General features: G+C 73.6%; 40 protein-coding genes and 1 pseudogene (2 of these 41 only partly in view). 18 read left to right on the top strand and 23 right to left on the bottom strand.

Annotation, left to right across the window (positions count from 1 at the left end):
- On the top strand, positions 1 to 1862 hold the 3' portion of the coding sequence (locus WME96_RS22805; RefSeq protein WP_437292193.1) for an alpha/beta fold hydrolase. The gene continues 466 nt to the left of window position 1, outside the view; the window shows 1862 of its 2328 coding nt (coding positions 467-2328); the start codon falls outside the window, past its left edge; it ends in the stop codon at positions 1860 to 1862.
- Between the two features lie 75 nt (positions 1863 to 1937).
- Positions 1938 to 2486, top strand: a complete 549-nt coding sequence (locus WME96_RS22800) for a ferritin-like domain-containing protein (RefSeq protein WP_437292192.1) — start codon at positions 1938 to 1940, stop codon at positions 2484 to 2486.
- Positions 2487 to 2744: 258 nt separating this feature from the next.
- On the opposite strand, the pseudogene WME96_RS22795 reads toward WME96_RS22800, so the two are convergent.
- The 6 genes and pseudogenes from WME96_RS22795 to WME96_RS22770 all read right to left on the bottom strand — a co-directional run.
- A pseudogene (locus WME96_RS22795) lies at positions 2745 to 3395 on the bottom strand (DNA alkylation repair protein); the annotation flags it as partial.
- A 270-nt stretch (positions 3396 to 3665) separates the two neighbouring features.
- Positions 3666 to 4658 carry a chemotaxis protein CheB gene (locus WME96_RS22790; protein WP_437292191.1) on the bottom strand — a complete coding sequence of 331 codons (993 nt, stop codon included), beginning with the start codon at positions 4656 to 4658 and terminating at the stop codon, positions 3666 to 3668.
- Positions 4659 to 4715: 57 nt separating this feature from the next.
- Positions 4716 to 5090, bottom strand: coding sequence for a response regulator (locus tag WME96_RS22785; protein WP_437292190.1), 375 nt, complete (start codon positions 5088 to 5090; stop codon positions 4716 to 4718).
- A gap of 49 nt (positions 5091 to 5139) precedes the next feature.
- The gene (locus tag WME96_RS22780; protein ID WP_437292189.1) at positions 5140 to 8553 is read right to left on the bottom strand and encodes a CheR family methyltransferase; all 3414 of its coding nucleotides are present in this window, start codon (positions 8551 to 8553) and stop codon (positions 5140 to 5142) included.
- 636 nt (positions 8554 to 9189) lie between these two features.
- Positions 9190 to 10101, bottom strand: a complete 912-nt coding sequence (locus WME96_RS22775) for a transposase (protein WP_437292188.1) — start codon at positions 10099 to 10101, stop codon at positions 9190 to 9192.
- Between the two features lie 625 nt (positions 10102 to 10726).
- Complete coding sequence (locus WME96_RS22770; protein ID WP_437292187.1) at positions 10727 to 11572, bottom strand: lysophospholipid acyltransferase family protein; 846 nt, start codon at positions 11570 to 11572, stop codon at positions 10727 to 10729.
- A gap of 93 nt (positions 11573 to 11665) precedes the next feature.
- On the opposite strand from WME96_RS22770, the gene WME96_RS22765 reads away from it, so the two are divergent.
- Positions 11666 to 12343 carry a 2-hydroxychromene-2-carboxylate isomerase gene (locus tag WME96_RS22765; protein WP_437292186.1) on the top strand — a complete coding sequence of 226 codons (678 nt, stop codon included), beginning with the start codon at positions 11666 to 11668 and terminating at the stop codon, positions 12341 to 12343.
- A gap of 77 nt (positions 12344 to 12420) precedes the next feature.
- Here WME96_RS22765 and WME96_RS22760 read toward each other — a convergent pair whose 3' ends face one another.
- The 3 genes from WME96_RS22760 to WME96_RS22750 all read right to left on the bottom strand — a co-directional run bounded on the left by WME96_RS22760 (position 12421) and on the right by WME96_RS22750 (position 18556).
- Positions 12421 to 16254 (bottom strand): protein kinase domain-containing protein, encoded by a 3834-nt coding sequence (locus WME96_RS22760; protein WP_437292185.1) that lies wholly within the window; start codon positions 16252 to 16254, stop codon positions 12421 to 12423.
- A gap of 404 nt (positions 16255 to 16658) precedes the next feature.
- Positions 16659 to 17957, bottom strand: coding sequence for a hypothetical protein (locus WME96_RS22755; protein ID WP_437292184.1), 1299 nt, complete (start codon positions 17955 to 17957; stop codon positions 16659 to 16661).
- Positions 17958 to 18211: 254 nt separating this feature from the next.
- Positions 18212 to 18556, bottom strand: a complete 345-nt coding sequence (locus WME96_RS22750) for a DUF433 domain-containing protein (RefSeq protein ID WP_061614556.1) — start codon at positions 18554 to 18556, stop codon at positions 18212 to 18214.
- Positions 18557 to 18773: 217 nt separating this feature from the next.
- Here WME96_RS22750 and zwf point away from each other — a divergent pair, with 217 nt between their 5' ends.
- The 5 genes from zwf (at position 18774) to WME96_RS22725 (ending at position 24203) form a co-directional block, all read left to right on the top strand.
- Positions 18774 to 20342 (top strand): glucose-6-phosphate dehydrogenase, encoded by a 1569-nt coding sequence (zwf, locus tag WME96_RS22745; RefSeq protein ID WP_437292183.1) that lies wholly within the window; start codon positions 18774 to 18776, stop codon positions 20340 to 20342.
- Complete coding sequence (locus tag WME96_RS22740) at positions 20339 to 21415, top strand: glucose-6-phosphate dehydrogenase assembly protein OpcA (RefSeq protein ID WP_437292182.1); 1077 nt, start codon at positions 20339 to 20341, stop codon at positions 21413 to 21415. The genes zwf and WME96_RS22740 overlap by 4 nt, the downstream gene beginning before the upstream one ends.
- Positions 21416 to 21438: 23 nt before the next feature.
- Complete coding sequence (pgl, locus tag WME96_RS22735; protein WP_437292181.1) at positions 21439 to 22164, top strand: 6-phosphogluconolactonase; 726 nt, start codon at positions 21439 to 21441, stop codon at positions 22162 to 22164.
- Between the two features lie 207 nt (positions 22165 to 22371).
- Positions 22372 to 23031 (top strand): cobalamin B12-binding domain-containing protein, encoded by a 660-nt coding sequence (locus WME96_RS22730; protein ID WP_437292180.1) that lies wholly within the window; start codon positions 22372 to 22374, stop codon positions 23029 to 23031.
- Positions 23022 to 24203, top strand: coding sequence for a sensor histidine kinase (locus WME96_RS22725; protein WP_437292179.1), 1182 nt, complete (start codon positions 23022 to 23024; stop codon positions 24201 to 24203). The genes WME96_RS22730 and WME96_RS22725 overlap by 10 nt, the downstream gene beginning before the upstream one ends.
- 41 nt (positions 24204 to 24244) lie before the next feature.
- Here the strand turns inward: WME96_RS22725 and WME96_RS22720 are convergent, their stop codons facing one another.
- Positions 24245 to 25291, bottom strand: coding sequence for a glucokinase (locus tag WME96_RS22720; RefSeq protein ID WP_437292178.1), 1047 nt, complete (start codon positions 25289 to 25291; stop codon positions 24245 to 24247).
- Positions 25292 to 25498: 207 nt separating this feature from the next.
- On the opposite strand from WME96_RS22720, the gene WME96_RS22715 reads away from it, so the two are divergent.
- The 3 genes from WME96_RS22715 (at position 25499) to WME96_RS22705 (ending at position 30487) form a co-directional block, all read left to right on the top strand.
- Positions 25499 to 27565, top strand: a complete 2067-nt coding sequence (locus WME96_RS22715; RefSeq protein ID WP_437292177.1) for a mechanosensitive ion channel domain-containing protein — start codon at positions 25499 to 25501, stop codon at positions 27563 to 27565.
- Entirely contained in the window at positions 27562 to 28884 is a 1323-nt protein-coding gene (locus WME96_RS22710; protein ID WP_437292176.1) for a cation:proton antiporter, read from the top strand. The genes WME96_RS22715 and WME96_RS22710 overlap by 4 nt, the downstream gene beginning before the upstream one ends.
- A 157-nt stretch (positions 28885 to 29041) precedes the next feature.
- Positions 29042 to 30487: a cation:proton antiporter gene (locus WME96_RS22705; RefSeq protein ID WP_437292175.1), complete on the top strand. Its 1446-nt coding sequence runs from the start codon at positions 29042 to 29044 to the stop codon at positions 30485 to 30487.
- Between the two features lie 12 nt (positions 30488 to 30499).
- Here WME96_RS22705 and WME96_RS22700 read toward each other — a convergent pair whose 3' ends face one another.
- The 6 genes from WME96_RS22700 to WME96_RS22675 all read right to left on the bottom strand — a co-directional run bounded on the left by WME96_RS22700 (position 30500) and on the right by WME96_RS22675 (position 40691).
- Positions 30500 to 31162, bottom strand: coding sequence for a hypothetical protein (locus tag WME96_RS22700; RefSeq protein WP_437292174.1), 663 nt, complete (start codon positions 31160 to 31162; stop codon positions 30500 to 30502).
- 118 nt (positions 31163 to 31280) lie between these two features.
- Positions 31281 to 32552 carry an endolytic transglycosylase MltG gene (gene mltG, locus WME96_RS22695; protein WP_437292173.1) on the bottom strand — a complete coding sequence of 424 codons (1272 nt, stop codon included), beginning with the start codon at positions 32550 to 32552 and terminating at the stop codon, positions 31281 to 31283.
- A 54-nt stretch (positions 32553 to 32606) separates the two neighbouring features.
- A complete protein-coding gene (locus WME96_RS22690) occupies positions 32607 to 34166 on the bottom strand; it encodes a vWA domain-containing protein (RefSeq protein WP_437292172.1) in 1560 nt (519 codons plus the stop codon).
- A 93-nt stretch (positions 34167 to 34259) separates the two neighbouring features.
- Complete coding sequence (locus WME96_RS22685) at positions 34260 to 36536, bottom strand: NAD(P)-binding domain-containing protein (RefSeq protein ID WP_437292171.1); 2277 nt, start codon at positions 36534 to 36536, stop codon at positions 34260 to 34262.
- Positions 36537 to 36726: 190 nt separating this feature from the next.
- Entirely contained in the window at positions 36727 to 38445 is a 1719-nt protein-coding gene (locus WME96_RS22680) for a DUF4215 domain-containing protein (protein ID WP_437292170.1), read from the bottom strand.
- Entirely contained in the window at positions 38427 to 40691 is a 2265-nt protein-coding gene (locus WME96_RS22675; RefSeq protein ID WP_437292169.1) for a vWA domain-containing protein, read from the bottom strand. Before WME96_RS22675 ends, WME96_RS22680 begins: the two co-directional genes overlap by 19 nt.
- Before the next feature lie 67 nt (positions 40692 to 40758).
- Here WME96_RS22675 and WME96_RS22670 point away from each other — a divergent pair, with 67 nt between their 5' ends.
- On the top strand, positions 40759 to 40884 hold the full coding sequence (locus WME96_RS22670; protein WP_437292168.1) for a hypothetical protein: 126 nt from the start codon (positions 40759 to 40761) through the stop codon (positions 40882 to 40884).
- Between the two features lie 897 nt (positions 40885 to 41781).
- On the opposite strand, the gene WME96_RS22665 is transcribed toward WME96_RS22670, so the two are convergent.
- Positions 41782 to 44163: a cyclic nucleotide-binding domain-containing protein gene (locus WME96_RS22665; protein ID WP_437292167.1), complete on the bottom strand. Its 2382-nt coding sequence runs from the start codon at positions 44161 to 44163 to the stop codon at positions 41782 to 41784.
- A gap of 443 nt (positions 44164 to 44606) precedes the next feature.
- On the opposite strand from WME96_RS22665, the gene WME96_RS22660 reads away from it, so the two are divergent.
- Positions 44607 to 45470: a hypothetical protein gene (locus WME96_RS22660; protein WP_437292166.1), complete on the top strand. Its 864-nt coding sequence runs from the start codon at positions 44607 to 44609 to the stop codon at positions 45468 to 45470.
- A 162-nt stretch (positions 45471 to 45632) separates the two neighbouring features.
- Here WME96_RS22660 and WME96_RS22655 read toward each other — a convergent pair whose 3' ends face one another.
- Positions 45633 to 48950: a hypothetical protein gene (locus WME96_RS22655; protein ID WP_437292165.1), complete on the bottom strand. Its 3318-nt coding sequence runs from the start codon at positions 48948 to 48950 to the stop codon at positions 45633 to 45635.
- Positions 48947 to 50152: a serine/threonine protein kinase gene (locus WME96_RS22650; RefSeq protein ID WP_437292164.1), complete on the bottom strand. Its 1206-nt coding sequence runs from the start codon at positions 50150 to 50152 to the stop codon at positions 48947 to 48949. The genes WME96_RS22655 and WME96_RS22650 overlap by 4 nt, the downstream gene beginning before the upstream one ends.
- 305 nt (positions 50153 to 50457) lie before the next feature.
- Between WME96_RS22650 and WME96_RS22645 the strand changes: the two genes are divergently transcribed.
- The 5 genes from WME96_RS22645 (at position 50458) to WME96_RS22625 (ending at position 53618) form a co-directional block, all read left to right on the top strand.
- On the top strand, positions 50458 to 51057 hold the full coding sequence (locus WME96_RS22645; RefSeq protein ID WP_437292163.1) for a hypothetical protein: 600 nt from the start codon (positions 50458 to 50460) through the stop codon (positions 51055 to 51057).
- 147 nt (positions 51058 to 51204) lie between these two features.
- Positions 51205 to 51438: a hypothetical protein gene (locus WME96_RS22640; RefSeq protein ID WP_437292162.1), complete on the top strand. Its 234-nt coding sequence runs from the start codon at positions 51205 to 51207 to the stop codon at positions 51436 to 51438.
- Positions 51439 to 51676: 238 nt separating this feature from the next.
- Positions 51677 to 51871 (top strand): hypothetical protein, encoded by a 195-nt coding sequence (locus tag WME96_RS22635; RefSeq protein ID WP_437292161.1) that lies wholly within the window; start codon positions 51677 to 51679, stop codon positions 51869 to 51871.
- A 247-nt stretch (positions 51872 to 52118) separates the two neighbouring features.
- Entirely contained in the window at positions 52119 to 52814 is a 696-nt protein-coding gene (locus WME96_RS22630) for a DUF2914 domain-containing protein (protein WP_437292160.1), read from the top strand.
- A 9-nt stretch (positions 52815 to 52823) separates the two neighbouring features.
- Positions 52824 to 53618 carry a hypothetical protein gene (locus WME96_RS22625; RefSeq protein ID WP_437292159.1) on the top strand — a complete coding sequence of 265 codons (795 nt, stop codon included), beginning with the start codon at positions 52824 to 52826 and terminating at the stop codon, positions 53616 to 53618.
- 33 nt (positions 53619 to 53651) lie between these two features.
- On the opposite strand, the gene WME96_RS22620 is transcribed toward WME96_RS22625, so the two are convergent.
- The 4 genes from WME96_RS22620 to WME96_RS22605 form a co-directional block, all read right to left on the bottom strand.
- Positions 53652 to 54692, bottom strand: coding sequence for a hypothetical protein (locus tag WME96_RS22620; protein ID WP_437292158.1), 1041 nt, complete (start codon positions 54690 to 54692; stop codon positions 53652 to 53654).
- Between the two features lie 23 nt (positions 54693 to 54715).
- Positions 54716 to 55756 carry a hypothetical protein gene (locus WME96_RS22615; RefSeq protein WP_437292157.1) on the bottom strand — a complete coding sequence of 347 codons (1041 nt, stop codon included), beginning with the start codon at positions 55754 to 55756 and terminating at the stop codon, positions 54716 to 54718.
- Complete coding sequence (locus tag WME96_RS22610) at positions 55753 to 57234, bottom strand: serine/threonine-protein kinase (protein WP_437292156.1); 1482 nt, start codon at positions 57232 to 57234, stop codon at positions 55753 to 55755. The genes WME96_RS22615 and WME96_RS22610 overlap by 4 nt, the downstream gene beginning before the upstream one ends.
- 137 nt (positions 57235 to 57371) lie before the next feature.
- Positions 57372 to 57671: the 3' portion of a 1-acyl-sn-glycerol-3-phosphate acyltransferase gene (locus WME96_RS22605; protein ID WP_433937580.1), read on the bottom strand. 600 nt of this gene lie beyond the right edge of the window; only the last 300 of its 900 coding nucleotides appear in the window; its start codon lies beyond the right edge, outside the window — the gene reads right to left on this strand; it ends in the stop codon at positions 57372 to 57374.

The raw sequence follows: 57671 nt of genomic DNA, 5'->3' as shown, positions 1-57671 counted from the left end.
GGATCACGGCCTATGCCTGGGCCAGGCGGGCGCCGGTGATGCTCATCCCCTTCGGCGGCGACCTCTTCCTGCGCGACCAGGCGGGCGCCGTCGTGCGGCTCACCGACACGGCCGAGCCGGAGATCGACCCGAAGGTGTGCGACGGCGGCGAGCGCGTCGTGTTCGTCCGCGGGCGAGAGCTCTTCATGATCGACGTCGCCTCGCGCCGCGAGACTGCGCTGACCCGGGGGGCGCCAGAGGGGGTGTCGCGCGGGCAGAGCGACTTCAACGGTCAGGAGGAGTTCGACGAGCCGAGCGGATTCTGGATCTCCCCCGGCTGTGACAAGGTGGCTTACCTCGAGGTCGACGAGCGGGAGGTCGGGAAAGTGCCCATCTTCGGGGTCCGCGACGGCCAGGAGGATCTCATGATGCAGCGCTATCCGCGCGTGGGCGGCAAGAACCCCCGCGTCAAGGCGGGGATCCTCGATCTCGCGACGAAGCGGACGGCGTGGCTCCAGTGGAAAGGCGGCGAGCAGGAGCGCTACCTCGGCCGGTTCGCGTGGGCGCCCGACGGCAAGGCGCTCTGGTTCCAGACGCTGACGCGCGACCAGCAGCGCCTCGCGCTCCTCCGCGCGGACGCGCGCTCGGGCGCGGCCGCCGAGATCGTCGCCGAGACCTCGCCGACCTGGGTGGACTTCGGGCACATGCGCCTGCTCGAGCGCGCGCCGAGGTTCCTCTGGGCGACCGCCGCGAGCGGCCATACCCACATCACCGTGCGCGACGCGGGCTCGGGCGCGGAGCTCGCGAAGCTCACCGCGGGCGACTGGGACGTCACCTCGCTCGAGCCGCCGGACGAGGAGCGCGGCGAGGCGCGCTTCGTGGCCACCAAGGACGGCCCCACCGAGCGGCACCTCTACACCGTGCCGCTCGCGGGCGGCGAGATGAAGCGGCTCACGTCGGATCCGGGGGTGCACCACGTCACCGTGGAGCCGGGGGGGCCGGGGTACGTGGACGTCCACTCGGCCGTGGGTCGGCCGTGGAAGGGCGCGGTGCGGGGGCCCGGCAACGCCGAGCTGGGCGAGCTGCCGGCGCCTGTCGATCCGGAGCTCGCCGAGCTCGGGCTGCGCGCCCCCGAGATCGTGAAGGTGCGCGCCGAGAGCGGCGACACGCTGTACGGCGCGCTGCTCGCGCCGCGGACGATCGAGCCCGGCCGCCGCTACCCGGTCGTGGTGATGGTGTACGGCGGGCCCGGCGTGCAGACGGTCTTCAACTCGTGGTCGCCGCGCCTGCTCTGGAATCACCTCGCGGACCGCGGGGTGGTCGTCTTCCAGCTCGACAACCGCGGTTCGGCCAACCGCGGGCGCGCGTTCGAGGCGCCCATCCACGGCCGGCTCGGCGAGGTCGAGCTGGCGGACCAGATCGCGGGCCTCGAGTTCCTGAAGACGCTTCCCTACGTCGACCCGGGCCGCGTCGGCATCCACGGCCACAGCTACGGCGGCACGATGGTGCTGCACGCGCTGCTCAGGGCGCCGGATCGGTTCCACGTGGGCGTGGCGGGGTCGCCGGGGAGCGACTTCCGGCTCTACGACACGGGCTACACGGAGCGTTACATGGGGCTGCTGGACAGGGCGGCCGCGCGGTACGAGGCGGCGGATCTCACGAAGCACGCGGCCAACCTGCGCGGCAAGCTGCTCCTCCTGCACGGGCTCATGGATGAGAACGTGCATATCGCGCACACGGCCAGGATGATCGAGGCGCTCATGGCCGCCGACAGGCGGTTCGACATGGTCATGTTCCCGGGCGAGCGGCACGGCTACCGGTCGCCGGTGGCGAGCCGGTTCGCGAACCGCACCGTCGTGGAGTACCTGGTCGAGCACCTCTGACCGCCGCGCCCGCCGATCTGCGATCTCCGCCGCGCGACGGCCTGCGAATCGCATCTGCCCCGGTCGGAGGCATCCATGCAGAAGCTTGCACAGGGGAACAAGGACAAGGCCATCGACCTGCTCAACGAGCGGCTGACGTACGAGCGCGCGAGCGTCAGGCTCTACGACTCCATGTTGGAGAAGGTCGGCCGCTCGGCCGATCCGAGCCTGCTGAACCTGCTCGGCCAGCTCCGGGAGTACCGGGACCAGGAGAAGGAGCACGAGGAGTGGCTCGAGGCGCGGATCCGCGAGCTCGGCGGGGACGCGCACGGGGAGACCGAGATGTCGCGGCTGATCACGATCGAGTCGCAGGGCATCCAGCAGGTGGTGCTCGACGGCGACCAGAACCCGGCCCACCTCTTCCACGCGCTGCTGACCGCGGAGCTCGTCGACAACTCCGGCTGGCAGCTCCTGCTCGAGCTCGCCGACGAGGCGGACGACGACGAGGCGAGGGCGTCGTTCAGGAAGCGCTTGCACGAGGAGGAGGACCACCTGCTCTTGACGCGGCAGGTCGTCGAGCGGCTCACGCGCACGGAGCTGCTCGGGTCGCCCGCCGAGGCCATGGCGGCGGCGAACCCGACGTGAGCCGCGGCTGGCAGGCGGCGCGCATTCGGATCAGCCCCGGCGGGCCGCCTTGCCGGCCTTCGCGGCGGGCGCCTTGCTGGGGGTCGCGGCGGGCGCCTTGCCCGGGCTCGCGGCGGCCTTGCCGGGGCTCGCGGCGGCCTTGCCGGGACTCGCGGCGGCCTTGCTGGGCTTCGCCGCGGGCGTCTTGTCGGGGCTCGCGGCGGCCGACCTGGCCGGCTTCGCGGCGGGCGCGACGGCCGGCCTCCGGGCGGCCCACAGCTTCTGGATCTGCGCGATCGCGTCGGGCGTCTTGCAGGCCGTCTCGCCGTGGTCGACCTCGACCCTGCCGATGCGCCGCGCGGCCGTGAGCGCCCTGCCGCGCAGCGGCTCGCTCCGCGCGCCGATGCAGATGAGCGCGCTGTTCATCGCCTCGCGGGCGCGGTTCTTCGCCCTGTGGATCGACGCCTCGATCGCCGAGAGCCGCGCCTCGAACACGCTGTCGGGCAAGGACGGGTCCTCGGCCGCGAGCGCGCCGGCGAGGGTCCAGCCCGCGCGGCCGATCCATTCGTCGTCCGACGCGGTCCAGCGCTCCATCGCGTCGCGGGCGAACGGGGTCTTCAGGGCGATGTGCTTCACGAAGCTGTCGATGAGGAGCGGGGAGCGCAGGCCGTCGAGCCACGCGTCGAGCGTGTCCCGGGTGAAGCGCTCCGGATCGGCGATCGCCGCCGCCAGCGACATCGCGTCGGAGTTGCCCGTCGCCCAGAGCGCCTCGGCGAGCTCGTGGTCGCGCTTGATCCGCTTCGTGAGCGCGTTCATGTGAGCGAAGCTCACGCCGAAGAGCGGGTCGGTCGCCCCGTGGCGCCGGTACACCCTCCGGTTCTGCTCGGTGCCGAGCCGCTCGAGCTCGCTCATCACCTCGGTGAAATCCATGGCCTCTAGCTAAGCATCTTGGCCATTACGCGCTCGCCCGAGATTTTTTCGCAGAGATCTCCCGGATCGGGCCGTTGATGCGGCGCCGCGGGTGTCGCGCGCCCGGAGCAGGGTGGCCGCCCGTGTCGAAGCGGCGCGCCGTCGCGACCGGCGTTGCTGCATGCTAGCGGTGTGCTCCGCGAGCCCGGCGGCGCGTCGAGCCAGCGCGCGTCGAGCTCGCCACGCTGACCCGGCGGGCCCCGGTCCCGGCCGCCGCTCACCCTCGGGCCGCTACGTGGCGCGCCGGTGGCGCGGGCGCAGGGAGACGCCGTTCCCTCCGTCCTTGCCCATCAGCGCCCGGCGCACCAGGGCGCCCCGCTCCTCGGCCTGCCGGACCTTCTCCTCGAAGTGCGCCACCACGGTGAGCTGATTCCGCTCCGCCGCCCGCGCCGCCATGCGACGGGCCAGCGCGGCGGTGTCCTCGATCGTGCGCAGCGCGACCCACAGCGCCGCCTCGAGCGCCTCGGCTTGCTCCTCCTCCAACCCCTCCGGGGAGTAGCGATGGCCGACCTTGCACCGGTAGCTGAGCACCGCGCCGTCGCCGTTGCGGGTCAGGTTGCCTCCGCAGTCCGGACACGTGAATTCAATCTCGGGTGCCTCCACCTTTTCCCCCACCAGCCCGTGAGGCGTCTGCGCCTTCGCGGGCGCCTCTCCTGTCCTCTGATGCACCAGGTCGACGAGCAGCGGTGGCAGGCGCGCGAGCGGGACACAGTGGTCCACGGGCACGTTGTCGAGCGCGCTCTGCGGCATGTCCGGGAACAGGGCGTCCTTCGGATCCTGGACCACGGCGATGCCGCCGCGGCGCTTGATCGCCAGCAGGCCAACGGTGCCGCAGTCGCGCGTGCCGGAGAGCACCACGCCGACCACGCGCGGGCCGTACGCCTCCGACGCGGTCCGGAACAGCGGATCCACGGCCGGCCTGTGGCCGTTCTCCTTCGCGCTGTACACCACCCGCACGACGCCCTCGCCGAGCATGAGGTGGTTGTCCACGGGCGCGATGTAGATGCGCCCGCGCTCGACCGGCTCACCGTCGACCGCCACCCCCACGGGCATCCGCGTCGTCCGCTCCAGGATCTGCGGGAGCAGGCTCCGGGCCGTCGCCGGCAAGTGCAGGACCACGAACAGCGACGCCGGTAGATCCGAGGGTAAGCCACCGATCAGCGCGATCAGCACCTCCACGCCGCCCGCCGACGCTCCGACCGCGATGATGTCGTGTCCTGGCACAGCTCGCCTCGTGGGAAAATGGAGTTGAGAGAGGGAAAACGACGCGTCGCGCGCCGCTCACACAGCCATGCTGACGACGCGCTCGAGCGTGGTGAGCAGCGTGGCCATGCTCGCCGGCTTCGGGAGGACCGCCGCCGCCGAGAGCTTCTCCGCCGCATTGCGGAGGTCGTCCGGCATGCGCGCCGAGAAGATCACGATGGGCGGCCTCTCCGCCACCTGCTGGACCCGCTCGACCAGCTCCGCCGTCGTTGCCCCCTGCACGGTCAGGTCGAGCAGCGCCGCCTGGTAACGCCGCGACGTCAGCGCGTCGAGCGCCTGGTCCGCCGTGCGGGCCGACTCCACCTCGTAGTTGGCCATCCTGAGCATTTCCAGGAGCATATCGCTCGAATCTCGATCATCCTCGATCACGAGGATCTTCGCCCTTGTCGGCATGATGTCCTCTCCGGAGCCGCTCGCAGCACAGCAGCGCGGCGCCAACGCATCAATCGTGCGCGCCTCCATTCGAGATCAGGGGTAGCCTGATCGTGAAAGTGGCGCCCTTACCCTCCGCGCTGCGCACGAAGATCTGTCCGCCGTGCGCTTTGACGATCTCCCTGCAAATGAAGAGCCCGAGTCCCATGCCGCCGGACGAGGCGTTCGGGGGGCGCTCCACCTGGTAGAAGCTCGAGAACACATGCGGCACGTCGGCCGCGGGGATCCCCGGCCCCTGGTCCTCGACGTCGATCTCGGCGACGCCGCCGGCTTGCCGCAGGCGCACATCGATCCGGGGCGAGCCGTCGGCGTGCCGGAAGGCATTGCTCAGCAGGTTCATGAGGACCTGCTCGAGGCGCGCGGCGTCGCCCTTCACCACCATCCGCTCCGGCGCGCTGGAGGGCACGTCGAGGTGGATCTTCGGGGTCGGCGCGAGGGTCTGGGCGCTCTCCGCGGCGTGCGCGACCAGCGGGACGAGCGCCACGTTCGAGAGCTTGAGCTCGAACTTCCCGGTCTGGATGCGGGTCGCGCTCACGAGATCGTCGACCAGCCGCTCGAGCCGCTCGGTCTGGGAGCGGGCGAGCGACGCGAAGCGTTGCAGGCGCGGGTCGCCGTCCGCGGGGAGGAGGCTGACCAGCATGTCGAGGTAGCCGCGCAGGGGCACGAGCGGCGTCCGGAGCTCGTGGCTCGCCATCGCCATGAAGCGGTCCTGCAGCTTGCGGATGCTCCGCTCCGTGATGTCGCGGATGACGATCACGCCGCGCTCCACGGCGTCCTTGCCGGCCGCGCCGCTGCCGCCGATGGGGTGGCCCGTGGCCTCGAAGTGCCGCGTCGTGCCGTCGGGGCCGGGGACGGTGAACTCCATCTGGAAGCGCTCGCCGCGCGCGGCCCGCTGCTCCGGCGTGTCCTGGTAGAGCACCGGCCGGCCCTTCTCGTCGTACGCCGTGAGCCGGCCCGTGCCGAACATCGCGATGTAGGCGTCGTTCGTGACCACCGGCCGCCCCGCGCCGTCCACGACAAGCAGCGCGTCCGCCATGCTGCGCAGGATGGCGGAGAGCCGCTCCCGCTCCGCCTCGATCGGCGCGGCGAGCTCCTGGATCTCGCGGCTCCGCGACTCCAGATCGGCGTTCGTCGTGTTGAGCTCCTCGATCGTGGCCTGGAGCTCCTCGTTGACGGTCTCCAGCTCCTCGTTGGTCGCCTGGAACTCCTCGTTCAGCGTCTCGACCTCCTCCATGGCGGCCTGCGCCTCCTCGGTGGAGACCATCAGCTCCTCGTTCATGCCGCGGAGCTGCTCGTGCGCCGTCGTGAGCTCCTCGTTGGCCCGGAGCAGCCGCCGGTTCTGCTCGGCCAGCCGCTCGATCGCCGTGTGGTCCTGCTCGCGCGTCGCCTCGAACCGGGAGAGCGCGGCGGCCAGCGCCTCGTTGTCGCGGCGGAGCTGCTCGCGCTCGGCGGCGAAGCGCTCCTCGGCGCGCTCGCGCTCGGCCCTGACCTGCGCGAGCTCGGCCTGGAGCTGCGCCTCCCGGGTGATGATCTGCTCGACGTGCTTCCGGCGCCGTACGGCCTCGGTGACGTCCTCGACCACGATCAGCGCGGCGTCGACCTTGCCGGGCTCGACGTCGGTGCGGGGACCGTGGCAGGTGATCTGGATGTACGTCCGATCGCCGTCGGGCGTCGTCTCGACGGCGACCTCGATCGGCTGCGACGATTCGCCCCGGAAGGCGGCGTCGATCGCCTCGAGCAGCGGCCGGTGGGGGACGGACTGCGCGAGGTGCACGAGGTCCTGCCCGAGCGCCATGCCGTGGATTCCGAGCAGGCGCCGGGCCGCGAAGTTGATCTCGAGGATGTCGTAGCGGCTGTCGACGAGCACGATGCCCACACGGAAGCTGGAGAGCAGCACGTCGATGGACATGCGGGCGCGCGGGAGCTCCTTGGCGACGCCGCGCAGGGGCAGGACGGGGCTCTTGCCGCGGGACGCGCGCCGGGGCGGCGCCGGGGCGGCGGCGATCGAGGGGGGGACGAGGATGCGCTCGCCGCGGCGCACATAGACCTTCTGGTGGATGTCCTGGGAGACGAAGTACTCGCTCAGCGGGCTCGTGGTCTCGGCCTTGCCGAGCACGAGGTAGCCGCCTTCTCGTAGCGAGAAGGCGAAGAGGTGCAGGGTGCGGCGCTGGAGATCGCTCGTGAAGTAGATGAGGACGTTGCGGCACAACACGAGGTCGAGGTGCGGGAACGGGGCGCGCTGGCCGAGGTCGTGCTCGCCGAAGACGGTGAGGTTGCGGATGCGCTTCTTCACCTGGTAGTGGCCGTCGATCGAGACGAAGTAGCGGTCGACGAGCTCGTGCGGCAGCTCCTCGACGGCGGCCGCCCCGTAGATGCCGCGGCGGGCGAAGGCGACCGCCTCGCTGTCGAGATCGGTCGAGAAGATGCGGACGTGGAAGCTGTCGAGCTCGTTGCCGAGCAGCTCGCTGATCAGGATGGCCAGCGAGTACGCCTCCTCGCCGGTGGCGCACCCGGCCGACCAGATGCGCAGTGATCGGTTGTCGGCCCGGGCGTGGGCGATGAGCGAGGGGAGGATCACGTCGCGGAGGTGCGCGAAGAGCTCCGGATCGCGCATGAACTCGGTGACCTTGATGAGGAAGCTGTTGATCAGCCGCTGGTGCTCCTCGGGGTGCTCGGTGAGGTAGCTCACGTACTTGTCGATGGTGTCGGTGTTCGTGGCCGCCATCCGGCGCCGGAGCCTGCGCAGGATGGTCGCCTGCTTGTATTTCTTGAAGTCGATCCCGCTCTGCTCGCGCACGAGGTCGAGGAGCGTGAGGAGGTGCTTGTCCTCGTCCGGGGCGGGATCGACGTACGATCCGGACAGAAGATCGGTCAGGATGCTCCCGATGCGGTCGAGATCGGCCACGATGTCGACCGTGGTTGGGGCCAGGGAGTCGGGCATGCCCCTGAATCTCGCGGTGTCGGGGTTCTCGATGATCACCGTGCCGCCGCATTTCTTCACGTGGCGGGCGCCGACGCTGCCGTCGGAGCCGTTTCCGGTCAGGACGATGGCGATGAGGTTCTCGCCGTACATCTCGGCCGCGGTGCGGAAGAGCGTGTCGACGGACGGCTTGGGTCGCGCGCTGGTCTCGGGCGTGAGCCGGATCTCGTGGTCGGTGATCTCCACGTCGCGGCCCGCGGGCACGACGTAGATGACGCCGTCCTCGAGCGGTGAGACGGAGGCGACGGTACGGATCGGGAGCTCGCAGCGGCGGCGCAGGACCTCGCCGAGGTGGCTCTCCCGCCGCGGGTCGAGGTGCTGGGCGATCACGAGCGGGGCCGGGAACGGGCTCCGCAGGGTGGAGACGAGCGTGCTGAGGGCCTCGATGCCGCCGGCGGAGCAGCCGACCACGACAAGCTGAGGTTTGGGGCGGGCTTCGGTCATGAAAGTTCTCGTGGCTTATACATGCCGGACGGGGCGCGCTGATGGGTATGTGCGGCGGAGGACAGCCGTTCAAGTGAAGGCGAGCCGGTTTCGCGAGCCGGGGGCGGGAGACCCGACCCCGGGAGAGCCGGGAGACCCGACCCAGGTTGCGGAGACCCGACCCAGGTTGGGGCGGGAGACCCGGAGACCCGACCCAGGTTCGGAGACCGGGAGACCCGACCTAGGTTGGCGGGAGACCCGACCCAGGTTGGGGCGAAAAAGGGGGAACCCGACCCAGGTTAAGTAGGCGGAGCAGGCGGGGAGACCCGACACGGTAAACCGACCCGGATTGGGAAACCCGGGGACCCCCCCGCGACCTAGGTTGAGCTCGGTTCGGCTTGAGCTCGGCATGAGCCGACCCAGGCGAGCGGCAGTCCAACGCAGATTGCGTCAACCTCAGGTTGAGTCCGCTGGCGAACCGACCCGGGTCAGGGCTATTGTCAAGCCACCCGACCACGGTTGAGCCAATGATTGGTCAGCCCGGACTCAATCCGTGTCGGTGCCGACCCGAACCGGGGTGAGCCCGCAGCCTTCCCCTTGTCCACCTCGCTGTAGCGAACCCGGGCAATGACTACACCGTTGTGAGCACGATATCGGCTACGCTGGTATGGTCACGTTGACGCCGTGGAATATGCGCATCCACCATGTCCCGGCCGGGAATACGGCGCTGTGTATACCGGCACGCCATCGTTCGAGCGCCGCGCGGTACGAGGCGCGAAACGTCCGCACAGCGGTGGCTGCGGTTCTCCATGCGCCGCCCTGCTCACGGCCGACCGCGAAGGTCGGATTGCGCTCACGTAGGGCCTCGAAGCTCGTGGCACGCTCGTACGGGGAGACCTTGCTGGCCCTCTCGACGCCCAAGAAGCGTAGCCCTTGCCGATGCATCTCGACATGTGCCCGCGTTTCTTGTCGCTCCAGTTCGGCCGCGACCGCGCGACGGAAACCGTCCGCGCTGTCCTGCTTGATACCAGGCGGCAGCGCGAGCGGGAGCCCTACTTGCTGCGGCCACTGCGGATTCTCCGGATCGAAGTACGCGGAGGGGCGGGCCGCGCGCAGCTCGCCGCGGCCGATCTCGCTTACATCCACCTTGGCGCCCGGCCATTCACGCGCGTGCCGGACCAACCCCGCGGCCACAGGGTTCGCAAGGACGTAGGCGATCTTTTCGACCACCGCTGCGTGCGTCAGCAGCCGCACCACGCTGGTGGCTTCGTGGTCCCATACCGGCCCTTCCCACTTGCGGAGCACCTTCGTGCCGAGCGCGACGACGCGATGGAAGAACTGCAGGAAGCGCGGCAGTACGCCATCCGGGTCGGTCACGACGAGGTGCAGGTGCGATGACATCGCGCAGAGCGCATGGACCTCGATGCGGTAGCGTCGAGCCGAGACCGCGAGGCCGTAGACCAAGAGCTGGGTTACGGCGGCGTCGGGTCGGAAGAGGAGGTGCCTGCGGAGGGCGCGACGGGTGATCAGGTAGGTCGCGCCGGGGGTGATATCTCGGGGCTGGCTCATGGCCGCTGGACATCAACAAAGGTTGTGCCCGGTTTCGTGGTGAATGATTTCGAGTACTTGGATCGAGCCATGGGTGGCGGCCGCCAGGCGGTCCGACGATTCCGCCAGGTGTCCGCCGTCTGGGCTGCTGTCATTGGCCAGACGTGGGTCAGGTCGGATCCTCAACGAGGATCGGTCCCTCAACCCGGATCCTCGACCTGGGTCACTGTTCTTGTGGACCCACCCTCGATGTGACCGATCCTCAACCTGGATCGGGTGACCGATCCTCAACCTGGGTCGGGTGGCCGATCCTCAACCTGGGTCGGGTGGCCGGCGGGTTGACCGATCCTCAACCTGGGTCGGGTGGCCAACCTGGGTCGGGTGGCCCCTGGGTCGGGTGGCCGGGGTCGGGTGGCCGGGTGGCCGGGGTCGGGTGGCCGGGTGGCCGATCCTCAACCTGGGTCGGGTGGCCGGGTGGCCGGTGGCCCTACCTGGGTCGGGTGGCCCTGGTGGCCCTACCTGGGTCGGGTGGCCCTGCTTCATCCGGGGCCTGTGTGGGTCCTCCAGGAACCAGCGGACCAGCCCCCGCGTGTGCTCTCGCAGGTGCGGCCGCTGGGATTGCCAGGTTCAACTTGGATCCCGCAGCTCACGCGCTCCCCGGCTCAGCCCCCTCGCGCAGCCGTTCCGGGAGCGCCGACGCCACGGCGGCCCTGCACGCCTCCATCGAGGCGCGCAGCTCCTCGAGCGACGCCCCCGGCGGAGCGAGCGGCGGGTGCACCACGACCCGGATCACCCCAGGCGCCGCGGCATACCGGCCCTTCGGCTGAAGCGCGCCCGCGCCGTCGACGGTCACCGGCAGGACGCGGGCGCCCGCGGCCGAGGCGGTGCGGAAGGCGCCCAGCCGGAAGGGCAGCAGCCGCCCCGCCGCGCTCCGCGTGCCCTCGGGGAAGAACACCGTCGACCACCGCTGCATCACGTTGCGCCGCGCCTCGCCGAGATCCGCGATCGCGCCGCGGGCGCGCCGCCGATCGACCGGCGTGTGGCCGTACAGCCGCATGCCCCAGCCGAGCACGGGCACGCGGAACAGCGCGCGCTTCGCCAGGAAGCGCATCGGCGTGCGCCCCTGCAGCACCACGAGGAGCGCGAGGATGTCGAGCGTGCTCTGGTGGTTCGCCGCGATCACGTAGCGCTCGCCCGGCCGCACGTGCTGGACGCCCTCGGCCTCGACCCGCACGCCGACCAGCCAGAGCGCCCCGCGCGCCCACACGACCGAGAGCCGATCGTGCATCCGCTGCCGGGGATCGAAGGGAAAGCAGAGCAGCCCGACAGGGAGCAGCACGACAAGGAACAGCATGGCCCAGATGTGGGCGAGCGCTGTGCGCACGACCTCGACAGGACCGGCCCGCGCCGTGGCAGCGCTCGCGCCGCGCGCGTCACGTTCCTCGCGCGCGTTGCGTTCATCGCGCGCGTCGCGCTGAACGAGGGGTCGCACCGATCACCATGGTACGATCCCGGAAGCCGCGCCAGGGCTCCTCAAGGACCGCGGGCGCAGCACACAGTCCACGAGCGCCCTCGGAGGCCCGCGATGGCCAGCCGCGTCGACTTCTACTTCGATTACATCTCGGGCTACGCCTACTTCGCCTGGCTGCGGATCCAGGAGATCTGCGACCGCCGCGGCGTCGCGCTCGACATCCACCCGGTGCTCTTCGCCGGCCTCCTCGAGCGCTGGGGCCAGCTCGGGCCCGCCGAGATCCCGCCGAAGCGCGAGTGGGCCTACAAGGACGCCTTCCGCCACGCACGGCTCCACGGCATCGAGCTCTCCTGTCCGAAGGTCCACCCCTTCAACCCGCTGCTCGCCCTGCGGCTGTCGCTGCCCGAGGTCGCCGGCGCAGCGCAGCGCAGGGTGGTCTCGGCCATCTTCCGGGCCGGCTGGGGGCAGGGCATCGACCTCGGCTCGCCCGAGGAGCTCGCGGGCGCGCTCGATCGCGAGGGGCTCGACAGCGCCGCGCTCATCCAGCAGGCCTCGGCGCCGGCCGCCAAGGAGGCGCTCCGGCAGGGCACCGAGCGCGCCGTCGGCAGGGGCGTGTTCGGGGTGCCGACGACCTTCGTGGACGACGAGCTCTTCTGGGGGAGCGACCGCATGGAGTACATCGAGCTCGCGCTCGATGGGCGCGACCCGCTCGACCACGCCCGCGTGCGCGAAGCGCTCGCCCGCCCCAGGGGAGCCGACCGGCGCAAGGTGCGCCCCGGCGGCGACGGCTGAGCGCCAGCGCGCCGCGCCCCGGTCGCCCACGCAACCCCCCGGCTGACCCGCGGCGCCTCGCGCGCCCCCCGCTGCCGTCACTTCGCGACCGGCGGCGCCTCCGGCCCGTCGAAGCGCGGGACGAAGCCCTCGACGGAGGCGAGCGTCTCCAGCAACGTCACGTGCCGCAATCGCGGGATCGCCACGATCGTCGGCGCGCCGATCTCCTCCTCCGGGATGGCGAGCGTCGCCGCCTCCGCGAGCCCCGCCATGGTCGCGGCGACGATCTGCGTCGTGCCCAGGCTGCTCGGCGCCACCGACCGGAGCTCGCGGGGCAGCCCCGTCCAGTACTCCCGCGGGGACCCGCCGAACGCCGCCTCGACCGGGGGCCGCGGCCAGAACGTCGGGTCCTTGAGGCCGAGCTCCTCGACGAGCACCGCGCGCTCGGACCGGACGTCGCGCGCCCCCTCCTCGTCGCCGAGCAGGTCGAGCGCCTCGGCGCAGCGCTCGAGCGCCATGACGAGCTGCGTCCGGTTGCCCGAGGCGCGGATGAACTCGAGCGTCTCCAGGCCGTACGCCCTGAGCTCGCCGGCGTCGTGGCCCTGGAGCGCCAGCACGTGCATCCGGCCGACCCGGCCGAGGCTCACCGCGTACGCGTCGCCCGTCCCGGCCGACCCGATCTCGAGCGCCCGCTCGTAGGCGGCGAGCGCCTCGGTGAGGTGGCCCTGCACGAAGAGCACGTCGCCCAGGTACCCCTCGGCCCAGCCGCGCCCCATGCCGATGCCCAGCACGCCGCTGAGGTTGCACGCGTTCGCGATCAGCACGCGCGCCCGCGCGAGGTGCCCCACGTGGAACTGGTGCCGGCCCGCGTACATCGTGCCGACGTACAGGTAGAGCCCGCTCAGGCCGTGCTCCTCGGCGTACGAGAGGAGCTGCGCGGTCGACCGGACGCCGAGATCCCAGTCGAACCGGCCCTCGGCGAGCACCGCGTAGTAGAACCACGTGCCGAGCAGCCGCACCGGGTCGCGCAGGCGCTCGGCCAGGCGCGCGGCGTCCGCGGCGCTCTGCTCGGCCTCGGCGTAGTGGCCCGACTGGCTCAGCGCCACGCACAGGATGCCGCGCGAGTGGCAGAGCTCGACGTACTCGCCCGCCGCCTCGGCGAGCTCGCAGCCGCGGCGGAGCGGCTCGGTCGCCGGGCCGACCTTGCCGGCCGCGCACAGCGCGCGCCCGAGGATGTTCGCGGGCAAGCACTGGTACGGGCGCAGCTCGGGGCTCGCCCCGATCGCCTGGAGCGCCTTGCGGCTGTGCGCCACCGCGTCCGCGAACTCGCCCCGCACGTAGTGCACGCGCGACAGCGCGCTGGAGAGCGCCGCCGTGACGAGCGGCGTCTCCGGCAGCGCGCCCTGCGTGCGGCGCAGCAGATCGAGCGGCTCCGCCGTGCTGCCGAGCAGGCACGCCACGCGCGCGAGCTCGTGCGCGCACCGGGCCCTCAGCTCGACGCGCGCCGGATCGAGCGGCAGCCGCTCGAGCAGCGCGAGCGCCTGCTTGAGCCGCCGGCTCGCGCCGTGCGGGTCCTGGAGGCGGTCGGCCTCGCTCGCCGCGAGCAGGTACGTCGACGCGGCGCGATCGAGCTCGCCGGCGCGCTCGATGTGGTGCGCGAGCGTCCCCGGATCGCCGCCGCGCAGCTCGATGCGCCGCGCGATGCGCCCGTGGACCTCGCCGCGATCCTCGGGCGGCACCCGGGCCGCGAGCTGCTCGCGCGCCGCGTCGTGGGAGAACGACGTGAGGCGCCCGTCCTCGCTCAGGCAGACGTGGTGCGCGGCGGCGTCGCGCAGGGCGCCGTCGACCTCCGCCGGGTCGAACAGGCCGAGCTCGACCAGATCGTCGCGCTGGAACTGCCGGCCGATCAGCGCGGCGACGCCGAGGACCCGGACCGTCGTGGGATCGAGCGCCTCGATGCTGCGCGCGAGCACGTCCGACACCGACGCGGGCGCGCGGTACTGCGCGTCGGCCCGGGAGAGCTCGAGCGCGCCGCTCCGGCCGCGGTGCAGGAAGCCCTCGGTCTCCATGTTGCGGACGACCTGGATGTTGAAGAGCGGGTTGCCGGCGGCGAGCAGCGGGACCCGGCGCACGAGCTCCTGCACGAGCTCGTCCCCCGCGCCGCGGCCCAGCGCCGAGAGCAGCGCCCGGTTCGCCTCGGGCGGGAGCGGGCCGAGGTCGAGCCGCTCGACGCCCTTCCACGCGAGCCACCCCGCCGATCGCGGCGTCATCGGCGACGAGCCGGGCGGACCTGGCGACGCCGACGCGACGCGCGGCCCGGACGAGCCGGGCGGACCTTGCGATGCCGACGCGCCGCGCAGCGCGGACGAGCCCGGCGGCGGCAGCGAGCTGCGCCCGCCGGGGAACGGCGGCCGGGCGGTCGCGAGCAGCAGGACCGGCATCTCACCGAGCTGATCCGAGAGCCGCAGGAGCACCTCGTGCGTCGCCTCGTCGGCCCAGTGCACGTCCTCGATCGCGAAGACGACGGGGATCTCCTCGGAGATCGCGCCGAGCAGCCGCTGGATCAGATCGGCGATCCAGCGGGGGCCGCCCGGGCCGATGGCGCCGCCCTGGTCGGCGAGCCCGACCGCGCGGATGAGCTCCGGGACGAGCCCCTGGAGCAGGGCCGCGTCCTCGGCGACCACGAGGCTGACCAGCCGGCGGATGCGCGCCGCGCGGGTGTCGCTGTGCCGCTCCAGCCAGAGCGCGATCTGCGTCAGCGCCTCGCGGAGGGCGGAGTAGGGGACGAGCCCGGAGAGCTCCCGGCACCGGCCGTACGCGACGATCGCCGCGCCCGCCTGCTCCGCGCTCCGCAGCAGCTCGGCGACGAGGCGGCTCTTGCCGACGCCCGCGTCGCCGACCACCACGGCCGGCCGCGGCTCGCCGCGCACCGCGGTCTGGAGGAGCTCCACGAGCCGATCGAGCTCCTGCTCGCGGCCGATGAACGGCGCGTCGTCGAGCGCCTCGGGCGAGGAGGCCTCGCGCTCGTGCGGGCCGTCGTCCGACGGCTGCGCCGGCTGCGCGGGCGAGGCGCCGTGGAGCGTGACGTAATAGAGCTCCTTGAGCCGCGCGCAGAGCCGGGCCGCGCTCGAGAAGCGCCGCGCGGGGTCGCGCTCCATGAGCTCCTCCACGAGCGCGACGACCGGGGCCGGGGTCTCCGGCGCCACCTGGGAGAGCGGCACGAGCGCGCCGTAGATCTTCTGGTTGATGATGGCGTTGACCGTGCCGCCCGAGAACGGGAGCCGGCCGGCGAGCAGCTCGTAGAGCATGACGCCGACCGCGTAGAGGTCCATCCGGGGGCTCGGGCGGCCGAGCGCGCCCTGCTTCAGGCACTCGGGCGCCAGGTAGGCGATGGTCCCCGCGTTGACGCGCGCGTGCTCGGGCTGGAAGCTCACCGTGAGCGTGGCCAGGCCGAAATCGAGGATCTTGAGCCGGGGCTCGTACGGATCGGTGAGGACGATGTTGCTCGGCTTGAGGTCGAGGTGCAGCACGTTGAGCGCGTGGCAGTGGGCGAGCGCCTCGGCCACGCGGCGCGCGATGCGCAGGGCCTCGATCGTGTCGAGCGAGCCCATCCGCGCGAGGTACCGGTCGAGCGTCTCGCCTCGGACGAGCTCCATCGCGAGGTAGAGGCCGACGCCGTCGAGGACGCCGTACGAGCTGAGCTTGACGAGCGACGGGTGGCGCAGCCGGAGCAGCGCCTCGATCTCGTTCTGCTGGGCGAAGAGCTGCCCGACGTTCTGGGCGCTCACGTCCTTGAAGATCTTGATGGCGGCGTCGTTTCCGGCCTCGTCGTGGCCGCGGAACACGGCGCCGAAGCCGCCCTCGCCGAGCGGCTCGTCGATCGTGTACTCGCCGATCCTGGCGCCGCGCTCGATCAAGGGACCGCCGACCATCGTTCCTGCCCTTCCGAGGTCTCCGTCATCGCCTGCAGAGGCATCATGATACTCCGGACGCGGCGCCGTGCCGGGCGCAATGGCCCCTTCGGAGGCGCGTCATCGACGCCGGCCTCCCGGAGGCGTAGCGCGCATCAACGACCCTCGCCGCGACTCGCTTCGCTGGACAGGAAACATGGTTGTTACACGGGCGCTGGCGGGGCCGGTGCCTGTCCGGACGTCCGCATGTCCATGTCGTGGAGAAAAGGTGAGCTCCCATCCAGAACGGCGCTTTGCGCAGGGAGGCCGCTCCCGGAGATCGCGGCGACGGCCCCTTCCGGGAGAGGGGCGCCCCAAAAGACAACGGCGGCAGCCCCCTCCGGGAGGGGACCGCCGCCGCGTCCGGTCTCAGGCCGGTCCGGGGATCAGGTCCCGCCGCTGGCCGAGCCGCTCGCGGAGCCGCTGACGCTCGCGCTCGCCTTGATGTTCACGTCGATCGAGGCGGTCGCGCTCGCCGACGCGTCCACCGCGGCCGCGACGCAGGCGACCGCCTTGCCGCCGGCCTTGAGCGCCGCGTCCTTGAGGTCGGCGCCGGCCTTGCCCACGCCGGACACCGCCGCCGCGAGCTTCTTGCCGGTGCCGAGCTGCACCTTCGCGATCGCCGGGAGCGACGTGCGGAGCGCCGCGACGAGCTTCTGCGCGTCGGCGTTCACCTTGCCGTTCGCCACGATGCGGACGTTCGGCGGGTCGCACTTCGCCGAGCCGGCGGTCTTCGCCGTGCAGCTCATCTGGCAGCTCGGGTCGACGCTCGGGGGCTTGAACTCGCCCGAGCACTTCGGCTCCTTGATCTCGGCGCTGCAGCCGCCCGAGCAGGAGCCCGAGCACTTCGCCGCCGCCTTGATCTCGCAGGACCCCGAGCAGGAGCCGTCACAGGTGCCCGTGCACGACCCCTCGGCCTTGGCGTCGCACTTGCCCTCGCAGGTGCCCGCGCACGCCGCGCCCTTCGAGTCCTTGCCGTCGCACTTGCCGTCGCACTTGCCGCCGCAGGTGCCCTTGAAGCCGGCCTCGCACTTGCCCGAGCAGCTCGCGTTGCAGGTGCCGGAGCACGCCGCGCCCGCGTCGACGGTGCACTTGCCCTTGCACTCCGCGTCGCACTTGCCGCTGATCTCGCCGCCCTCACAGGACGCCTCGAGCTTGCCGGGCTGCACCGGCGAGCCGCAGTCGCCGAGGCACGCCTGCATCGCGTTGATGTCGGCGTAGCACTTGGGGGGCTCGATCTGGACCGTGATCTTCGCGTCGGCGTTCGCCTTGACGGCGGCGCTGACCTTGGCGGAGACCGCGTTGCAGACCTTCTCGGCGCCCTTGCCGCCGCCCGCGTCGGCCTTGAGCTCGGCGTCGCTCATGCCGAGGTCCTTGCCGAGCTTGCCGCACGAGGCGATGAGGTCCGCCTCCATGTCCGCCGTGAGCTTGTCGAGCGAGGCCGCGGCCTCGAGGAAGCCCTTGAGCTTGGCATCGACGTCGGCGCCGCCGTCGAACTTGAGGTTGGCAATGCCGCCGTTCTTCAGCTCCTCGCAGCCGCCCGCGGCGGACGCCAGGTCACCGGCCGGCCCGGGGAGGCTGTCCGCCCCCGGGATCCCCTTGCCGCCGCAGTTCATGAGGAGAGGCGACGCCAGCCCGACCAGGGCCACGGGCATCGCGAACAACTTCCATCGATTGACGCTCATCTCAGAAACCCTCCGGCACCTCGATGGGTACCCCATGGGGCGCGGACCCTACACCGGTGACCGCGACCTTGAAAGCTGGGACCGCCGCGATCACGCGCGGCAGTCGCTCCCACTGCCAAGCAGCCCCGCACTCCGGGCCCCAGCGATGGTGCGCCCTAATGCCCCAAGTCACGATCGCTGTAAAGAAACAAGCTGAGCTTGACGAGGGCTGGGAGGCGTGAGGGGACGTGCCCTCACACCCGCTCACCCGTCGCTCACTCGTCGTCTTCGTCGAAGGGGAGGTTGAGCTGCGCGAGCGGCCGCGCGCCGACCGAGGGCCCGCCCTTCTTCTCGAAGAGCGCCTGCTCGCGCGCGATGTCGGCCTCGATGAGGTCCTGGTTGTCGTAGGCGAACGCGAGCGCGTCCAGCACGCGCGCCGGCCCGAGGTTCGGGTAGCGCTTGAGCAGCGTCTCCACCGACGCGCCGCCGCGGTGCCACGCCCAGAGCCGGCGCACCGGGACGCGCGAGCCGAGCACGTGCGGGCTGCCGGCGAGCACCTGGCTGTCGCACCGCACGTGAGGGTGGGGTACGCGGATTCGCGGGAGCACCGGCGCGGCCATCGCGCGGGGACCCTAGTACCGGTCGCGATCGGATGGAAGAGCGCCGCGAGGCGCCGGACGCGCTCGTCGCGCGCGCTCTCGCGCCCGGGCCGCACGCCCGCGCCCCGCCGTGCGGCCGCCCGTCGCGCCGCCTGCCGCCTGTGCGATCCGGGCTACCCTACGCCGCGGAGGCGCGCGAGCATCACGCCCGACGTCGTCACCGACCGGAGCCCATCCAATGACCCAAGCAGAGAAAAACCCGCTTCGCGAAGGAATGCCCGAGGAGCGCACCGCCTCGCCTGCAGCGCTCGTGATCTTTGGCGCCTCGGGCGACCTGACCCGCCGCAAGCTGCTGCCCGCGGTCTACAACCTCGCGCTCAGCCGACTGCTGACCGGCGGCTTCGCCGTGGTCGGCGTGGCGCGGCGCCCGAAGCCGGACTTCGCCCAGGAGATGCGCGAGGCCGTCGCGAAGTACTCGCGGCGCCCGCTCGAGGAGGCCTCCTGGAGCGAGCTCGAGAAGGGCATCAGCTACGTGCAGGGGTCATTCGACGAGGCCGAGACGTACACGCGCCTCGCCGCGGAGCTCGAGCGGCTCGACGCCGAGCGCGGCACCCGCAAGAACAGGGTCTTTTACCTGGCCGTGGCGCCCGACCAGTTCGCGCCGATCGTGCGCGGCCTGCGCGCGGCGAACCTCGTCGCGCCGCCGTCCCACGAGAAGGACGCGCCGTTCCAGCACGTGGTCGTCGAGAAGCCGTTCGGCGAGGACCTCGCGAGCGCCCGCGCCCTCAACCGCGACCTGCTCGCCCACCTCGCCGAGTCGCAGATCTACCGGATCGACCACTACCTCGGGAAGGAGACGGTCCAGAACCTCCTCGTCCTCCGCTTCGGCAACACCATCTTCGAGCCGCTCTGGTCCCGCCAGCACGTCGACCACGTGCAGATCACCGTGGCCGAGGACATCGGCGTCGAGGGCCGCGGCAAGTTCTACGAGAAGGTCGGCATCACGCGCGACATCGTGCAGAACCACGCGCTCCAGCTCCTCACGCTGGTCGCGATGGAGCCGCCGTCGTCGTGGGACGCGGACGCGGTGCGCGACGAGAAGGTGAAGGTGCTCCGGACGCTCCGGCCGATCGTGGGCCCGGACGTGCTCTCGTCGACGGTGCGCGGGCAGTACGCGTCCGGCATCGTGCGCGGCGAGAAGGTGCCCGGCTACACCGAGGAGCCCGACGTCGCGAAGGACTCGTCGACGGAGACGTACGTCGCGATGAAGCTCCACCTGGACAGCTGGCGCTGGGGCGGCGTGCCGTTCTACCTGCGCGCCGGCAAGCGGCTGGCGAAGCGCGTGGCCGAGGTGGTGCTGCACTTCAAGCCGCTGCCGCACGGCCTGTTCAAGGGCGCCCCTGGCGCGACCGACGAGCCGAACGCGCTCGTGATGCGCCTCCAGCCCGACGAGGGCATCTCGCTCCGGTTCGCGGCGAAGATCCCGGGCAGCGGCATCGCCATCCGCGGCGTGACGATGGACTTCCGGTACGGCGCCGCCTTCGGCTCCAGCACGCCCGAGGCGTACGAGCGGCTCCTGCTCGACGCGCTGCGCGGCGACGCGACGCTGTTCACGCGCGCCGACGAGGTCGAGGCGCAGTGGGGCTTCGTCGACCCGATCTTCGAGGGGTGGGGGACGCAGCGCGCGCCGATCGCGCGCTACGCCGCGGGGACCTGGGGCCCCGCGGAGGCCGACGCGCTCGTCGAGCCGCCGACGGGCGCGTGCGGCGAGCGCAAGGCCTCGGAGCGCGCCTGGAGGCGGCCATGAGCGCGGGGCGCATCGCCGAGGTGATCAAGCGCGTCGAGTCGGAGCTCGCCGAGTTCTGGTCGGCGCCCGACGAGTCGCGGGCGGAGCCGGCCCCGAAGACGCGCGCGTCGACGATGAACTTCGTCGCGGTGGGCAGCCGCGCCGAGGTCGAGCGCCTGCGCGAGCAGGCCGAGGAGCTCGCCGAGACGCACGCGGGCCGCACGCTGCTCATCACGCTCGACGACCGGCTCGACCCGTCGAGCGTCCAGGCCGACTGGTCGGCCACGTGCCGCCGCGCCGGCGAGGTGCCGATCTGCTACGACCGCGTGGAGCTCACCTTCGGCGTGGCCGCCGCCGAGCGCGTCGCCTCGGTCGTCAGCGCGCTGACGATCTCCGACGTGGCCGTGATCGTCGAGCTCGCGCCGGGCGCGCCGAACGTGCTCGGCGACGCGCTCGCGCCGATCTGCGATCGGCTCGTGTTCGACTCGGCCGAGACGAGCATCGAGCGCCTCGCGGAGGTCGCGCGCGAGACGAGGGCGCCGCTCGCGGACCGCGCGTTCGTGCGGACGTTCTCGTTCCGGGAGCTCGTGGCCCGGTTCTTCGACGACATGCCGGAGGCGTGCCGCGCGATCCGGCGGGTGGAGATCGCGCGCAGCGCGGGGCAGAAGCCGGACCCGGCGGCGCTGTTCCTCGGCTGGATGGGCTCGCGGCTCGGCTGGACGTTCGAGTCGCGGGGGCCGGCGCAGGGCGGCGGCGCCGGCGTGGTCGGCCGCGCGCGCGGCGCGGACGGGGCGCCGATCGAGATCGCGCTGGTCGACGGGCCGCCGGCCGAGGAGCTCTCGTGGCGGCGGCTCGACGGCGTGCGCATCGCGACGTCGCTGCGCGGCGAGCCGCTCTCGCTCGGGTGCGTGCGGCTCGACAAGGCGCCCGCCACGGTGCGGTGGACGATGGAGGGGGCGCGGTCCGCCGAGCACGTCCACCCGCTCGGCTACCGCGACGAGACGTGGGTGCTGACGAAGACGATCGACTCGCTGGAGGGCGATCGGCTGCTGCGCGACGCGGTGCTCGCCGCCGCGGACTGGAGCGCCCTCTGAAGAGGGCCGAGAGGAGGATCGAGATGAACGGTGCAGAGGAGACGTGCGTCGCGCAGGACACGGCGGAGCTCGCGCGCCTCGGGGCGGAGCTCATGGCGCGCGCGATCACGGCGGCGATCGAGGCGCGCGGCGTCGCGCGGATCGCGCTCTCGGGCGGGAGCACGCCGTCGGGATCGTACCAGCGGCTCGCGGCGCTCTCGCTGCCGTGGGAGCGGACCGAGTGGTTCTGGGTGGACGAGCGCGCGGTCGCGCCCGACCACCCCCGCTCGAACTACGGCGCCGCGCGCCGCGATCTCGCGGCGGCCCGCATCCCGGAGGACCGGTTCTTCCGCATGGAGGGGGAGTCGCCCGATCTCGCCGAGGCCGCGGGGCGCTACGAGGAGCTCTTGCGCGCCCGCTTCGGCGTCGCGTCGGCGGTGGCGTTCGACGTCATGACGCTGGGCATCGGCGACGACGCGCACACGGCGTCGCTCTTCCCGGGGACGGGGTCGGTCGGCATCGAGGACCGCCTGGTCGCCGCGATCGCGGCGCAGCCGGACAAGGGGCTCGAGGCGCGGCTCACGCTGACGGCCCCGGTGATCCGGGAGGCGCGCACCAAGCTGCTCCTCGCCAGCGGGGCCGGGAAGCGCAAGGTCCTCGAGCAGGCGAGGCGGCCGGGTCCGGCCGACGAGGTGCCGGCGCGCGTCGTGCGCGGCGGCGCCGGGCAGCTCGTCTGGCTGCTCGACGCCGCGGCGGCGCAGGCCGGGTGAGGCCGCGCGGCCGCTCCGGGGGAGCGCGCCGCCGGCCGCGCCAGCCGATGTGCGCTGGCTGGCCGGTGCCGCGGAATCACGCCGCGGGAGGGTTGACGTCGTCGTCCGTTGCCCGAGAAGGCGCGGGCGCTGATGCCCGCCGGTGAGGCCAAAGCTGAGAACCTCTACAAGCCGTATTCTGCTGTACTCTCTGCGCAGGTAGGGCGGGTGGGATCCGACGAGACGCTCCCGGAGGCGGTCGAGGGTGAGGACGCCGAGGCGCGCCTGTTCGCGGCCGCGATCCTGACGGGCAACTACGTCGCCGCGCGCCGCGCGCTCCACGCCGCGCTCGGGAGCGGGCTCGATCACGTCTACGAGCGCGTCGTCGCGCCCGCGCTGGATGAGGTCGGCCGCCGCTGGTACGAGAACCGGATCACGGTGGCGGACGAGCACCTCGCCACGGCCGTCGCGCAGGCGGCCGTCGCGTCGCTGTACCCGCAGATCGCGTGGCCGTCGGGAGGCCCGCGGGCGGTGGTCGGCTGCGTCGAGCCCGAGCTCCACACGTTCGGCGCGCGCATGGTCGCCGATCTCCTCGCCCTCGACGGCTGGCAGACGACGTTCACGAGCGGGGGGGGCTCGCTCGCGCGCGGGCTGGAGGACGCCGGCGGAGGCGCGGTGAAGCTCGTCGCCGTGTCGATCACCCTCGGGGCGCACGTGCCCGACGCGCGTGCGCTGATCCAGCGCGTGCGCGAGGGCGCGCCCGGCGCGAAGATCCTCGCGGGCGGCCGCGCCGTCGCGGCGCTGCCCGACGCCGCGAAGCTGCTCGGGGTCGACGCGGTCGCGGCGTCGGCCTCGCTGGCCGTGAGGATCGCGCGGGCATGGCGGTGACGCAGCCCGACGCGGCGGCGCTGCTCGGCGCCCTCCTCGCGAGCCAGGACGATCTGCTGCTCGTGGTGCAGCGCGGCGAGATCACCCACGCCAGCGCGGCGGCGGGCCGGCTGCTCGGCGGCGCCGCGGCGCCGGGCGGGGACGTCGCGTCGCTGTTCCACGAGAGCAGCCGGGAGAAGCTCGCGGCTGCCCTGGCCCACGGGGCGCCCGCCACCTGGGAGCTCCAGGTGTGCCGCGCGCACGGGGGCCAGGAGGCGGTGACGTTCCTCGTGGTCCCCGCGGCGGACGGGTCGCGCATCCTCCTCGGGCGGGCCTTCCTGCGGGACGAGGCGCGCCGGAGGGAGGCAAGCGCGATCGCGCTGACGAGCGAGCTCGCGAACCTCACCCGCGAGCTCGCGACGAGGGGGGCCGAGCTCGAGGCGGCGCGCGCCGGCCTCGAGGAGCTCGGGCGTCAGCGCGAGGATTTCATGTCGATCGTGTCGCACGATCTCAAGTCGTCGCTGAACGCCATCCGGCTCCAGGCGGCGCTCCTCCAGCACGCGCAGCGCGAGCCGACGCCGGCGCAGCGCGCGACGATCGCGGGGCGGCTCCTCCGCAACGTCGACAGGATGACGGCGCTCATCTCGGACATCCTCGACGCGGCGCTCGCCGACGCGGGGGAGCTGCGGATCGCGGCGCGGCGCCTGTCCATGGAGGAGGTGGTCGCCGAGGTGGTCGACACGATCGCCCCGATCGCCGCCGAGGTGGGCGTGCAGATCCGCAGCGCGGTCGCGGGCGCCGCGCTCGTGCGCGGCGACGGGCGGCGGGTCTACCAGGTACTCGTGAACCTCGTCGAGAACGCGATCCGGCACGCGCCGCCGGGGACCGACGTCCTCATCGAGCTCGCCGCGGGCGACGGCTGCGTGCGCTGCGCCGTGGAGGACGCGGGGCCCGGCATCGCGCCCGAGGAGCGCGCGGCGGTGTTCGAGCGCTTCCGGCGGCAGGGCGGGCGCGCGGGCCGCGCCGGCCTCGGCCTGCACATCGCGCAGCGGATCGTCGCGCTGCACGGCGGATCGATCTGGGTCGAGGCCGGCGCGCGCGGCGGCGCGCGGTTCGTCTTCGAGCTCCCATCGCCCGGGGACGCGGACGGGAGCGCGGAGGCGGCCGGGGGCGGGGGCACGGGCGCGCGTTGAGCCGGCGCCTCGCGCCGCCCTGGGGCCCGCGCGGTCCGCGCTCAGGACTTGCGGGGCGCCCGGCGGGCCGGGGGCTTCTCCGCGGCGGCGAGCTCCCGCGCGATGGTGAGCGCGCCCCGCACGCCGACGAAGGGGTCGGTGACCACCGCGACGGGCACGCCCTCGAGGAGCGGCGCGAGGCGGCCCTTCTTCAGGAAGGACTTCATGAACAGCTCGCGCCGCGCGGTGACGAGGTGCCGCGCGATGTTGCCGAGGACGAAGACCCCGCCGAGCGCGAGCTCGCGCAGGGCGAGGTTGCCCGCCTCGGCGCCGTAGATCTCGACGAACATGTCGACCGCGCGCGCGGCGGGCCGGAACGCGCGGGCGAGGCCGATCTCCGAGATCGCCGCGTTGCGGTCGCCCTCGGCGAGGCGGCGCTCGATCGCGCGCGGCACGCGGGCGGCGCGCGAGGCGAAGAAGTCGAAGAGGGCGCCGAGCCCGTCGCCCGAGAGGACGCGCTCGTAGCTCACGTGATCCGGGTGGCGCTCCGCGAGGAACTGCCACAGCTCGGCCTCGACCGCGGAGCGCGGGGCGAAGTCGGCGTGCCCGCCCTCGGTCGGGAGCGTGAGGTGGCGGGCGCCGTCCCAGATGAGCCGCGCCTCGCCGAGCCCGGTGCCCGCGGCGATGACGGCGAGGTTGCTCCCCTTCGGCCGGGGCCGGCGCTCGGTGAGCGGCGCGATGGAGCCGCGGGGGATGTGCAGGCAGCCCCGCGCGCCGACGACGAGGTCGTTCGCGAGCAGGATGCGCCCGATCTTGAGCCGGCGCGACAGATCGCGCTCGGCGAGGCGCCACGGCAGGTTCGTGATGGTGGCGACGTGGTCCTTGATGGGGCCGGCGACGCCGAGCACGGCCACGGCCGGGTGGGGGGCGTCGCTGCGCACGAGGAAGGGGAGGGCGATCTCCTCGAAGCTCGCGTGCTCGCGGCTGCGGAAGACGGCCTCGGAGAGCGGCCGGTCGCCGGACGCGTCGTAGAGGGCGAGCCGGGTGTTCGTGCCACCGATGTCGCCGACGAGCAGCGACGGCCCCGCGGAGCTCTTGGTCCTTGCCACGCGGCCGCCCTGCCAGCGAGTCGACTCGGCCGCAAGGCGATCCGTCATCGGGCGGGCGCGGCAGAAGCGATTGTCCCGAGGAGCCCGCTGGCCACGGGCGATCGAGCCGCCGCCGCTGTCCGGCGGGGCCTCGCGGGCGATCTCCCGCGGCGGCCCTGCCTCCGGCATGGCTTGACCGGCACCCTGCGGCCGGTCGAAAGTGCCGGCGTGCAGCGGCTATTCACCGCGCTTCTGGTCGCGCTCGCCGGCTTCGCCGTGCCTGCCGGCGCCCCGCTCGCCCAGCCGGCGCAGGGCGCGTCCGCGCAGCCGCGGCGGGCGCCCGCGGCCGTCGCGCAGCCCGCGCGAGCGCCCGCGCCCGTCGCGTCGGCGCAGTCCACCGCGCCGGTCGTGCCGCGCGGCGCGCAGCTCGCGCCGCCGGCGCAAGCGGCGACCCCGTCGGCGCAGGCCGCGCCCGCGCCGTCGTCATCGCAGGCGCCGCTGCCGTCCGCGCAGCTCGCGCCCGCGTCGCCGTCCGCGCAGCTCGCGCCCGCGTCGCCGTCCGCGCAGCTCGCCCTGCCGTCGGCGCAGGTAGCGCCCGCGCCTGCCGCCGAGCAGGCCGATCCGCCGTCGGCCCATGCCGAGCAGGTCGCGCCTGTCGCCGAGCCGCCGCCCGAGCCGCCCGCGCCGCGTCCGCCGGTGCAGCCGCCGCTCGTGCAGGTCCCGCCGCCGCCCGCGACGCCGGCGCCGCCGCCCGCGCAGGTCGTCCTGGCGCCCGCGCCGCAGGCCCCGACCGCGGATCAGGGTGAGCCGCGCGCCGCCGACCCGCTGCCGTCGCCCCCGCTGGCCGAGCAGCCCGAGGCGCGCGTCGAGCTGCTCGGCCGGACGGTCTTCGCCGTCCGCGTGCACCGGGGCAACCTCTCTCCCCCGGCGCGGGCCCGCGAGGCCGCGAAGGTGCTGGAGCGCGCCGCCCAGGAGAAGAAGGTCCCCGACGTCCGCATCGACGAGCAGGCGGGCGTGGCGGTCGTCTACGTCGGCGAGAGCCCGCTCATCCACCTCGGGCCCGAGGACGCCGCCGCCGCCGGCGCCGCGACGGTCACGGTCCACGCCGCGGCGATCGCCGCCACGGTGCGCGACGTCCTCGCCAAGGAGCACAGCAGGAGCCGCATCGCGACGAGCGTCTTCTCGTTCTCGCTGCTCGTCTTCTCGGGGCTCATCGCGCTGCTCCTGCTCCGCAAGGTCGGCGAGCTCGTCGCGCGGGCGCGCGCCTGGGTCGCCGAGCACCCGGAGCGGCTCCCGGCCCTGCGCGTCCGCGGCATCGAGATGCTCCGGCCTGCCGCGTCCCAGGGCGCGCTCTCGGTCGCGCTCGGCGCCGCGGGCGTCCTCGTCCGGGTGGGCATCGCCTACATCTGGATCCTGTTCGCGCTCTCCCTGTTCGCGGCCACGCGCGACTACAGCGAGAAGCTCACCGGCTTCGTGCTCGCGCCGGTGTCGGAGCTCATGGGGCGCATCGCGCGGAGCGTCCCGGTGCTCCTGCTCGCGATCGTCGCGACGCTCGCGCTCCTCGTCCTCACCCGGTTCGTGGGACTGTTCTTCGGGAGCGTCAGCCGGGGCGAGACGTCGCTCGGGTGGCTCCCCTCCGATCTCGCGATCGCCACCGGGGTCCTCGTCCGCTTCGGCATCCTCGTGGCCGCGCTGCTCCTCGCGGCGCCGCTCATCACCGGCACCGACGAGGGGGCGCTCACGCGCGTCGGCTTCGTCGTGCTCGCGTCGGCGGCGCTCGCCAGCACGCCGCTCATCGCCTCGGCGGCCGTCGGCCTCTCGGTGATCTACGGGCGACGCCTGCGCATCGGCGACATCGCCGACGTGGGGGGCCGGTCCGGGCGGGTCCGCGAGCTGACGCTCCTCGAGGCGCGCCTCGAGGACGAGGACGGCTGCGTCGTGCGCGTTCCCCACCTGCTCAGCCTGTTCCACCCGACGCGTATCCGCGGCCGTCCGCCGCTCGTGTCCGTCGAGATCAGCGTCGACCCCTCGACCGATCTCGAGCGGGTGCGGGAGCTCCTGCTCAGGACGGCATCTGGCCTCGGCAGCCGCGCGCGCGCCGCGCTCGTCGCGATCGACGAGGGGGGCGCGCATTTCCGGGCCACGATGGCCTGCGACGGCGACGACGTGCGCAGCCGCTGGCTCACCGCCGTGGCGCAGGCCCTCGCCACCGCGGGCATCCCGCTCGGGCGGGCGCCGGTGTCCTCCGGCGGCGCGCGGCGCAGCGCGCCGGTCGACCGGGGCGCCGCCTCGTGAACGCCATCTGGCTCCTGATGGGGCTGCTCGTGCTGTCGTACCTCGGCAGCTCGCTCGTCAGCGGCCGCGTGCTCCGGGGCATCGGCCTCCCTTCCGGCGCCGAGTACGTGGTGCTCGGCTTCGTCGTCGGTCCCTCGGCGCTCGGGCTGCTCGAGCCCTCGTCGCTCGCCGCGTTCGAGCCGGTGGCGGGCGTCGCGCTCGGCTGGCTCGCGCTTGTCGTCGGCCTCGATTTCGGCTTCGTCGGCAACCGCCGCGTCCGCCCGTCGCGCATGGCGCTCTGCGTGCTGATGAGCATCGCGACCGGCTGCGCCGTGGCGGCCGCGGTCTGGTTCGCGGCGACGCGCGGCGCGCCGTCGCTGGAGCGCGACGAGCGGGTGCTGCTCGCCGCGGGCGTGGGCGCCGTCTCCGCCGAGACGACGCGGCACGCCGTGCTCTGGGTGACGCAGCGCTACAGCGCGAGCGGCAAGCTCTCCGATCTCATCGCCGACATCGCCGACTGCGACGACCTCGGGCCGCTGCTCATGATGGGCGGCGCCTTCGCGCTCGTCCCGCAGGCGACGGCGCACTGGCCGCTCCCGTTCTGGGGATGGACGATCGTGACGGCGCTCATCGGCGTGGTGCTCGGCCTCATCGCGGTCGTGCTGCTCGGCACCGATTTCCGCCTGATCCAGAGCTGGGGCGTGCTGCTCGGCACCTCGCTGTTGACGATCGGCACGAGCGCCCGGGTCGGCCTGTCGCCGCTCCTCGCGACGTTCGCGATGGGCGTGACCATCGCCGCCGTCTCCCCGCATCGCGAGGAGATCGTGGCCATGGTCGCGCCGACCGAGCGGCCGGTCATCCTGCCAGCGCTGCTGCTCGCGGGCGCGCACGTGAACCCGAACGCGGCGCCGTTCCTGCCCTGGATCGTGGCGATCGCGCTCGTGGCGCGGGCCCTGGGCAAGCTCGCGACCGGCCTGGTCTTCCGCGTCGTGTCGCCCGACGCGCGCGAGGCGTCGCCGTGGCTCGGCCTCGGGCTGCTCTCGTCCGGCGCCGTGGCGATGAGCGTCGGCCTCGCCTTCGCGCTGCGCTTCCCGGGCCCGGTCGGCCACACCGTCCTCTTCGCCGCGGCGGCGGCGGCCGTCTTCGGCGAGTTCGTCGGGCCGCAGGCGCTGCGCGCGACGCTCCGCAAGGCCGGCGAGCTCGCCGCGCCCGAGCGCGAGTCGCTCTTCTTCGGCCGCGCGCTGGCCCATGTCCAGGCCGCGCGCGACGCCGCATCGACGCCGACGGCGACACCGAGGCCGAGCGATCGCCCATCCCCGGCGGGGAAGGTGGAGGGGTGATCGGGCCGGCGTGCTGCGGGTCCGCGCGGCGCTCCGCTGACGGTGGGCGCGGGAGGCGCGCCTCGGTCGACGCGCGCGCGAGGGCGGTCTTCGGGATGTCCGGGCGCGCGCAACAGGGTTACAAGACGCGCGTGCGACCGACGAAGGATGCGCCACCGTGAGCGCCGCAGCACTCCCCGACGCCGGGCCGCCCGCGCCCGCCGCGCCCGTCGAGCCCGCCGCGCCGCACAGCGCGCCCGCCGGCCGCCACCACGGGTCCGCCCCCAAGGGGCCGCTGAACCACCTCACGCACGCGGTCGCGCTCGTGATCCTGTTCGGGGTGCTCTACGCGACCACGCGCGCGGTGCCCCACGAGCAAGGCCCCGCGGGGACCATCGCCTCGATCGGGTTCCTCCTGCTCGCGGGCACGCTCGCGAGCGAGCTCGTCGAGCCGCTCCGCCTGCCGCACCTCTCGGGCTACATCCTCGCGGGCATCATCGCCGGGCCGCACGTCCTCCAGCTCGTCGATCACCACGCCGTCGAGGAGATCTCGCGGGTCAACGCGCTGGCGCTGGCGCTCATCGCGCTCGCCGGCGGCGCCGAGCTCCGGCTCGAGATGGTCAAGAAGAGCCTGAAGAGCCTCCTCTTGCACAACCTCGTCCAGACGGTGCTCGTCTTCGTGGCGCTGACGGGCGTCTTCTACGCGGCGCGCTCGCTCGTCCCGTTCGCGGCCGAGCTCTCGAGCACCGCGGCGTTCGGCGTGGCCATCCTCTGGGGCGTCATCGCGGTCACCCGCAGCCCCTCGGCCGTGCTGGGCATCCTCTCCCAGACGCGCGCGACCGGCCCCGTCGCGATGAACACGCTCGCGTTCGTCATGACGTCGGACATCATCGTCATCGTCGTGACGGCGATCGCGCTCTCCACGGTGCGGCCGCTCATCGAGCCGGGCACGACGATGTCCATGCACGAGATCGAGCTCCTCGGCCGCGAGATCCTCGGGAGCATCTCGATCGGCACGACGCTGGGCCTCGCGCTCGCGGCCTACATGCGGCTCATCGGCCGGCAGCTCATCCTGGTGTTCGTGGCGCTCGGCTTCGGCGCCACCGAGGTGCTGCGCTACCTCCGCTTCGACGCGCTGCTCGTCTTCGTGGTCGCCGGCTTCGTCGTCGCGAACCTGTCGCAGCAGGGCGAGCGGCTCGTGCACGCCGTCGAGGACGCCGCGAGCATCGTGTTCGTCCTCTTCTTCGCGACCGCCGGCGCCCACCTCGATCTGCCGCTGCTCCGGATGATGTGGCCCGTCGCGCTGCTCTTCGGCGCGTCGCGCGCCTTCGTGACCTTCGTCGCGAGCCGCATCGGCAACCGGCTCGCGGACGACCCGCCGGTGCTGCGCAAGTACGCCTGGTGCGGCCTCGTCTCGCAGGCCGGCCTCACGCTCGGCATCAGCCTGACGATCGAGCGCGCGTTCCCGGCCCTCGGCGCCGGCTTCCGCGCGCTCGTCGTCGGGTGCGTCGCGCTGAACGAGGTGTTCGGCCCGATCCTCTTCAAGTACGCGCTCGACCGGGCCGGCGAGACGGCCGTCGAGGCCTCGCGCGGCTCGCTGCCGAACATCGGGCGCCACGGGTGAGCCGCGGCCCGATCACGGCGTGAACCGCAGCGAGTAGCTCACCACGGTGGGGCCTCGCCGCGGCTTCTGGAAGTCGATTCGCTCGAAGACGCCGACCACGCAGCGCGTGAACGCCTCGCCCTTGAGCGCGGTCCGGGGCTTGCGCACCTCGGCCTTGCCGCCGTCCTTCTCGATGCGCAGGTCGATCCCGAAATCTCCGGCCTTGTTCGGATCCTCCGCGAGCGCGAAGCAGCGGCGGAACTCGTCGAAGTGCGGCGCGACCGAGCGCTTGATCGGCTCCTTCGTGTAGTCGTCGTGCGGCCCGCCGCCGATGTGCATGCCGATGTTCGCGACCTTCACCTTCGGGAGCGGCCCGGCGTCGGCGGGCGCCGCCGGATCCGGCGTGGCGCTCGCGGCGGGCGCCGCGCTCACGACGGGCGCGGCGGAGGCGGGCGCGGCGGCGTCGGGGCCGGCGGCGCTCGCCGAGGCGGAGCCGGCGGCGCTGGTAGAGGCAGCGGCCGCCGGCGCAGCGGGCGCCGACGGCGCGGCGCTCGCGGGGGCGGTCGGCGCGGCCTCGACCTGCGGCGCGGCGCTGCCCTCGGTCGGCGGCGTGGCGCGGGGCGAGCAGCCTGCTGCCGCGAAGGCGAAGGCGAGGGGAGCGGAGAGCGCGGCGAGGAACGGAGCGGGACGGCGCATGATGGCGCGCGAATCTACTGGCCTCGCGCCGCTCCAGGAAGCGCGGATGGCGCTGCGCTGCACGATGTCCTCGGCATGCTCGGCGCGCGAGCCCCGCGCCGGTCGCTTCGCTCGCCGCCTACGGCGCCGTCGCGTCCCGGCGCTTCCGGACGGCGTCGTTGTGCTCGTCGAGGCTCTCGCTGAACCGGTGGCGGCCCCCGCCTGCCGCCACGAAATAGAGGTATTTCGTCGCCGCGGGCGCCAGCACGGCCGCGATCGACGGCGCCCCCGGGTTCGCGATCGGACCCGGCGGCAGCCCCGGGTGCGCGTAGGTGCTGTAGCGGTTCCTCGGATCCCGCACCACGGCGGGCGTCGGCTTGCCTCCCGACTCGGCGCACGAGGGCGCGTCCTCGGGCCAGGCGACGCAGCCGTAGAGCGCCGTCGCGTCGGACTGCAGCCGCCGCGATCGGAAGGCCGGGTCGAGCAGCCGGTTCAGGAAGACGCTCGCGATGAGCGGCCGCTCCTCCTCGACGACCGCCTCCTTCTCGACGATGGAGGCGAGCGTGAGCACCTCGCGGCGCCCCCACCCGAGCGTCGCCTGCAGCGCGGCGAGCCCGTCCTTGCTCTGCGCCGCGAGGACGCCCCAGCGCCGGTCGGACTCGGCGACAAGGCGCCGCGCGACGTCGCGCGCGTCGGAGTCCAGCGCGAACTCGTACGTCGCCGGGAACAGGTACCCCTCCGCGCTCTCCGCCCCCACGGCGCCGCCGCGCTCGATGCCGAGCGCGTCGAGGAACGCGCCGTCGGCGGTCGCGGCGAGGAACGTCTTCTTGCCGGCGACGCGCAGCTTCTCCAGCCGGGCCGCGACGTCGAAGCGGTTCCAGCCCTCGGGGATCGTGACCTTCGCCGTCGGCCGCCCCTCCGCGCGCGTGAGCATCTGCCGCAGCTCCCGCGGCGTCGCGCCCTCGAAGAGCAGGTGCGGGCCCGGCACGAACCCCTCGGTGCCGCCCGTCGCGCGCAGGTAGAGCGCCATCGCGCGCTCGCTCTCCACGAGCCCCTCGGCCGCGAGGAGCGCCGCCGCCTCGCCCGCGTCGAGCCTGTCCGGCCAGTTGATCTCCACGACGCGCCCCCGATCCGGGGCCCTCGCGCGCCCGAAGCCGAGCACCAGCGCGAGGAGCGCCGCGCCCGCGAGCGCGATCGCGCCAGCGAGCCCGAGGAGGAGCGCCCGCACGCGCCGCGCGCGCGCGTGGGCCGGGCGCCGCGAGCCCGGCGCGCGCTGCCCGGCGCCGCGCGCGCGCCGCGCGGGGGTGGTCTTCCGGGTCGACGACGGGGGCTCGCGCGGCGGCGATCCCTGCGCGCCGTCGCCACCCGTCCGGCGGTTCCCCGGCCGGCTCGCCCTCGATCGAACGCCCACCGCCGGGAGTCAAAACCCGAAAGCCGGACCCGTGTCAACGCCCCGCGCCGCCGGTCAGCGCGCCAGCTGGGCGGCGTCCACCTCGTTGCGCTTGACCGCGGCCTTGCCCTCGCGGGACTGCGTCGCCGCGGGCGCCGGGGCCGCCGCGAAGCCGCCGGGCTTCGCGGGGCCGGCGGCGGCCGGCGGCGGCGTGGCGAACGCCGGCGGCGCGGAGAAATCCGTGTTGGCCCGCTCCAGCGCGGCGAGCTGGCTCTCGAAGTCGAACGCCACGTCCTTCGCGCGGCTCGCCGGGGCGCTGCGCTTCGCCTTGTCGGCGGCGCTCCGCAGCGACCGCTGCTGCGCGTCGAGCTTGCTGCGCGCCTCGTCGAGGCGCCCCTGCTCGAACAGGAAGTTCGCCTGCTTCAGCGTCGCCGCCGTCTCGCTGCGCTGCACGCGGCCCGCGACCAGCACGTCGATCTCGCTCGCGTCGGCGTCGCGGTCGGCGATCGCGACCCCCAGCTTGCCCTGGCAGCGGGCGTCGGCCCCCGCGACCAGGTCGCGGTACGCGAGGCCGACGTCGGCGATGGCGGCCGCGCCGCCCGGCTCGCCCGCGAGCCCGCCGAGGCGCACCTTGAGCAGGACCGTCTTCACCTCCCCCGACGCGAACGCGCCGAGCGGCACGACGACCTGGCCGCCGGCCCTCCGGAACGGGCGGTCGAACACCCGATCGAGCTCCACGCCCGGCGCGAGATCGATCGCGAGCTCCGCGCCGTTCGCCACGGACGCGGTGAGCTGCTCCGCCTCCGCCTCGAAGATGCGCGCCAGCGCGGCGTCGTTCTCGACGAAGTAGTGCCGGCCGTTCGAGTCCAGCGCGATCGCCGACAGGATCTTCTCGTTGTAGTCGACGTCGACCCCGATGGTCGTGATGCTCACGCCGCGATCGCGCGCCCGCTGCGCCATCGCGCGGAATCCCGGGACGTCGCGCACCCCGTGGTTGGCGTCGCCGTCGCTGAGGACGAGCATCCGGTTCACCCCGCCGCCCGTCTGGCCGAGCAGCGCGAGGCCCTCCTCGATGCCGCAGGAGATGCAGGTGTCGCCGCCGAGCGAGATGCCGCGGACGCGCGCGAGGATGCTGCCGCGCGTGGCGGGCCCGACGGTCGTGGGCGGCACGACCACGCTCGTCCTCGTGTCGAACGTGACCACCGACACGACGTCGCCGTCGTTGAGGCGGCTCACGGCGGTGGTCGCCGCCTGGACGGCGTTGGCGAGGCGGGTGCCCTTCATCGATCCGGAGCGATCGATGACCAGCGACAGGTTCGCCTGCGCCTGCGTCCTCACGGGCGCCCCGTCGCCGCGGACCTCGAACATCAGGAACGTCTCCCGCGCCGCGCGGGAGAGGCGGGCGTGGCCGACGCGCCCTTCCAGCATCAGCCTCGACCCGGTGGTGAAGCGGCTCGCGTCGGCCGCCGCCGCCACGGCGCCGCCCGTGACCTCCGGCACCACGCGGGGCGGCTCGGCGACCACGTCGCTCGCCGACGCGGCGCTGCGGCCCCCGGACGGCACCAGCGAGTAGACGGAGATGCTCGTGAGCATCATGCCGAGGGCGGAGAACAGGGCGACGTGGGTCGGCTTCATGGCTCCTCCAGAGAACGGCCCGGGCCCCGCGATCTTACGACCGACTTACGACCGATGTTGCGACCGATCGCCACGACCGATCGTGCGACGGGCTCACGGCGCGGGGGCCGCGGGCGTGGTCCCTTGTACGTCGTCGGGCCTCGAACGATCTGACGGCTCCGCGATCGGCCGGACGCCGGCGGCGCGGAGGGCGCTCCAGGGCGGGATGCTCCCGATCAGGACGAGCACGGCGTCGCACGGGTGCGCCCGCGTCCCCGCCGGCGAGGAGAGGGTCGCCGCGAGCGCGCCGCCCGGAACGGCGGCGAGCGCGGCCACGTCGGTCTCGAGCTGGAGCGAGAGGCGAGACGCGGCCGCAAGTCGCCGTAATTCCTGGATATTTCGTGTCTTGCCGCGGCGGAACCCGCTGCCCCGGTACGCGACGGTGACCTCGGTGCCCGGCTGGCGCGCCAGCGCGATGGCGGCCTCCATGGCGACGTCGCCGAGCCCGACGATCAGCACCCGGCTGCCCGCGAGGCTCCTGGCGTCGGCGAGGTGGTAGTACACCCGCCCCTCCACCTCGGCGGACAGCTCGAACGGAAGCCGGCGCGGCGACCCGCGCTGGCCGAGGGCGAGCAGCACGCGCCGCGCGCGGCGCTCGGCGCGCGGGCCGCCCTCGCGCGGCTCGGTGACGACGACGAAGCCGGCCTCGGCCTGCCTGGCGGCGCGCGCGCCCGCGTCGGACGATCGGGCGCCCGTGTCGGAGCGCGCGTCCGCGTCCGCCGCGCGCTCGACCGACACCATCCGGGTGTCCTGCAGGATGGGGAGCCGCTCCTTGCGCACGATGCGGAGCCAGTGGGAGAGGAGCTCCTCCTTGGTCGACTCCTTGAGCCACAGCTTCCCGGTGACCGGCAGGTCGAGCGGCTGATCGAACACCAGCTTGCCGCGCGGGAAGCTCTGGATGCTCTGCGCCACGCTGCCCTGCTCGATCACCTCGAACGAGAGGCCGAGCTCCCTGGCGCGCAGCGCGGCGCTGATCCCGGCGGGGCCCGCGCCCACGATGATCAGATCGAGCGCCTGACCGCCCGCGCCGCCCGGGCCGGCCTGCCGCAGGTCCTCGGCGATGCGCGTCACCGCGTGCGCGCCCTGGTGGATGGCGTTCTTGATCAGCGGGAGCCCGGTGATGTCGCCGGCGAGGTACAGGCCCGGCACGTCGAGGCTCCCGAGGTCGTCGTCGAGGCGCGGCCGGTCGGCGATGGGCGCGCCGTCCTCGATGGTGAGCGACCCGTTGGGGCAGCGCTGCTCGCACAGCGTGAGGCCGCAGCACGCCTCGGGGCGGGCCACGACGGCGACGTACCGCTCGACGGCGAGCACGTCGTACGGGCACGCGTCCACGCACGCGTAGCAGCCGAGGCAGGTGGTCGTGTCGATCCGGGGCAGGCGCACGCGCGCCGCGGGCCGCAGCATCGCCTCGGCCGCCGCGCGGTCCACGCCGTCGCGCGCGCGCTCACGCGCATCGCGCGCGCGCCGCTCGCGCAGCGCACGGCCGCCGCGGGCGCCCGCGAACGCCAGCGCGGCGGCGGCGAGGCCCGCGCCCATCCAGAGCAGCGCGCGCGCGGCGTACGTGCGCCCGCCCGCGGCGCCGGCCGCGCCCGTCACGACCGGCAAGGCCGCGGTCGCGTCGCGCGCCGCGTCCCACGCGAGGGCGCGGTCCTCGGTGTGCTGGCCGCTGCAGACGCCGCCGCCCGCGCGGCCGCGGCCCGGCGCCGCGTCGTCGGGGAGGGCAGGGCGGTGCTCGTCGAAGCAGGTGATCGGGCGGGCGTCGCCGAGCGGCGCCTGCGCCGCGACGAGGCAGCGCGCGATCGGGTCGCGCGGCGCGGCGAGGTCGTGGCACGGCGCGCAGCTCCCAGCGGCGACGATCGCGACCGTGGCCGGCTGGCTCGGGCGGAAGGCGGTCGCCGGGAGCTCCACCTCGGCGCCCGGCGCGAAGCGCAAAGGCGGCCTCGCGGGGTCGAAGACGACGCCCTGGTCGGCGCGGTGGATGGGGTGGCACGTGGCGCAGCCCAGCGCGCCGCTCGCGAGCAGCGCCCCGTGGCTCCTGCGGGTCGATCCGTGGGCGCCGTGGCACCCCGTGCAGGCCTGGTCCATCGAGCGCGCGGCCGCCGTCCGGTCCCCCCGCGCCGCGGCGGGCTGCGATGCTGCGGAGAGCCCGCGCGCCGCCGCGGGCGCCTGCTCGGTGTGGCACGACGCGCACGCGAGCCCCGCGCGCGCGTGGGGCAGCGACAGCGGCCCCGGCGCCGCGTGCCCGCCCGGCGGCGGGAAGAGCAGCGCCGCGGCGCCCGTCGCGACGGCGCCCGCCAGCGCGGCCGGCAGCACGCCGCGAAAGCGGGTCACGTCGGACGTCGCCTCGGCGCGGCGCGCGGCGCGCCCCCGGACGACCTCCCGCGGCTGGGCGGCGCGCTGGCGCGGATCGGAGAGATCGGCGCGGTAGAGCGTCCTCGAGGGATCGGAAGAGCGCGCCGCCCCGGCCGCCTCCGGGTCGCCGCCGGGCGGCGCGCGCGTCGAGCCCCCCCCGCCCGCGGGGCTAGAGGACCGTGACATTCAGTCGATAGAAGAAGGTCGCGTTCGGGACGAGATCCGCGGCCCGGATCCTCACGTGGTAGGTGCCCGCGGCGAGGTCGCTGGCCGAGGCGTAGGAGCAATAGCCGACCCCCGTGTCGTCGTCGGCGACGATCACGGTGGTCCCGTCGTCCCCCAGGATCTCGATGTGGCTGTCGAGCAGCCCGTTCATGCACGCGTCCGTGCCGTTGTCGGTCACGTTCACGTGGATCGTCGAGCTCGGCCCCGGCACCTGCACGGCGATCACGTCGACGTCGCCCGCGGGGGCGATCTCCGCGAGCCAGGGGGACGCGTAGGCGTTGGCCTGCGCGGGGGTGCTGTTGGGCTCTGTCTCGTCGAGCTCGAAGCGGCACGTCGGGCTGCACCCGTCGAGCGCAGCCGTGTTGCCGTCATCGCACTGCTCGCCTTCGGTGAGATTGCCGTCCCCGCACGCTTCCTCGACGAGCGTCACCTCGAGGCCATAGGGAAACGTCGGACGCCCGCCGGACCCCGCCGTGACGCGAACGTAGTAGTCGCCCGCCGCGAGCGACGGCGCCACCGCGCGGGCGCACAGGCCGGTCTGTCCGCGGTCGCGCCGCACGATGGTCGCGCCGCTGTCGTCCAGGATCTCGATGATGCTGTCGAGCCGGTGGTTGAGGCAGTCGTTGCTCGTGACGTCGGTGGTCTCTGCGATGAGGACCGTCGGGCCGCTCGGCACGGTGACGCGCACGACGTCCTGATCGCCCGCCGGATCGATGGATCCGAAGAACGGCGCGGCGTGGGTGTTCGCCGTGGCCAGGGTGTCGTTGGGCTCGACCTCGGTCAGATCGAGCCGGCAGTCCTCGTCGCAGCCGTCGTCCTCCTCGTCGACGGGGTTGTCGCACGCCTCCGTCGAATCCTGGATGCCGTCCCCGCAGACGGTCTGGCGGCTGCGCACGCTGAGGGCGAACGGCCCCGTCTGGCCCTCGTCCGCTCCGGTGACGACGATGTGGAACGCGTCGCCCTCGCGGACCGGCACGGTGAGCCGGTTGTCGATCCCGGGGCCGGCGCTGACGCTGCCGCAGGCGATCGCCGTCGCCGCGTCGGCGCAGGCGCCGCGCAGCACGGCCATGAGCCTGGCGTCCGTCTCCGGGACCAGCACGACGTCGAGCAAGCCCGTCGCGGCCGCGGTGAACGTGTACGCGACGCCCGGGCCGCTCGCCATGCAGCCGCTGTCGATGACCGCGTGACCGCTCGTGTCGCCGATCGCGGCAGCGGGGTCCGGGAGCGCCACCGGCGCGGCGCACATGTCCGCGCAGGCCGCCTCGCACGCCGGATCGCCGCAGTCCGCGAGGCCGTCGAGGTCGTTGTCCTGGCCGTCCTGGCACGCTTCGGCGCTCGAGCAGCGCGACGCATCGACGGCGCAGGCGGGGCTGCACTGGAGCTCGCCGCCCTCGAACCCGAGGCTCTGACAGCTCGCGCCCTTGAGATCGGCTCCGTCGCACGCCTCCTCCGCTTCCGCGACGCCGTCCCCGCAGGCGCCCGGGGCGGCGCCCCCGTCTCCGCCCTCGCCACCGCCGCCCTCGCCGGCTCCCCCGTCGCCGCCCGAGGACGACGGGGGCCTCGGCCGCGGCTTGTCGTCGTCGCCGCACGCCGTGATCGCCCCCGCCGCGGCGCAGAGCAGCGCGGCCGCCGTGATGCTGCGCCTCACTCGGAATCCGGACATGAATACGTGATCTCCCAGTCCTGCACCTGGACCCCGCCCCCGCCGGTGCTCGTCGGGTTCAGCGTCATCTGGAGCTCGAGGTACTCCCGTCGCGCATCGGGGAGCTCCCCGAGCGCGTCGAAGAGATCGATCGCGCACGTCGGCGTCGAGCTCTCGTCGCACACCTGCGTGTCGGTCGGCACGGCGTGCGCGGTCGCGACGAGCGCCTCCGCCGCCGAGCCGAGATCCGCCGTGTTGTCCGCCGTGCGCATCCGGAACTCGACGCTCGAGTCGCCCGGGGTCGTCGTCCTGTACCTGAGATACCCCCACTGGGTCTTCGTCCCGGGCGGGCAGACGCCGTGGTATCGCTCCCAGGCGGTGGTGATCGGCGTGAGGCTCGTCGTCACGCACGGCACGATGGCCCGGACCTTCCCGCCCGGGTTCTCGCGGATCGAGGAGCACGTGGTGGGGCAGAGCTTCACGCTCGTGTTCGTCGCGTCGGCGAAGTACCAGCCGCCGCTGGCGCAGTTGCCCGCCCCGGTCCGGCGGGTGAGCGTCGTCTCGGCGCCGGTGCCGCTCACGTGAACGACGGACACCGACGCCGGGTCCGCGACGCCCGCGAGAGGGACCGTGACGTCGCACGGCAGCGCCTGGCCGCGGATCGAGACGAGCGCGTTGAGGAGGCCGCCCTGGACCGATCCGGCGAGGAGGTTGTACGCCTGTCCGCCGCCCTGGGCCGCGATGAGGTTGATGATCTCCGAGTTGGAGTTGCCGAACCCCACGGCGTGCACGCGGACGCCGAAGTTCTGGAAGGCGCGGCGCGCCAGCTCCCCGATGTCGTTGGGGACGGTGTTGCAGTGCGACGGGATGCCGTCGGTGACGAGGACGACCGCGACCTCCTCCTCGGGATGGGCGTTCTTGTAGTTGATCGCCCAGGTCGTGGCGCCGTCGAGCGCCGGGTACATCGGCGTATCGCCGTTGGGGGTGTTGAAGTTGATGAACGCCTGGTCGAGCTTGAGCTCCTGCTGATCCCCCATCGCCGCGGACTCCTCCATCAGCCGATCGGCCGGGGCGCCATTGAACGGCACGAGCGGCAGCGCGCAGCCGCCGCCGCCCGGGCCCGGGCAGGGGCCGTCGTTGCACCAGCCCGGGTTGTTGTGCGGCCAGAACCTGAAGGCGATGCCGAGCCCGGCCGACGCCGGATCCCTGAAGAACGCCTTGAGCGCGTTGGTCGCCGGTGTCCAGCGCGTCGCGGCGTTCGACCCGCCCATCGAGGTGGATCGATCGAGCGCCACGAACAGGGTCACCGGCCTGATGAGCGACACGCTGGCCGTGGCGATGCACCCCGGCGACTCGCACATGGCCGATTGATGGATGCTGCCGTTGTTGGCGCACTGGCACTCGGCGACCTGGTCGTTGGGGTTGACGATGAGCTCCATGCCGTCGGTGAGGCCGGTGCAACCGGCCACGCTGATGCACTCGCCCGGGGCGATCGGCTGGGCCGTCGTGCAGGCAACGGTGCCGCCGGTCGGGTCGCACGCGTCCGCGATCCTTCCCGGGGCCGAGGAGGGGAGCTGTCCGGCGCCGGCTGGATACCTGTGGATCTCGATGCCCGCGGGGGCGGGCGTGTTGCCGCGGTTGCAGACCGGGATCGTCCCGCCGCAGGGCACGCCGAGCGTCAGATCCACGCCGGGGCACGCCGGGTTCGTCTCGTTGGGCGCGTAGGACCTGCAGACGCCCTGCTGCGGGCAGTCCGCGCCGCAGAGGCTCTTCGCGAGCTCGACGCACTGATCGGTCCACTCCGCCGTGCAGCAGCTCGACATGCTCGCGCAGACCGTGCTGACGCATGCGCCGCACTGCGCCGCGTTCAGCGGCGGCCCGGCGTAACACTCGTCGTGCGCGCACGTCGCAGTGGGCGCATCTTCGCAGTCGGCGCCGCACAGCTGCTCGGCCAGGGTCACGCAGGCGGCGCCCCACGTCGGGGTCGTCGTGGGGCATGTCTTACCGCACTGGCTAGGAACGAGGCCCACGCACGTCGGGTTCCAGTGCCCCGTGCATGCGCCGGTGATCGAGTCGAAGGCGGTTCCCGTGGGACACGAGGTCGAGGTGCCGGGCGGGGGCGGGAGGCAGAGGCCCGGGTCGACGCAGATGCTGCCCGCTCCCACGAGGGTCACGCAATCCGCGTCCGTCTCGCAGGTGATCTCGCAGCACTGGGGACGGGCGGCGCAGATGCTCGCGATGCACGGGTCACCGCAGGTCGGGGTCATGTTGGTCGCCGGGCCGTTGTACGCTTGACAGGCGTCATGCCCGCAGTCCGCGGGTATTATCGTCTGCTTGCAGCAGCTCGGGTTCGCGTCGCAGACCTTCGTGACGCAGCCGCTGCAGCTCGACAGCAGCGCGGAGCCGGTCGCGCACGGACTGTGGCCGCACGCGGCGCGGGCGGGGTTGTCGCAGTACTGATCGAACTGGCAGTCTTCGGCGGTCGTGCACGGCTGGTGCGTGCCCTGCCGTGCCACGGTCTGGGGCAGCTCGTTGATGTCCCCGACCGACCACGTGTACGTCGTGCCCGTGGTCGAGAGGTCGATGGGGCCTCCGTCCGGCAGCTCCTCGAACGACTGGCACGTCGGGTCGCACGGGTTGGTCGCGCACAGGCCCCCGTCGGAAGCCTCGGAGTTGGCGAACGGGCGATACCCGCTCTCGCCGCTCCCCTGAGGCGCCGCCCCGAACGGAGACCGCCGCATCGTCATCGACCCCTGGCAGCTCCCGTAACGCCCGTCCTCGCAGCGCCGAACGCCGTCCAGGCACGTCAGCACGCCTTCGTGATCACCGACGGTGACGTGACACTCCACCTCTTCGCCGTCCTCGCACGGGTCGCCTTGGCCCGAGTCCGGGCCCGTCCCCGCGTCGGGCCCGCTCGCCCCGTCGTTGGGCCCCTGAAGGCCGCTGTCGTCTCCGCTGCACGCTCCGGCGATCAGCGCCGACGCCGTGAGCAGCGTGACGAGCAGCAGCGCTCTCGGCGCCCACGCCTCGGCGGAGCCTGATCGGGAGAGCGCTCCCATCCACTTGGTCGAGGGACCAGCCATCGGCTTCTCTACCTTCCACTGGGGTGCTGACGAGAAAATTGTACCTGGGCGCAGAAGGCAAAGTCCAGGCCTCTCGCCGGCGCGCTCACGGCTGCGAGAAACGCGGTCGCAGCGCACGTGTGAGGTCCCCCCACGCGCGCGGCGCCGCGCGCTGCGAGGCGCAGGAGGCACAAAGAAATGCCGTGCCCCGCAACGATTTCATAGCGATTCCGGCGCGCCGCCGGTGTTCCGCCGCGCGGCGCGGCTGCGGTCGTGTGGGTCGGCGTGCGCGCGCTCATCGGGGCACGCTGACCGCCGTGATCGCGTGAAGCACGAGCAACGCGATGGCGACGCCGAAGGTGACGATGTGCGCCGGCAGCCCTCCGCGGAGCGCGGCGAGGAGCGCGCGCTGGGCCGGGAGCGCGCGCAGCTCGACGGCGAGCCGGATGAGCTCGGCCAGGCCGGCGAGGCGCTCCGCGCCGCGCCCTTCGAGGACCTCGTCGATGCGGGCGCGCAGCGCGCGCTCCTCCTCGCGCAGCCCGCGCCCCGAGGCGACGAGCGCGAGCGGGCCGAGGGGGCTCTGCACGTAGGGCACGAGGATCTTCTCGACGATCTTCTTGACCAGATCGCTGCGCCCGCTCACCCCGCGGTAGAAGCGGTCGAGGAGCTCGCGGCGGGCGGCGGCGAAGTCCTCGGGGAGCGCCGCGGTGCGCTCGATCCGGGCGAGGCGCCGCGGCGCGAGCCGGTAGGCGACCGCCGTGAACGCGCCCGCCGCGGCGGTGGCCCAGAAGGCGAGGTGCAGCGCCGCGCCGAGCGTCGGGCGGCCGGACCGCGGCCACGGCGCGTGCGCGAGCGCGAGGCCGGCCGTGACGAGGCCCATCGCGAGGTGCCCGGACAGGTGCGGCCGCAGCCGGCTCCTCACGGGCCCGCCGTCGTCGCGCTCCTCGGCCGCGGCGTCGCCGCGCTCCTTTGCCTCCCTGCCGCGCCGCCTGGACCGAATCCACACCCACTTCCCGGCGCGCTTCGGGACCGCGTAGAGCAGGAGCAGCGCCATACCCACCGCGGCGGCGACGCCCGCCGACCAGGCGGCTCCGTCGCCCGGCCGCGCGTCGCCGCGCGCGTGCGCCGCGATCCCCGCCGCGCCGAGCCCCGCCGCCGCGAGCGCGCTCCCGGCGAGCAGCGCCGCGTCGCTCCGTCCCGCGCCGGCACGCTCCTGCTCGCGCCGCGCCCCGCCGAGCAGATCGCGCACGTCGGCGATCTCCTCCGCCGGGTTGACGCGGAAGATCGAGCCCGTGGGGCAGGCCTTCACGCACGCCGGCCCGTCGTGATCGCGGCAGAGATCGCACTTGACCGCGATGTCCGGGGAGCCCGCGTCGCCCGGGCGCGGCGCGTCCGCGGGCCGCGGCGCCATGGCGATGTTCTCCCAGGGGCACGCCTTGGCGCAGGCGCCGCAGCCCGTGCAGAGCGCGTCCCGGATGAACACCTCGCCTCCGGTGTCCTTGCCGATGGCGCCGGTGGGACACTCGATCATGCACGCCGGGCTCTCGCAGTGCTGGCAGGAGTTCGGCAAGAGGAGGCTCCGCGGCGCCTCCTGCCCCGCGGCCGGCGGCGCGTCGTCGACCCGCGCGAGCACCTTGTCCCCGCGGCGGACGAGCCGCGAAACCCCGTGCACATCGGCGCACGACCACGCGCAGTGCCCGCATCGGGCGCACGTCTCCAGGTCGATGACCAGGAGCGACCGCGCGACCTGCAGGCGATAGAGGTCCCTGAAGACGTGCGCTGTGTGATTGCGCGCCTGGCCGGCGACGATCGCCTCCTGGGCGGCGTGCTGCTCGCCGGTGATGCGCCGGAGTCGGGGGATCAGATCAGGCTGCTTCCGCGCCAGGGCGGCGAACGTCTTCGCGGGCACCGAAAGGAGCCTCGCGGCGCCGCTCGCCACGGCGCTAGCCGCCCGACTCCGTCCCTCGTCGAGCTCGACGTCCCCGAAGAAGTCACCTCGGGTGAGGTACGCGCGCACATGAATCCGATCTCCGTCCTCGGTCTGGATCTGCACCATCCCCTCGGCGATGAGCCACAGCTCCGCGGCCGGGTCGCCGGCGCGATAGATGGTCTGACCGCGCTCGAAGCGTCGATGACTCACTGCGTCAAGAAGTGCCTCGATGTCTTCCGGGTCGAGATCACGCGTGAAGGCGAGGGTGCCGAGGAGATCGCGCGTCGCGCTCCTCCGCAGCGCGCGCTCGAGCTTCTCGGCCATCTGGGCCTTTCCGGAGCGCCCGGCGGCGCGGCGGAACAGGTGGACGGGGATCTCCGCGAGCACACTCTCGGCGAGCGCGACTGCGGTGGTCCTGCGCGACATCCCCACGACCGCCTCCTCGCCGAGGACATCGCCCACAGCGGCGGTGCGCACCTCGGTTTCGCGATCATCTCCGCGGCGTGTCGCGCGCAGCGCGACGCGCCCGGACGCCACGACGAAGAAGGCGTCGCCCGTGTCGCCGGCGCGATAGGCGACCTCGTCCGGCGCCAGCGCGCGGAGCCGCCCCGCCTCGGCGATCTCGCGCCGGGCGCGCTCGTCGAGCCCTCGCAGCAGCGGCGCGTCGAACACCCCCGGCGGCCATGCGCGGGGGCGGTCCGATCCCGCGACGCGCGCGTCGCCGCGCGTGTGGTCCGATGAGGGCATCAGCGCGGCTCCCCGCCGCCGAGCGCGGAGGACCGCGCTGGTAGACCTCGTCCCGCGGCGCGATCGCCGCGCGATCCGCGCCGCGGGGCGAGGTCAGCAGGAGCGGTAGGAGGAGGCCGTGTCATGGCGCCGGACACCGTCGCTTCATACCATCGCGCATCAGATATCTTGTGGGACGACATGGTCTTACGTCACGTTCGACGCTGAAGAGGCGTAAAAAAAGGAAGAACGTCCCGAAAAAGCCTTGACACCCAAGCCGATTATAGGGAATATCCATCCTGCTAGACTCGGCATCTTCGGCGCCAGGGTTCGTTTGATGGTTCGGCATGAAATGACTAGCATCTGTTCCAGAGTGCACATGCAATGTCATTCGAAATCAACGAGGTAGATGTATGAGTAGGCGCACGACGAGTTTGGCTGTTGCATCCCTGGCTGCCGCGTCCTTGATCACGCTCGGTTCGGCGTCCGCGAGCGCCAAGGACCACGCGGATTGGGCCCTCGAGTTCCTCGACCACACGACCCCGGACAGGAACCTGTCCGGGACCGACCCGTGTTACATGAACTGGGAGTCGGAGCCCGCGCCGGCGCTCGACGGCAGCGCCGTGCCCGGGGAAGGCATGGGGGCCTGGGCCTCCATGACCAAGGGCGCGTGCCTCTTCACGCTGACGCTGCAGAAGTCGATGGGGTACACCCGGGACGACATCAAGCGGCATTGGCAAAAGTACAGCCCCACGTCGGAAGAGTACTTCGACAAGATCAACGCCAGTCCGGCGCTCGGCGCGCCCCCTCCTGCGCGGGAGACTTTCTTCCGCCGCGTCACCCGGGCGATCGACATCCAGCAGGGCGATATTCTCGTCATCGACAAGAAGCTCGAGATCGATCCAGTGACAGGCATGCCAGTGATCGATCCAGTGACAGGCATGCCAAAGGGGTACGCCGGCCACACCGTCATCATCACGGGCGCGCCGAGGGAGATCCTGCCGCAGGTCAACCCGCGTTACTCGGGGACGAAGCAGTACGCCGTGCCGATCGTGGACTCGACGGAGACGGCGCACGGGTGCAACGAGGCGTACAAGGACAGCCGTTGGAGCGGGGACTGCAGTGACGGCTCCATGACCCCGGGCATCGGGGAGGGCTTTATCCGCGTGTACACCGACTCGCTCACGGGCATCCTGCTCGGCTACACGTGGAGCGTCACGTCGTCGATGACGAGCTACTACTCGCCGTCGAACCGGCCCTACCGGATCGGCAGGCCGTTCAAGCTGATGGCGCCGCTCTCGACCGAGCCGCCCCCGCCCCCTCCCTGATCGCCGGGCACGCGCCTCATGAACACCGCGAGCTGAGCGTTTCAGCTCCTGACCAGCGAAGCCCTTACCCCGCGGGCCGGGGTAGGGGCTCGCCCCTTTTTGTCCGCCGGCCCATCGGCAGGCCTGTCTCTCTGGTCGCTCCATCGCGATGGCCTCCTCGGCTCAGGGGATCTCGACCTCGGCCCGCGCGAGCTCGACGATCTCGAGGCGCGCGAGCATCGACTCGGTGACCAGCGGGCCGGTCGGCCTGAGGCCGCGCCGCGCCTGCTCGCGCTCGTAGGCGGCGAAAGCGCGGATCAGGAAGGGCGGAAACGCCCGGAAGAGCAGCCTCGCCTCGGCCCGGAGCGGGCCGCGCCGGTTGCCGGCCGGGAGATCGTACGTGTACCGGATCGGCACGCCGGGCGGCACGGAGCGCGTGTCGATGATCGCGTCCGGCCCCTTGACGACTCCGCGGCTCGCGTCCAGCGCGCCGACCGGAAAATAGGTCTCCAGAAAGGCGTTGTGGCCGGTGAGGTTCGAGCCGCACGCTCCGGTGTCAACGTCGTAGTCGCCGTCCTCGAACCGATCGGCGTGGTGCAGCCCCTGGCCGGGCCCGGGCTGGCAGCTGCCGTCGGCGGCCACGACGCCGATGCAGCGGACGCAGCGCAGAAACCCGTTCTGGAAGTTGATGAGCCCGCGTCCGCGGAACGACGTCCCGCCGAGCCGTGGAGGTGGATTCCACAGAGGGACATCCGGTCCGTCGCGCACGTCGGCGCCGAACAACCCTCCTTGCGCGCCCGCCCCCCGGAGCGGATGGTTCGCGTCCGGATCGGTCGTCACCCGGGCGAACACCTTGTCTCTCAGGTCCTCCTCGGCGCGGTCGACCCGGCCGACCTCGTAGAGCACCCGCCCGCCACCATCCCTGACCACGAGGTGGACCCAGATCTCGCGCTCCTGGCTGAAGCCGGCCGGCACCTTGTGCCCGGCGCCGATGTTCTCGATTTCCATCGGGATCTCGACGCGCTCTCCGGCCGCCCCCGCGCGCCGCGGAGCGCCGAGATCGAAGCGAAACGTGTGGCGGAGGAGCAGATCGCGGCGGCGCCGGGCGCTCGCGGGGATGCCGTGCACGTCGAGCGACGGCTCATCGACGAGCGCCTCGGGGAACTCGCCCGACAGCGGCACATCCACGCCGGAGAAGTAGTGGGTCACGACGTCCGCCGGAGCGGTGGAGTGATCCGCGACGCGCCCCCGCGGCCGCGACCCCGGCGGGCGGGGGGAGAAGCGCGTTCCGGGCGGGCACTCGGGATCGCCCGCCCGCGGCTGCGCGGAGCCCGACGCGGGAGCCGCCTCGCAGACACCCGGATAGGTGCTCATGTGGCAGTCCTGGCAGGTGGCCGCGCGGCGGCCCGCGCGCTCCTCGGATCGCGCCCAGTCCGACCACTCGGTGTAGGCGTTGCGCAGGCGCTTGAAGTGCTCGCCCCGCGACGCCGCGAGGCTGTCGGTGCCGAAGAGGCGCACGTCGTGGCACGCGCCGCAGAACTCGCTCGATCGCAGGTAGGCCTTCGCGCTCGCCGACGGCCTCCCGTGCACGACGGGGTCATCGGCGCTCGCCGCGCCCGCTGAAGACCTCCCCGCGCGCCCATCCGCGCGCTGGCCTGCGGTGAGCAGGAGCTCCTCCGGGCGGAGATCGTAGCCGCTGTTCGCGATGCCGAGCAGGCCCCGCGCGTCCTCCGGGCGCGCCGGGAAGACGGCGCCCGTCACGAACGACGTCCACGTCGGGTTGCCCTGGTAGCCGGGGCGCCCGCGCGGGCCGACGGGGCCGTGCACCTGATGGCAGAAGCCGCAGGAGATCCCCTCCAGGCCGCGGCGCGTGAGGAGGTCGCGCACGGGCAGGCGCGCGCGAGGATCGCCGCCGGGGCGGCCGTCCCACGCGGGCATCGCAGCGTCGAGGTTCTCCGCCGGGCTGTGGCAGTTGACGCACCAGTGCTCGCCGCCCGAGCCGGTCACCGTGACGCCGCTGCCCCGGTCGCGGCACGCGCGCGCTGGATCGGCCTTGCGGAGGATGCCCGCGCCGTGCGGGCAGTCGGCGTCGCGCCCGACCTGCTCCTCGATGAGGCTCTCCAGCGCGTTGAAGAGCGGGCTCTTCACCGAGTGCGCCATGACCGAGCGGCGCCACTCCGCGGCCTGGCGGCCGTGGCACGCGGCGCAGTCCTCCGCCGCCGTCTCCTGCTGCGCGAGCGGCGCGACCGGCGCCACGGCGACCGTCCGCGGCGCGGCCCGCTCGGGGGCGCCCCGCGCGAGCGCGAGCGCTGCCGTCGCGACGAGCGCGCCGGCCCCGAGCGGCGCGAGCTGCCACAGCCGCGCCGCCGCGCCGCCGCGCTCGTGGCGTCCGCGTGACGGGCGGCGAGCGCGCGCCTCGACCCCGGGCTCGCGCCCGCGCGGCGCGGCGGCGGTCCTGGCCTCCTCCGGCGCGGCGGTCCTGGCCTCCTCCGGCGCGGCGGTCCTGGCCTCCTCCGGCGCGGCGGTCCTGGCCTCCGCCCGCGCGGCGGCAGATGCATCCTCGGTCGACGCGGCCGCGCGCCCGGAAGTCCGCGCGGCGTGCGTCGCCCGCGCCGGCGGGTGCTCGTCGAGGAACCCCCCCAGCGCGTCCGCGATCGCGTCGGCGCGCGACGGCCGCCGCGCGGGATCCGGGTGGAGCAGCCGCAGGACGTGGCCCTGCAGGCCGGCGGGCAGCGAGGCCGCGACGCTCTCGACGAACGGCGGGGGCTCGCGGTGCGCGGCCTCGCCGAGCGCGTGCCGCAGGCCGGCGCCCGCGAACGGGTGCTCCCCCGCGAGCAGGCGGTAGAGCACGAGGCCGAGCGCGTAGCGGTTCGCGGCGCTGTCCCAGAGCGCGCCGTCGGCCTGTGCTGGCGGCGTCCAGAGCGGCGGGATCGCCGACGACGCGCGCGCTCCCTCGGCGCGCGGCTCCGAGGCGGCGCCGCGGCCCGCCTGGCCCCCGACGAGCGCGGCGACGAGCGCGCCCGCGGGCAGCGTCACCTGGCCAGCGTCGTCCACGAGGACCGCGTCGGGCGTGAGCGGCCCGGGGAACAGGCTGGCGCGCTCGCAGGCGGCCAGCGCGCGGGCGATCGCGATGGCGAGCCGGAGCGCCTCCTCGAACGGAACGGGCCCGCGCCGCGCGCGCATCCGATCCGACAGGGAGGCGCCCGCGAGCCTGCGCACCAGCCAGACGCGCGCGCCGTCCGGGCGCGCCGCCGCGGCGCCCTCGCCCTCGGCCGGCGCGGCCACGCCGCCGTCGATGAAGCCGCCGATGCCCGCGCTGCCGAGCGACAGCAGGCGCGCCGCCACGGCCTCGCGCTCCGGCCCTGCCGGCCCGCCCTGGTCCGCCGCGCCGATCCGCCACAGCTCCTCTGCTGCCCCGCAGCGCCATCGCGCGGCGCACCCGATGGCCGGCAGCGGCGCGCCTTCCGTGTAGCCCGCCTGCTCCGGCGACGCGCGTCTCACCGCGCCCCCACCGGCGGGGCCGGCGCCGCGACGCTGTCGGGCGGCTCCGGCGCGCCGTTCGCCGAGCGCAGCGCGTAGGTCCCGAGGCCCGCGAGCGCCGACAGCGCCACGATGATCGCGATCGCGATCCGGGCCGGCACGTCGCGCGTCCTGTCGATCTGCTCGACGAGCGCGATCGTGTCGGCGCGGGGCGCGCCCGTACCCTCCGCGTCGCGCGCAGCGCCCGGCGCGCTGGCGCGCCCCTGGTCTCCGGTGCGCTGCGGCGCGCTGGCGCGCCCCTGGTCTCCGGTGCGCTGCGGCGCGCTGGCGCGCCCCTGGTCTCCGGTGCGCTGCGGCGCGCTCGCCGTCGCCGCGCGCTCGCCGCTCCCGGCGGTGCGCGGCGCGCTCGCCGCCGTCTGGAACGGCTCCAGCCGGTCCACGATGTCCTGCGCGAGGTACGGTCGATCCTCGGGAGCCTTCTCGAGGAGCTGGAAGAGGAGCTGCTCGACGCCGCGGGGCAGGCCGCGCCGCACGTCGTCGTCGAGCGGCGGCGGCTCTGCCGTGCACTGGAGGTTGAGCAGCTCCCGCGGCGAGGCGGACTGGAACGGCGGGCGCCCCGAGAGCGCCTCGTACAGGATGAGCCCGAGGCAGTACAGGTCCGATCGGTGATCGATGGACCGCGCGTCGATCTGCTCCGGGCTCATGTACTGCAGGGTGCCGACGCTCTGCGTGTTGGTCTGGTTCATCGCCTCCACGACCTTGGCGATCCCGAAGTCCATCACCTTCACGCTGCCGTCGTTCAGCACCATGATGTTCTCGGGCTTGAGATCGCGGTGGATCACCGGCGGCTCCTGCCCGTGGGCGGCGGCGAGCGCGCTCGCCACGCTGGCCGCGATCCGCACCGCGTCCGGCCAGGGCAGGCGGCCGGCGGCGCCGAGCGCCGCGCGCAGCGTCTGGCCGTCCAGGTACTCGAGCACCATCACGAGCTCGCCGGAGGCCTCGATGCTGGCGAGGCTCCGGACGATGTTCGGGTGCTCGAGGTGCGCGAGGATCTGCATCTCGTTCAGGAAGAGCCGCCGTCCCTGCTCGCTCCGGGCGAGCTCCGGGCGGAGCACCTTCAGCGCGACGCGCCGGCGCGACAGGCGCTCCTCGCCCTCGTAGACCTTGCCCATCCCCCCCTCACCGACGAGGCGTCGAACGAGGTACTCGCCGATCTGCTCCATGCGCGCCGTCTCCTCTCCCTGACCGGGGCGTCTCTTCTACGTGCGAGCCGGGCCCACGGCTTACACCCGATCTCGCGTCCCGCTCGCCGTCGGGCCGCTCCGGCGACCGCCTCTGGGCGCCGTGTCGCGCCGAGCGCGGAAGCGCGGAGCACGCTGGTCGTCGCTGCCCCGCCGCCCTCTGCCTCCGCGCTCCTTCGGGGTCGCTGTCCCGCGGGTCGCGGCCCGAGCGAGGATCGCTCTTTCGCGCCGGCCGCGATATCGAATTGCTGCGCCTCGATGGAGGGCGCGGTGGTAGAACCGGGACCATGCTCCCACGTTCAGCCTCGCTCGCTCTCGCAGCGATCCTGGCGCTCGTGGTCCCGGCCTGCTCGCGGACCGTGGCGGAGCCCGAGCCCGAGCCGCCGCCGGCGGTCTCCGGCGGGCCGGTCGTCGCGCCGCTCGCGTGGGATGTCCCGGCGGCCTGGTCGGCGCTCGATGTGCCGCGCGTCGGCCCGCGCAAGGCCCTCTACAAGGTGCCGCGCGTGGCGAACGACAAGGAGGACGTCGAGGTGCAGGTCCTCTGGTTCGGCCTGGGCAGCAACGGAGACGTCGAGGCGAACTTCAAGGGGTGGTTCGCGCAGTTCGACGGGGACGTCGGGGCGAAGGCCAGGCGAGCGTCGTTCGATGTCCGCGGCGTGCCGGTCGAGACGGTCGACGTCGTCGGCACCTACACGATCGCGCTCGGGCCGAAGACGGGGGCCGGCAGGCGCGCGCCCGTGGAGATGGTGAAGGACGGTTACCGGCTCCTCGGCGCGGCCGTGAGGACGCCCGATCGCGGAAACTGGTTCTTCAGGATGGTCGGTCCGGACGAGACGGTGCAGTCGGCGCGCTCGGCGTTCCAGCGTCTGCTCGAGTCGGTCCGATAGACGGCGGCGAGACGGCGGCGCGGCTGCGCGAGCGCGGCCTCGTGGGCTGCGCGAGCGCGCCTTCGTCGACCGTCACGCCGCGCGCACCGCCGCGTCGGCCCGGTCGCCGCTCGCGGGGGGCTCCGCGCCCGTGGTACGTTGCGCGCCATGGACGACCGAAAGCGCGACGTGCGCACGCCGGCCGAGATATTCCGCACCGAGGCGGAGGCCGAGGCGGAGAACAACCGGCTCTGCGAGGAGAGCAAGCACCAGCTCTCCAACCGCTGTCCCGAGTGCGGCAGCCTGGGCAGCATGGAGCTGGTCGACGGCACCTTGCGCTGCGTCGACTGCGATGAGGTGGTGGCCGCAGGCCGCCAGCTCTCCGGCTTCGGCCGCCGCTGAAGCGCTCCGCTCACACGCGGCGGACGCCTGAAGGGAAGCGGTAAAGCCGGCGCCGGACAGAAATCGTTGGGCCAACTTTCTTTCCTGATGATTTTCAGTCGACGTCGGGATTATTCTGCGACCATCGGCGCATTCGCGCCCAGGCCAGTTTTCGACCCCGGACGTGGTGCACGGAAGTGCAGGCCAGCCACCCAGCCGGGGCGTGACAGCCGGACTGAAGTGTTGCAAGGAGCCCGAGATGAAGCAGATCGCAGCGGAGAGCTCGTTCCACGCGCCACGGGAGACAAGTCAGGCATCCCGGGCGACGACGGCACGAGGCGCGAGCGGAGGGCTGCTCATCCTGATGATCGAGGACAGCGCGATCTCGAACTTCGGTCCTGCAAAAGAAAGTGAGCTGGTAAACAGTCCGCGCTGGTCCCGTCCGAAGCGTTGACCAGAGGCGTCGCAGCCCGGGTCCTGCCCGGCTCCGGGCGCCGCGCCCGCTTCGCGCCGATCAGCGCCTGACCCCGCCGCGTGACGATCGCGGGCGACACGTACCGTCCGGCCAGCGCGAGCACGACGCGCCGTGAGGCCGGCGCGGGCGGCATGCGCCCCGGCTGCTGGGTTGCCGTTTTTTCGCCCCCTCCGCTGAATCGTGGCACCTCGTCGGTGTGGACACCCGGGGAACGACGCGGAAAACCTTGGTCCTTGCGCTCGCGGCTGCCGCTCTCGGCGGGGGGGCGCTCGGCTGGCTCGGCTGCAGCGACCCGCGCGACGCCATCGAGCGGATCGCCCGGGAAGAGCCCCCCGCGCTGAGCCGCCTGGCCCAGGCGACGCCGGGCGGCGACGCCGAGGGGCAGGCGAGCGCGGCCGCGCCGCAGGGCGACGCGCCGGAGACCGCGGAGGAGGGCCGCAGCGACGCACGCAACATCGACAGGGCGGGCGCGTCGGCGTCGGCCCGCGGCGCGGCGCGGGAGCGGCGCCGCCGGTCGGGGTCGGTCGCTGACGGCGCGGGCCGCGTGGCGCAGGGCGGCGGCGCTGAAGAGCGCGCTGCCGCGGCGCCCGAGCTCCACGTGGTGCGGCTCGTCGTCTCGAAGGGCATCGCCGACCGCGAGCCGCTCGAGCCGGCGACCTCGTTCGCCAGCGCGGAGATCGACCGCATCTACGCCTTCGTCGAGCTCGCGAACAAGGACCGCGCCGCCTCGGAGATCAGCGTCACCTTCGCGCCGCCCGACGGCAGCGCGCCGCTGCGCATCCCCCTCGCGGTCGGCGCGCAGCGGCGCTTCCGCACGTGGGCGGCCACGCGCAAGGCGCGCGCGGCGGGGCTCTGGTCGGTGATGGTCAGCGACGCCGCGGGCAAGGAGCTCGCGCGCGCCTCGTTCACGATCACGAAGTAGGAGACGCCCGTGGTCTGCAAGCTCCGCTCGCGCCCCTCCGTCCACCGGCGCGCCCGCCGCGCCGCCTTCCTCGTCCTCGCCCTCGTCGCGGGAGGTTGCGTCTCCCGCGTCGCCCCGGAGCCCGGGCACACCGCGCCGCGAAGCGCGCCCGCGGCCGCCCGCGCCTCCGGCGAGCAGGTCGGGCTCAACTTCTGGGTGCCCGATGGCCCCGCGGCGAGGGTGCTCTCGCTGCAGGTCCCGGAGAGCGACGAGGGCGAGCCGGCCGAGGACGCCCCGCCGGCGAGCGCTGCCTCGCGGCGCGCGACGTCGGCGGATCCGGACGAGGAGCGCCGCTACGCGCTCCTGCCCGGCGTCGCCCTCGCGCCCGCCGTCGAGGAGAAGATCGCGGAGATCGCCGACGCCTACTTCCGGCGGACCGGGAAAGAGCTCGTTGTCACGAGCGGCACGCGCGACCCGGCGCGGCAGGCCGAGGCGATGCACGAGCTCTTCCTGCACGGCGCCGACGTCCTCGGCCTCTACAAGGACAAGGCGGCGGCGCGCGAGATCAAGAGCGCCTACGAGGAGGGCCTGTCGACCGACCAGCCTCCCGAGGCGCTGATCGAGGCGCTCGAGCACGTGATCCGCGCCCAGATCGACCGCGGCGTGTTCATCTCGGCGCACCTCCGCGAGGGCGCGGTCGACGTCCGGAACCGGGACATGACGCCGTCCGAGAAGCGCGCCTTTCTCGATGGCGTCGAGGAGGTCGGCGGCGTGCTCGCGCTCGAGGAGTCGCGGCCGCCCCACTACCACCTGCAGATCGATTAGGCGCTGTCGGGCGAGCCGCCGCGCGGCTGCGCGTCACTCGTCGTTGAACCGGACGATCTGTCCGGAATCGCTGTTCGTCCAGTAGACGCCCGACCTGTCCGCGGCGATGCCCGTCGGGCCCCCCTGGGCCGACGCGATCTCCTCCGGCTCGACGCTCCCGTCCTTGCGGATCCGGTAGACGCTCCCCGCGTCCCTGACCGTGACGTAGACGTAGTCTCCGTGGGCGGCGATCCCCGTGGGGACGCTCGACAGCCCATCAAGGAGGGTCACCGGCGCTTCTCCCGTCGACGCGCTCCGCGGATACCGCAGGACGCCGTCCTGCGTGAGCCAGTAGAGGTTGGCCTCGTCCACCACGATCAGGCCCGGCATCGTGAGCTCATCGAGGAGAACCGTCTCTTTCTCCTCATTGCCCGTGTCGTCGACGAAGATCTCTCCCGTGCTCTGGTCGGTGAAATAGACGATGTCCCCGTCCGCAGCGACGCCGGCGGGCGCCCCGGTCGGGGACGTGACCCCCGTCGGGTAATTGTCGTTGTCGGTGTCGTCCTTCCTGGACCAGGTGATGCGATGGCCCTTGGGCCGCGCGCCATAGACCCGGTCGTCGCCGAGCGCGATGGCGCTGATCCTGCCGCAGCCTACCCAGAGGGTCGTCTCGTCGGTGACCGGCGGGGCGGGGAGCTTCGCGTCCTTCGGCATCCTCAGCAGCTTGTCACGGTCCGTGTCCTTGCCCTGGCAGCTCTCTTCGGCACGGGTGCTGTCGGTGCTCGACCAGTAGATGTGCGTCGCGTCCACCGCGATGGCCTCGGGCGACTCGACGGACGGCTCGAGCAGGTCGATGACCGCCCGGTCATCCTTGATCTGCATCCGCAGCGCGCCGCCCTTGGCGCTCCCCTGCGCCCCGTCGCTCCGCTCGTTCGCCCAGTAGATCGCCTCCTCGTCGAGCGCGATGGCGCGCGGCCCCGCCTGCCCCTCGGCGATCGGGATCAGCGGGGTGACCTCGCGATCGTCGAGCCCCGCGATCTGCGCGCAGCCCTGGAGGCCCGGCGCGAGCGCGGCGATCCCGAGCGCGAGTGTCATGGCAGAACCCTTCGAGCTTCGCATCACCACTGGCCTCCGAGCGTCAGGCGCCCCCCGTCCGAAGCGACGCTGGGCGCGACCCACACGCGCTCGCCCGCGGCCGCCTTCTCCGGCGACCGGGACATCAGCACCATCGCGACGCCGGCCCCGACGCACGCCAGCCCGGCGCCGATCGCGATGTTCGACACCATCGCGGTCGTCTGAGCGCTCTCGTTCAGATCGACGTCCGCCCGGCTGCAGCGGAAGTTGCCGCTGCAGCCCGCCTCGACGTCGCTGGCCTTCTGCATCGTCAGGACCCCGAACACCGCGCCCACGCCGATCCCGGCGAGCCCGACGCCGCCGGCCACGAAGCCCAGCGTGCGCATCGGGCCGCCCCCGCCGCTCGCGCCGGAGCTCGCGGCGTCCGGGTGAGCCTGCGGCGCAGGCTGCGGCGGGGCAGGGGGAGCCGCCTTCGCCGGCTCGGGGGCGGCGACGTCCGCGAGCGGGGGGATGGTCACCCGCGTCGTGCTCGGCCCGGGCTCGAGCGTCACCTGCTGCGACCAGGGCTGCTTGCCCGGCGCCCTGGCCTCGATCGCCGCCGTGCCCGGATCGACCGGGATGCCCGAGCCCGTGGCCGCGGTCGCGCTGAGGTCCTTGCCATTCAGCGTGATCGCCATCCCCGGCGCCGCCTGCGCCACCTCCAGCACGAGGCGCGTCAGGCGGGCCTCGAGCTCGGATCCGCGCTTGGCCGCGAACTGGGCGCGATCCTGCTGCCCCGCGCTCGCCGCGAGCGCGGACGCCTCCTTGAACTCGGCCCACGCGCTCGCCGTCTTGCCCTCCTTCTCGTGGCAGACAGCCAGGTTGAGCAGCGTCCCCACCGTGGGGTCCACGCGCTGGCTCTCGGCGAGCTTGGGGCACGCTTCCTGGAGCTTGCCCTCATCCATGAGCTTCTTGCCGTCCTGGAACAACCCCTCGGCAAGCGCCTTGTCGGCCGGGGTCGTCTGGGCCCACAGCGGCGAGGTCAGGCTCATCCCGGAGAGCAGCGCGAGCCATGCGCCCGCGTATCGCGCTCGTGACGGTCTCAATGTCGGCTCCTCAGCATCTCGTCCTCGCTGGTCGACGTCGGTGGTTTCGGCGGGAGGCCGGCCTTGGGCGGCGCTCCGGACGCGGTGGCCTTCGGGCGGGCGCTGGGCGCCGCGTCGCCGGCGGGAGACGCGCTCGGCGCGGCGGTCGGCGGCGACGCGGGGCTCGCCGCGGCGGGGGCCGCCGCGCCGGAGGCCACGGCCGCGGCGGGGGCCGCCGCGCCGGAGGCCACGGTCGCGGCGGTCTCCGCCGCAGGCGCGGGCGGCGCCGGGGCGAGCGCGCCGCTGCCGGCGCCGTCGGTGGGCTCGCGCTCGCGCTCGCGCGCCGCCGCGGCGCTCGGCGCCTCCGACACCACGCGCGCGCTCGCGACCAGCCACACGCCCGCGCCGACCGCGCCGGCGAGCAACGCGGCCGCGCCGGCGGCCACGAGCAGCCGGCGCCGCGACCTGCGGCGCGAGCTCGTGTGCGTCCACGACGCGCCGGACAGCCTGTCGCTGTCCTCGGCCGCCTTCGAGTTGAGCAGCGTCTGTCCGGCCGGCGACGCCGCGCCGATCGCGCTCTGGATGCGCGAGGTCGAGAGCTTCGCGAAGCTCGACCCGAGCGGCTCGAGCGCCTGCGCGAGCTTGGCGACGTTCGCGTAGCGCGCGCCCACCTCGCGCTCCAGGCAGCGCGTGACGATGCGCTCCAGCGAGGCGGGCGCGTCGCTGCGCTTGTCGCGCAGCCGCGGCACGGGCTGGTGCAGGATGTTCGCCATCACCGCGGCGACCGTCTCGCCCTGGAACGGCGGCTCGCCCGTCACGAGCGTGTACAGCAGCACACCGAACGACCACACGTCGGCGCGCCCGTCGACGGTCCTCGGCGCCATCATCTGCTCGGGCGACATGTACCCGGGCGAGCCCATCACCTGCTTCGTCGACGTGAGCCCCGGCTCCGCGGGCGAGTCGAGCCCTTGCCCCTTCGAGATGCCGAAATCGAGGACCTTGATGTGCCGTGTCCCGTCCGCGTGCTCGGCCAGGAACAGATTCGAAGGCTTGATGTCCCGGTGCACGACGCCGGCCGCGTGCGCCTCCGCCACCGCCTCGAGCGCCTGCAGCACGTAGTCGACAGCGTCCTGGATCGGCAGCGGGCCGTGGGTGTCGATGACCTGCTGGAGATCGAGCCCGGTCAGGAACTCCATCACCATGAAGGGCACGCCGCTCTCGGTGGTGCCGACGTCGAACACGCGCGCGACGTGCTCGCCCTGGAGGCGCGCCGCGGTGCGCGCCTCGCGCAGGAAGCGCGCCACCGCCTCCTGGTTCGCGAGGGCGTCCTGGCGCAGGATCTTGATCGCGACCTTCTGGTCGAGATCCTCGTTGCGCGCCGCGAGCACGACGCCCATTCCGCCGATCGCCACGACCCGCTCGACGCGGTACTTGGCCGCAATGAGCTCGCCGGGCTGGGCCACCGGTGCGAGGAGCTGCGCGGTGCGGTCGGGGGTCACGGCTGGCGTTCAAGCCTACATGAACGGACCCGGTTTTCCGAGAGCGCAAACGACCTTCAAGCCGTCTCCGGGCGCGGCCGGCGCCACGGGCGATCTCGGGGGCGCCATCGCATGGCCATCGCCCCGTGGTTCGCCTGTCAACCGCGCGGGAAGAGCCCGTGCCTGCCCGCCGCGCGGAGCTCGTCCATGCCCGCTTGCATCCGCGCGACGACCTGCGCGAACGCGCGCTCGACCTCGTCCTGGTCGCTCGCGGCCTCTCGCGGCAGCCCGAGGTGCAGCGGGCGGAGCACGCGTGTGTGGATCTTCACCGGAAGGGGGACATGCGGGATCGGGATGCCGACGATGAGCCCCCACGGCAGCGCGAGGCCGAGCGGCGCGACGTTCGAGCGCGCGAGCTGCGGGAGGCGGAGCCGCTCGGCGAGCCTGCTCCCATCCGT

The sequence above is a fragment of the Sorangium sp. So ce406 genome (genome assembly GCF_051474675.1).
GTDB lineage: Bacteria > Myxococcota_A > Polyangia > Polyangiales > Polyangiaceae > Sorangium > Sorangium cellulosum_G.
Note: the sequence above shows the minus strand (reverse complement) of the source record. Positions and strands in the feature narration are given on the sequence as shown.

Coding starts and splice junctions, on each gene's coding strand:
- WME96_RS22700 (WP_437292174.1), bottom strand. CDS start 31,162: ATGCGCCGTCCCGCTCCGTTCCTCGCCGCGCTCTCCGCTCCCCTCGCC.
- pgl (WP_437292181.1), top strand. CDS start 21,439: ATGAACGGTGCAGAGGAGACGTGCGTCGCGCAGGACACGGCGGAGCTC.
- WME96_RS22760 (WP_437292185.1), bottom strand. CDS start 16,254: ATGGTCGGCGGTCCCTTGATCGAGCGCGGCGCCAGGATCGGCGAGTAC.
- WME96_RS22755 (WP_437292184.1), bottom strand. CDS start 17,957: ATGAGCGTCAATCGATGGAAGTTGTTCGCGATGCCCGTGGCCCTGGTC.
- zwf (WP_437292183.1), top strand. CDS start 18,774: ATGACCCAAGCAGAGAAAAACCCGCTTCGCGAAGGAATGCCCGAGGAG.
- WME96_RS22635 (WP_437292161.1), top strand. CDS start 51,677: ATGAAGCAGATCGCAGCGGAGAGCTCGTTCCACGCGCCACGGGAGACA.
- WME96_RS22690 (WP_437292172.1), bottom strand. CDS start 34,166: ATGAAGCCGACCCACGTCGCCCTGTTCTCCGCCCTCGGCATGATGCTC.
- WME96_RS22800 (WP_437292192.1), top strand. CDS start 1,938: ATGCAGAAGCTTGCACAGGGGAACAAGGACAAGGCCATCGACCTGCTC.
- WME96_RS22725 (WP_437292179.1), top strand. CDS start 23,022: ATGGCGGTGACGCAGCCCGACGCGGCGGCGCTGCTCGGCGCCCTCCTC.
- WME96_RS22665 (WP_437292167.1), bottom strand. CDS start 44,163: ATGCCCTCATCGGACCACACGCGCGGCGACGCGCGCGTCGCGGGATCG.
- WME96_RS22680 (WP_437292170.1), bottom strand. CDS start 38,445: ATGTCCGGATTCCGAGTGAGGCGCAGCATCACGGCGGCCGCGCTGCTC.
- WME96_RS22645 (WP_437292163.1), top strand. CDS start 50,458: ATGCTCCCACGTTCAGCCTCGCTCGCTCTCGCAGCGATCCTGGCGCTC.
- WME96_RS22620 (WP_437292158.1), bottom strand. CDS start 54,692: ATGACACTCGCGCTCGGGATCGCCGCGCTCGCGCCGGGCCTCCAGGGC.
- WME96_RS22785 (WP_437292190.1), bottom strand. CDS start 5,090: ATGCCGACAAGGGCGAAGATCCTCGTGATCGAGGATGATCGAGATTCG.
- WME96_RS22775 (WP_437292188.1), bottom strand. CDS start 10,101: ATGAGCCAGCCCCGAGATATCACCCCCGGCGCGACCTACCTGATCACC.
- WME96_RS22780 (WP_437292189.1), bottom strand. CDS start 8,553: ATGACCGAAGCCCGCCCCAAACCTCAGCTTGTCGTGGTCGGCTGCTCC.
- WME96_RS22765 (WP_437292186.1), top strand. CDS start 11,666: ATGGCCAGCCGCGTCGACTTCTACTTCGATTACATCTCGGGCTACGCC.
- WME96_RS22750 (WP_061614556.1), bottom strand. CDS start 18,556: ATGGCCGCGCCGGTGCTCCCGCGAATCCGCGTACCCCACCCTCACGTG.
- WME96_RS22675 (WP_437292169.1), bottom strand. CDS start 40,691: ATGACCCCGACCTGCGGTGACCCGTGCATCGCGAGCATCTGCGCCGCC.
- WME96_RS22740 (WP_437292182.1), top strand. CDS start 20,339: ATGAGCGCGGGGCGCATCGCCGAGGTGATCAAGCGCGTCGAGTCGGAG.
- WME96_RS22640 (WP_437292162.1), top strand. CDS start 51,205: ATGGACGACCGAAAGCGCGACGTGCGCACGCCGGCCGAGATATTCCGC.
- WME96_RS22650 (WP_437292164.1), bottom strand. CDS start 50,152: ATGGAGCAGATCGGCGAGTACCTCGTTCGACGCCTCGTCGGTGAGGGG.